At 74.0% G+C, this 56,557-nt stretch carries 57 protein-coding genes (1 of these 57 cut by a window edge); 38 read left to right on the forward strand and 19 right to left on the reverse strand.

From position 1 onward, the window contains the following. Window positions 1-44: 44 nt before the first annotated feature. The 7 genes from ACFWJ4_RS16305 to ACFWJ4_RS16335 all read right to left on the reverse strand — a co-directional run bounded on the left by ACFWJ4_RS16305 (window position 45) and on the right by ACFWJ4_RS16335 (window position 10,143). Window positions 45-5,915, reverse strand: coding sequence for a glycosyl hydrolase family 18 protein (locus ACFWJ4_RS16305; RefSeq protein ID WP_380544223.1), 5,871 nt, complete (start codon window positions 5,913-5,915; stop codon window positions 45-47). Window positions 5,916-6,346: 431 nt separating this feature from the next. Continuing rightward, on the reverse strand, window positions 6,347-7,189 hold the full coding sequence (locus ACFWJ4_RS16310) for a DUF4184 family protein (protein ID WP_380544225.1): 843 nt from the start codon (window positions 7,187-7,189) through the stop codon (window positions 6,347-6,349). A 153-nt stretch (window positions 7,190-7,342) separates the two neighbouring features. After that, the gene (locus ACFWJ4_RS16315) at window positions 7,343-8,266 is read right to left on the reverse strand and encodes a hypothetical protein (protein WP_380544228.1); all 924 of its coding nucleotides are present in this window, start codon (window positions 8,264-8,266) and stop codon (window positions 7,343-7,345) included. Next, window positions 8,263-8,604: a PadR family transcriptional regulator gene (locus ACFWJ4_RS16320; RefSeq protein WP_359909696.1), complete on the reverse strand. Its 342-nt coding sequence runs from the start codon at window positions 8,602-8,604 to the stop codon at window positions 8,263-8,265. Before ACFWJ4_RS16320 ends, ACFWJ4_RS16315 begins: the two co-directional genes overlap by 4 nt. Window positions 8,605-8,742: 138 nt before the next feature. Further along, window positions 8,743-9,012 (reverse strand): DUF2087 domain-containing protein, encoded by a 270-nt coding sequence (locus tag ACFWJ4_RS16325; protein WP_380544230.1) that lies wholly within the window; start codon window positions 9,010-9,012, stop codon window positions 8,743-8,745. 203 nt (window positions 9,013-9,215) lie between these two features. Continuing rightward, window positions 9,216-9,551, reverse strand: a complete 336-nt coding sequence (locus ACFWJ4_RS16330; protein WP_380544233.1) for a hypothetical protein — start codon at window positions 9,549-9,551, stop codon at window positions 9,216-9,218. Window positions 9,552-9,726: 175 nt separating this feature from the next. After that, window positions 9,727-10,143: a hypothetical protein gene (locus tag ACFWJ4_RS16335; protein ID WP_380544236.1), complete on the reverse strand. Its 417-nt coding sequence runs from the start codon at window positions 10,141-10,143 to the stop codon at window positions 9,727-9,729. Between the two features lie 307 nt (window positions 10,144-10,450). Between ACFWJ4_RS16335 and ACFWJ4_RS16340 the strand changes: the two genes are divergently transcribed. Beyond that, window positions 10,451-11,317: an SAM-dependent methyltransferase gene (locus ACFWJ4_RS16340; protein ID WP_380544239.1), complete on the forward strand. Its 867-nt coding sequence runs from the start codon at window positions 10,451-10,453 to the stop codon at window positions 11,315-11,317. Between the two features lie 114 nt (window positions 11,318-11,431). Here the strand turns inward: ACFWJ4_RS16340 and ACFWJ4_RS16345 are convergent, their stop codons facing one another. Beyond that, the gene (locus tag ACFWJ4_RS16345; RefSeq protein ID WP_380544242.1) at window positions 11,432-12,136 is read right to left on the reverse strand and encodes a hypothetical protein; all 705 of its coding nucleotides are present in this window, start codon (window positions 12,134-12,136) and stop codon (window positions 11,432-11,434) included. Between the two features lie 265 nt (window positions 12,137-12,401). Here ACFWJ4_RS16345 and ACFWJ4_RS16350 point away from each other — a divergent pair, with 265 nt between their 5' ends. The 4 genes from ACFWJ4_RS16350 (at window position 12,402) to ACFWJ4_RS16365 (ending at window position 16,140) form a co-directional block, all read left to right on the forward strand. After that, the gene (locus ACFWJ4_RS16350; RefSeq protein WP_380544245.1) at window positions 12,402-12,851 is read left to right on the forward strand and encodes a hypothetical protein; all 450 of its coding nucleotides are present in this window, start codon (window positions 12,402-12,404) and stop codon (window positions 12,849-12,851) included. A 164-nt stretch (window positions 12,852-13,015) separates the two neighbouring features. Beyond that, a complete protein-coding gene (locus tag ACFWJ4_RS16355; protein WP_380544248.1) occupies window positions 13,016-14,056 on the forward strand; it encodes a YncE family protein in 1,041 nt (346 codons plus the stop codon). 107 nt (window positions 14,057-14,163) lie between these two features. Next, window positions 14,164-14,781, forward strand: a complete 618-nt coding sequence (locus tag ACFWJ4_RS16360; protein ID WP_380544251.1) for a hypothetical protein — start codon at window positions 14,164-14,166, stop codon at window positions 14,779-14,781. A gap of 171 nt (window positions 14,782-14,952) precedes the next feature. After that, the gene (locus ACFWJ4_RS16365; protein WP_380544254.1) at window positions 14,953-16,140 is read left to right on the forward strand and encodes a CapA family protein; all 1,188 of its coding nucleotides are present in this window, start codon (window positions 14,953-14,955) and stop codon (window positions 16,138-16,140) included. A gap of 88 nt (window positions 16,141-16,228) precedes the next feature. On the opposite strand, the gene ACFWJ4_RS16370 is transcribed toward ACFWJ4_RS16365, so the two are convergent. Further along, window positions 16,229-18,994, reverse strand: a complete 2,766-nt coding sequence (locus ACFWJ4_RS16370) for a SpoIIE family protein phosphatase (RefSeq protein WP_380544257.1) — start codon at window positions 18,992-18,994, stop codon at window positions 16,229-16,231. Window positions 18,995-19,442: 448 nt separating this feature from the next. Between ACFWJ4_RS16370 and ACFWJ4_RS16375 the strand changes: the two genes are divergently transcribed. Beyond that, window positions 19,443-20,603 (forward strand): hypothetical protein, encoded by a 1,161-nt coding sequence (locus ACFWJ4_RS16375; protein WP_380544260.1) that lies wholly within the window; start codon window positions 19,443-19,445, stop codon window positions 20,601-20,603. A 173-nt stretch (window positions 20,604-20,776) separates the two neighbouring features. Here the strand turns inward: ACFWJ4_RS16375 and ACFWJ4_RS16380 are convergent, their stop codons facing one another. Next, window positions 20,777-22,048 carry an alpha/beta hydrolase gene (locus tag ACFWJ4_RS16380; RefSeq protein ID WP_380544263.1) on the reverse strand — a complete coding sequence of 424 codons (1,272 nt, stop codon included), beginning with the start codon at window positions 22,046-22,048 and terminating at the stop codon, window positions 20,777-20,779. A gap of 111 nt (window positions 22,049-22,159) precedes the next feature. Between ACFWJ4_RS16380 and ACFWJ4_RS16385 the strand changes: the two genes are divergently transcribed. Next, window positions 22,160-22,618 (forward strand): MarR family winged helix-turn-helix transcriptional regulator, encoded by a 459-nt coding sequence (locus ACFWJ4_RS16385; RefSeq protein WP_380544266.1) that lies wholly within the window; start codon window positions 22,160-22,162, stop codon window positions 22,616-22,618. A 427-nt stretch (window positions 22,619-23,045) separates the two neighbouring features. On the opposite strand, the gene ACFWJ4_RS16390 is transcribed toward ACFWJ4_RS16385, so the two are convergent. After that, window positions 23,046-23,249: a cold-shock protein gene (locus tag ACFWJ4_RS16390; protein ID WP_359909730.1), complete on the reverse strand. Its 204-nt coding sequence runs from the start codon at window positions 23,247-23,249 to the stop codon at window positions 23,046-23,048. 342 nt (window positions 23,250-23,591) lie between these two features. Between ACFWJ4_RS16390 and ACFWJ4_RS16395 the strand changes: the two genes are divergently transcribed. Further along, window positions 23,592-24,002, forward strand: a complete 411-nt coding sequence (locus ACFWJ4_RS16395) for a hypothetical protein (RefSeq protein ID WP_380544268.1) — start codon at window positions 23,592-23,594, stop codon at window positions 24,000-24,002. A 316-nt stretch (window positions 24,003-24,318) separates the two neighbouring features. On the opposite strand, the gene ACFWJ4_RS16400 is transcribed toward ACFWJ4_RS16395, so the two are convergent. The 4 genes from ACFWJ4_RS16400 to ACFWJ4_RS16415 all read right to left on the reverse strand — a co-directional run bounded on the left by ACFWJ4_RS16400 (window position 24,319) and on the right by ACFWJ4_RS16415 (window position 28,969). Next, window positions 24,319-25,149 carry a GntR family transcriptional regulator gene (locus ACFWJ4_RS16400; RefSeq protein WP_380544271.1) on the reverse strand — a complete coding sequence of 277 codons (831 nt, stop codon included), beginning with the start codon at window positions 25,147-25,149 and terminating at the stop codon, window positions 24,319-24,321. 149 nt (window positions 25,150-25,298) lie between these two features. Beyond that, window positions 25,299-26,114, reverse strand: coding sequence for a sulfite exporter TauE/SafE family protein (locus ACFWJ4_RS16405; RefSeq protein WP_380544274.1), 816 nt, complete (start codon window positions 26,112-26,114; stop codon window positions 25,299-25,301). Then, window positions 26,111-27,559, reverse strand: coding sequence for a rhodanese-like domain-containing protein (locus ACFWJ4_RS16410; RefSeq protein WP_380544277.1), 1,449 nt, complete (start codon window positions 27,557-27,559; stop codon window positions 26,111-26,113). The genes ACFWJ4_RS16405 and ACFWJ4_RS16410 overlap by 4 nt, the downstream gene beginning before the upstream one ends. A 210-nt stretch (window positions 27,560-27,769) precedes the next feature. Further along, window positions 27,770-28,969: an FAD-dependent oxidoreductase gene (locus ACFWJ4_RS16415; protein ID WP_380544280.1), complete on the reverse strand. Its 1,200-nt coding sequence runs from the start codon at window positions 28,967-28,969 to the stop codon at window positions 27,770-27,772. A 265-nt stretch (window positions 28,970-29,234) separates the two neighbouring features. Here ACFWJ4_RS16415 and ACFWJ4_RS16420 point away from each other — a divergent pair, with 265 nt between their 5' ends. Together ACFWJ4_RS16420 and ACFWJ4_RS16425 are read left to right on the forward strand one after the other, a co-directional pair. Continuing rightward, on the forward strand, window positions 29,235-30,149 hold the full coding sequence (locus tag ACFWJ4_RS16420) for a hypothetical protein (RefSeq protein WP_380544283.1): 915 nt from the start codon (window positions 29,235-29,237) through the stop codon (window positions 30,147-30,149). 168 nt (window positions 30,150-30,317) lie between these two features. Further along, on the forward strand, window positions 30,318-33,605 hold the full coding sequence (locus ACFWJ4_RS16425) for a BTAD domain-containing putative transcriptional regulator (protein ID WP_380544286.1): 3,288 nt from the start codon (window positions 30,318-30,320) through the stop codon (window positions 33,603-33,605). Between the two features lie 80 nt (window positions 33,606-33,685). Here ACFWJ4_RS16425 and ACFWJ4_RS16430 read toward each other — a convergent pair whose 3' ends face one another. From ACFWJ4_RS16430 to ACFWJ4_RS16445, 4 genes are all read right to left on the reverse strand, one after another. Continuing rightward, entirely contained in the window at window positions 33,686-34,954 is a 1,269-nt protein-coding gene (locus ACFWJ4_RS16430; RefSeq protein WP_380544289.1) for an alpha/beta hydrolase, read from the reverse strand. 258 nt (window positions 34,955-35,212) lie between these two features. Continuing rightward, entirely contained in the window at window positions 35,213-35,983 is a 771-nt protein-coding gene (locus ACFWJ4_RS16435) for a GntR family transcriptional regulator (protein WP_380544292.1), read from the reverse strand. Between the two features lie 114 nt (window positions 35,984-36,097). Continuing rightward, on the reverse strand, window positions 36,098-36,646 hold the full coding sequence (locus ACFWJ4_RS16440) for a GNAT family N-acetyltransferase (RefSeq protein WP_380544295.1): 549 nt from the start codon (window positions 36,644-36,646) through the stop codon (window positions 36,098-36,100). Beyond that, a complete protein-coding gene (locus tag ACFWJ4_RS16445; protein WP_380544298.1) occupies window positions 36,643-37,413 on the reverse strand; it encodes a GntR family transcriptional regulator in 771 nt (256 codons plus the stop codon). The genes ACFWJ4_RS16440 and ACFWJ4_RS16445 overlap by 4 nt, the downstream gene beginning before the upstream one ends. Window positions 37,414-37,814: 401 nt before the next feature. On the opposite strand from ACFWJ4_RS16445, the gene ACFWJ4_RS16450 reads away from it, so the two are divergent. The 28 genes from ACFWJ4_RS16450 to ACFWJ4_RS16585 all read left to right on the forward strand — a co-directional run. Beyond that, window positions 37,815-38,534 (forward strand): hypothetical protein, encoded by a 720-nt coding sequence (locus tag ACFWJ4_RS16450; protein ID WP_380544300.1) that lies wholly within the window; start codon window positions 37,815-37,817, stop codon window positions 38,532-38,534. A 160-nt stretch (window positions 38,535-38,694) separates the two neighbouring features. Further along, entirely contained in the window at window positions 38,695-39,120 is a 426-nt protein-coding gene (locus ACFWJ4_RS16455; RefSeq protein ID WP_380544303.1) for a hypothetical protein, read from the forward strand. 233 nt (window positions 39,121-39,353) lie between these two features. Beyond that, a complete protein-coding gene (locus ACFWJ4_RS16460) occupies window positions 39,354-39,518 on the forward strand; it encodes a hypothetical protein (protein WP_380544306.1) in 165 nt (54 codons plus the stop codon). 129 nt (window positions 39,519-39,647) lie between these two features. Beyond that, window positions 39,648-39,893: a hypothetical protein gene (locus tag ACFWJ4_RS16465; RefSeq protein ID WP_380544307.1), complete on the forward strand. Its 246-nt coding sequence runs from the start codon at window positions 39,648-39,650 to the stop codon at window positions 39,891-39,893. Between the two features lie 48 nt (window positions 39,894-39,941). Continuing rightward, the gene (locus tag ACFWJ4_RS16470) at window positions 39,942-42,023 is read left to right on the forward strand and encodes a hypothetical protein (protein WP_380544310.1); all 2,082 of its coding nucleotides are present in this window, start codon (window positions 39,942-39,944) and stop codon (window positions 42,021-42,023) included. A 233-nt stretch (window positions 42,024-42,256) separates the two neighbouring features. Continuing rightward, window positions 42,257-42,793 carry a hypothetical protein gene (locus tag ACFWJ4_RS16475; RefSeq protein ID WP_380544313.1) on the forward strand — a complete coding sequence of 179 codons (537 nt, stop codon included), beginning with the start codon at window positions 42,257-42,259 and terminating at the stop codon, window positions 42,791-42,793. Next, entirely contained in the window at window positions 42,790-43,026 is a 237-nt protein-coding gene (locus ACFWJ4_RS16480) for a hypothetical protein (RefSeq protein ID WP_380544316.1), read from the forward strand. The genes ACFWJ4_RS16475 and ACFWJ4_RS16480 overlap by 4 nt, the downstream gene beginning before the upstream one ends. A gap of 134 nt (window positions 43,027-43,160) precedes the next feature. Then, window positions 43,161-45,383 carry a hypothetical protein gene (locus ACFWJ4_RS16485; RefSeq protein ID WP_380544319.1) on the forward strand — a complete coding sequence of 741 codons (2,223 nt, stop codon included), beginning with the start codon at window positions 43,161-43,163 and terminating at the stop codon, window positions 45,381-45,383. A gap of 5 nt (window positions 45,384-45,388) precedes the next feature. Then, window positions 45,389-45,817: a hypothetical protein gene (locus ACFWJ4_RS16490; RefSeq protein ID WP_380544322.1), complete on the forward strand. Its 429-nt coding sequence runs from the start codon at window positions 45,389-45,391 to the stop codon at window positions 45,815-45,817. An 86-nt stretch (window positions 45,818-45,903) separates the two neighbouring features. After that, complete coding sequence (locus ACFWJ4_RS16495) at window positions 45,904-46,056, forward strand: hypothetical protein (RefSeq protein ID WP_380544325.1); 153 nt, start codon at window positions 45,904-45,906, stop codon at window positions 46,054-46,056. A 19-nt stretch (window positions 46,057-46,075) separates the two neighbouring features. Further along, window positions 46,076-46,897: a hypothetical protein gene (locus tag ACFWJ4_RS16500; protein ID WP_380544327.1), complete on the forward strand. Its 822-nt coding sequence runs from the start codon at window positions 46,076-46,078 to the stop codon at window positions 46,895-46,897. Next, window positions 46,894-48,369: a transfer protein gene (locus ACFWJ4_RS16505; protein WP_380544330.1), complete on the forward strand. Its 1,476-nt coding sequence runs from the start codon at window positions 46,894-46,896 to the stop codon at window positions 48,367-48,369. The genes ACFWJ4_RS16500 and ACFWJ4_RS16505 overlap by 4 nt, the downstream gene beginning before the upstream one ends. A 69-nt stretch (window positions 48,370-48,438) precedes the next feature. Next, a complete protein-coding gene (locus tag ACFWJ4_RS16510; protein ID WP_380544332.1) occupies window positions 48,439-48,633 on the forward strand; it encodes a hypothetical protein in 195 nt (64 codons plus the stop codon). A gap of 40 nt (window positions 48,634-48,673) precedes the next feature. Next, the gene (locus tag ACFWJ4_RS16515) at window positions 48,674-49,030 is read left to right on the forward strand and encodes a hypothetical protein (RefSeq protein WP_380544335.1); all 357 of its coding nucleotides are present in this window, start codon (window positions 48,674-48,676) and stop codon (window positions 49,028-49,030) included. Between the two features lie 80 nt (window positions 49,031-49,110). Further along, window positions 49,111-49,842: a hypothetical protein gene (locus tag ACFWJ4_RS16520; protein WP_380544337.1), complete on the forward strand. Its 732-nt coding sequence runs from the start codon at window positions 49,111-49,113 to the stop codon at window positions 49,840-49,842. A 128-nt stretch (window positions 49,843-49,970) separates the two neighbouring features. Further along, window positions 49,971-50,612 carry a hypothetical protein gene (locus ACFWJ4_RS16525; RefSeq protein ID WP_380544340.1) on the forward strand — a complete coding sequence of 214 codons (642 nt, stop codon included), beginning with the start codon at window positions 49,971-49,973 and terminating at the stop codon, window positions 50,610-50,612. Window positions 50,613-50,739: 127 nt separating this feature from the next. Continuing rightward, window positions 50,740-51,123, forward strand: a complete 384-nt coding sequence (locus ACFWJ4_RS16530; protein ID WP_380544343.1) for a hypothetical protein — start codon at window positions 50,740-50,742, stop codon at window positions 51,121-51,123. 123 nt (window positions 51,124-51,246) lie between these two features. Further along, on the forward strand, window positions 51,247-51,642 hold the full coding sequence (locus tag ACFWJ4_RS16535) for an RRQRL motif-containing zinc-binding protein (RefSeq protein ID WP_380544346.1): 396 nt from the start codon (window positions 51,247-51,249) through the stop codon (window positions 51,640-51,642). Window positions 51,643-51,669: 27 nt separating this feature from the next. Then, a complete protein-coding gene (locus ACFWJ4_RS16540; protein WP_380544349.1) occupies window positions 51,670-52,092 on the forward strand; it encodes a hypothetical protein in 423 nt (140 codons plus the stop codon). Between the two features lie 109 nt (window positions 52,093-52,201). Then, window positions 52,202-52,447, forward strand: a complete 246-nt coding sequence (locus ACFWJ4_RS16545; RefSeq protein WP_380544352.1) for a hypothetical protein — start codon at window positions 52,202-52,204, stop codon at window positions 52,445-52,447. A gap of 57 nt (window positions 52,448-52,504) precedes the next feature. Next, a complete protein-coding gene (locus ACFWJ4_RS16550) occupies window positions 52,505-52,927 on the forward strand; it encodes a hypothetical protein (protein ID WP_380544355.1) in 423 nt (140 codons plus the stop codon). 128 nt (window positions 52,928-53,055) lie between these two features. Beyond that, on the forward strand, window positions 53,056-53,490 hold the full coding sequence (locus ACFWJ4_RS16555) for a hypothetical protein (RefSeq protein WP_380544358.1): 435 nt from the start codon (window positions 53,056-53,058) through the stop codon (window positions 53,488-53,490). Next, window positions 53,487-53,912, forward strand: coding sequence for an HIT family protein (locus ACFWJ4_RS16560; protein WP_380544361.1), 426 nt, complete (start codon window positions 53,487-53,489; stop codon window positions 53,910-53,912). The genes ACFWJ4_RS16555 and ACFWJ4_RS16560 overlap by 4 nt, the downstream gene beginning before the upstream one ends. 122 nt (window positions 53,913-54,034) lie before the next feature. Then, on the forward strand, window positions 54,035-54,538 hold the full coding sequence (locus tag ACFWJ4_RS16565; RefSeq protein ID WP_380544364.1) for a hypothetical protein: 504 nt from the start codon (window positions 54,035-54,037) through the stop codon (window positions 54,536-54,538). 34 nt (window positions 54,539-54,572) lie between these two features. Then, window positions 54,573-54,935 carry a hypothetical protein gene (locus ACFWJ4_RS16570; RefSeq protein ID WP_380544367.1) on the forward strand — a complete coding sequence of 121 codons (363 nt, stop codon included), beginning with the start codon at window positions 54,573-54,575 and terminating at the stop codon, window positions 54,933-54,935. A gap of 110 nt (window positions 54,936-55,045) precedes the next feature. After that, window positions 55,046-55,501, forward strand: coding sequence for a Pycsar system effector family protein (locus tag ACFWJ4_RS16575; RefSeq protein ID WP_380544370.1), 456 nt, complete (start codon window positions 55,046-55,048; stop codon window positions 55,499-55,501). Window positions 55,502-55,533: 32 nt separating this feature from the next. Further along, on the forward strand, window positions 55,534-56,043 hold the full coding sequence (locus tag ACFWJ4_RS16580) for an AAA family ATPase (protein ID WP_380544373.1): 510 nt from the start codon (window positions 55,534-55,536) through the stop codon (window positions 56,041-56,043). 120 nt (window positions 56,044-56,163) lie between these two features. Then, window positions 56,164-56,557, forward strand: partial view of a hypothetical protein gene (locus ACFWJ4_RS16585; protein WP_380544375.1) — the 5' portion only. 362 nt of this gene lie beyond the right edge of the window; only the first 394 of its 756 coding nucleotides appear in the window; its start codon is at window positions 56,164-56,166; its stop codon lies off the right edge, out of view.

The following is a 56,557-nucleotide window of genomic DNA, read 5'->3' on the forward strand; positions in this document are numbered from 1 at the left end:
GGAACGCGGTGCCCGGCCGGCTCGGGGCCGGTGGTCTCCCGGGGCTACGGCGCCGGGCTGAGCTTCTTCCACGGCCGGCCGCCGTTCGCCTCCGCCGTGCCGGGGGCGACCGTGGTGTACCACTGGGCGTACCAGTAGGAGCCCTGGTACTTCACGAACGCGGCCGTCGAGGCGGCCGGGTCGCCGGTGAGCAGGTGGGTCTCCCTGGCGGTGGCGCCGCCGGCGAGCTCGATGTCGTTGCCCGCGGCCGAGCGGAGCTTGAACAGGCCGTTGTGCTTCGGCCCGCCGGGTGCTCCCTCACTGCCGTTGTCGGCGATCGGGACGAGCCGCCACTTCTGTTCGGCCCGCCCGTCGCACCCCACGGAGGCGAGGTCCTGCCGGGAGGCGGTGGCGGTCAGGCACCGGCCGCCGCCGGCGATCGTGTAGAGGCCGCCGCCCGCCGGCTGGATCCGCCAGTACTGGTTGGCGTTCTGTTCCATCAGTTCCACGAGGTGGGCGCGGGACTGGTCGGGGTTGTTGTCGATCATCATGGGCTTGCCGGCGGGGCTGTCGCCGTACTCGAACATCCAGCCCTTGTCCCCCTTGTCGTACATCCGCCACAGCCGTCCGCCGTCGGGCCGGTAGACCTGGCCCTGCTTCCAGTCCGGTGCCTGGCAGGAGCTGCCCGCGGCGGGGGCGGGCGGTGCGACGGTCCGGACGTCGCGGCGCTGGTCGCCGATCGATCCGTACTCCCGGCCGCCGATCCTGAACGTCACGTTGGACGGCCCGGTGATCGGCAGGTAGTACTTCAGGTCGATGTCCCGGGACTTGCCCGGCGCCAGGTCCTCGCAGTAGCCGAGGGTGAGGGTGAGCCGGTGGAAGTCCCCCTTGAGTCCGCCCGTGTTGGGGCCGGTGTGGCCGGGGACGAGCCCCTTCATCTCCTTGTAGTCGTTGTCCTTGACGACCGGCGGCATCGAGGTGGGCAGGTCGAGGGCGATCTCGGTGCCCTGGGCGAGCGTGACGCCGGAGTTGTTGGTGATCCGCAGCTTCGGCTGGACGGGGTAGAAGTCCTTCTCCCCGGTGGGGAAGTCCACCAGTTCGGCCTTGACGTCGATCACCTCGGCCGGCTGCGGCCGCCCGCCGGCCTTGCTGTTGCCGGTGGCTCCGGCGCCCTTGAAGGCGTTGTCCAGGCGGGTGGTCAGGTCGTAGCCCATGCCCCACTCCCCGCCCGGGCGTTGGGCGTAGTCGCCGGCGAGTTCCCAGATCATCGCGCCGCCGATGCCCTTGTCGACGATGTAGCGGGCCTTGGCGTCGAGCGACTTCTCGTTCTCGGTGGAGAGGAACACCTTCTTGGCGTCGTTCCACAGCCAGGGCGACTGGAGGGCGTCCGAGTACTTCTCCGCGTACGTGCCGGTCAGCTGTCCGCTCGGCAGGTTGGTGTCGACGCCGTAGGACCGCAGGTAGCCGGGGGTCCGGCCGTCCTGGAGGTTCTTGGTGTGCCACAGCGGGTTCGACCCCGCGCCGACCTCCCGCTCGTTCTCCACGTCGTGCCAGACGTTGTCGATCCCGACCGCGCCCGTCCCGCAGGACTGCGCGTTGGCCGGGCCGCGCCCGCCGGTGCCCAGCGGGCACTGGGCCTGGTCCGGCATCGCGGCCGTTCCCCACAGCCCGTCCGTGCCGCCCTGGACGTCGCGCCAGCCGCGGGAGTAGTACGGGATGCCGAGGTTGATCCGGCCGGCCGGCAGCGCGCCGCGGTAGTAGTGGTAGGCCCAGTCGACGTTGAAGTAGCCCTCCTTCCGGAAGTCCTTGGTGTCGGGCGCCTGGTCGTTGTAGATGCCGGCGTCCGCCAGCTCGTTGTCGCGTCCGTCGTCGTACAGCGGGGCCTGCGGGCCGACGAACCTGTTCCAGGAGCCGTGCAGGTCGTAGGTCATGACGTCGACGTAGTCCTGGTACTGCAGTGCCTGTCCGGCGTCCAGCCCGCGCACCAGGTAGCCGGAGGAGGAGCCCGCGGACGTCAGCAGGTAGTAGCGGCCCTTGTCCGTGCCGGCCCGGTCAAGCCGTTCCCGCAGCGACTTCATCAGGGCGTTGTAGCCCTCCTGGAGCCCCTTGCGGCGGGGGTTGGAGACGTCCCAGTCCAGCGGGTTGCCGGTGTTGGGCAGCGCGGTCGGGTACTCGTAGTCGATGTCGACGCCGTTGAACCCGTACCGGTCCAGGAAGTCGGTGACGGAGTCCGCGAACGCGTCGATGCCGGCCTGGTTCACCGATCCGTCGGCGTTGGTGGTCATCGCGTAGAAGTTCCGGGTGCCCGCCCAGCCGCCGACCGAGATCAGGGTCTTCACCGCCGGGTGCTTCTTCTTGTACGTGTTCAGCAGGTTGAAGTGCCCCTTGTAGGGCAGCGAGGCGTCCATGGCGTTCTTCTCGCCCGGCCAGGTCATGCCGGTCGCCGGGTTGGCGGGGTCGTTCGGGTCGCCGATGCTGATCCGGTTGTCCCGCACCTCGGCGAACGCGTAGTTGACGTGCGTGACCTTCGACCAGGGGATGTTCGACGCCAGGTACTTCGGGTCGCCGTTCGCGCCCGCGCGCCAGCCGGTGAAGTAGCCCACCACGCGCCGGGTGCGGTTGTTGCCGACCCACTCGCGGCCCGCGCCGTCGTACACGTCGCAGTACCGGGCGGCCACGCCCGGGGTGACGGCCATGCCCTCGGGACGGCAGTCCCCCGAGGCGGCCGGCTTGGTGCCGCGGTCGTCCGGGGCGGCGTCGAACGGGTCGCCCGCGTCACCGCCGTCCGGCTGGCCCACCGGGCGGGCGGACAGCTGCCACCTCTGGGAGTCGCGGCGGTTGCAGTCGTAGATCTGCAACGGCCGGGAGGTGTCCGAGTCGGGGACGTCCAGGCACTTGCCCGAGTTCGGGTTCCGCAGTTCCTGCCGCGCGGTGTAGATCCACTTCTGGGCGAGGGACCCGTTGCACTCGTACAGCTGGACGGCCGTCCCGTTGTCGGCGCGCCCGCCGTCCACGTCCAGGCACTTGGCCAGCGACTGCAGCGAGCCGTCGTCCGACACCGTCCAGGCCTGGGCGTCGGAGCCCGCGCAGTCCGCGAGCGCGACCGGGGTCCGGTCGTCCCGGCTTCCGCCGCGCGGCTCGACGCACTTGCCCTCCAGCCCGCGGATCGTGCCCACCTGCGTGCCCGTCCCGGTCTCCCGGAACTTCCACCGCTGGGCCTGGTTGTTCGCGTCACAGGCCGTCACCGCGAGCGCCTCGCCCGCGCCGCCGGCCGTCAGGCAGCCGCCGTCGGCACTGCTGACCAGGGTGTACCAGCCGCCGCCGGCGCCCTTCGGCTGCCAGACCTGGTTGGCGTTGCCCTCCTCCGCCCGCACGAGATGGGTGGTGTGCGGCCCGGGATTGTGGTCCACGACCATGTCCGGCTTCGCCGAGGCCGCGATCCGCCAGTTGCCGCCACCGAGCGAGCGCATCACCCAGCGCTGGGCTGCCGTGCCGTCGGGTTCCGCGGCCTGGACGCTCGTCCCGGCCTCGGTGCTGCCGCCGCTCAGGTGGACGGACATGCCGGTGGCCGAGCGCAGCTCCACCTGCTGGCCCTCGCGCGGATCCGTGCCGGTGTCGGGTTGGCGGGGGGTGATGACCACGTCGTCGGGGTACTCGATGTACCAGTACTGCTCCTTCTTGACGCCTTGGCCGCAGGAGTCGATGCCGACCCAGTTCGTGTCCTCGGACCGCCTCGCCGGGTCCTGGGTGAGGCAGCCGGAGGTCATGTCGACATTGTCCAGGGACAGCGCGACCCTCCCGTCCTCCCTCGCCGAGTGGAACCAGCCGGTCTCCTTGTCGCCCAGGGCGGCCCAGTTCCGGCCGCTGAGGAGGTGGTGCCACAGGTTCAGGTAGCGTCCGTTGTGCTGCGCCTGCAGCGTCACCTTCTCGCCCACGTTGTGCAGCAGCCACCGCTGGCTGGCCTGCTCCTTGTCGGGACGGGTGACGAGATAGTCGTCCGTACCGTTCCCCTGGGCGTCCAGCACCTCGCCCGTCTCGGCGTTGCGCAGCCGGACGATTCCCTCTCGCACCGCGGAGCCGTCCGGCGTGACCTTCATACCGTCGCCCGAACCCGTGCAGGTGAAGATGTACCGGTCGGAGGTCCGCGCCTCCTTCCCGAACCCGGTCAGGCACTGCGACAGGGCCTGCTGCCCGAAGGCGTTCGGGTGGATGGCCTCCTGGACGTCACCCTGCGCGTTGGGCGTCAGCCACCCGAGATTCGGGATGTACGGGACCCAGCGAACCCACTCGGCCTTCGACGCGGGCAACGGACTCGCGTTGCTGTTCGCCTCCGTCGCCTGCTCGGCTCCCTTCGCGCACAACTCGTGCCCCGCGAAGGCGTCCTGGACGTCCAGGAACTTCGCGCCGGCGGTCCCGGCGGCCCGGCGCAGCATGTCGCTGATCTTCGGGACCAGCGTGCTGTGGGCCCAGTCGGCGTCGGGGTCGGTGAACGGGCAGCCGCCCTGGCGGAAGCGCGGGTCCGAGGTACCGTCGAACGGGTAGCGGAAGTTGTCCGCGGCGGGAATCGGGTTCGGATAGGACTGGAGCACCAACTGGTAGCCCGACTGGCCGGCCGCGGTCATGGTGCTCCGGATCGCGGCGAGCGTCTTGACGATGTCCGCCTGCACGGCGTCGACCGAGCGGGCGACCCTCGCCGCCTTGTTGGGTGCGGAGCAGATCTCCACCCAGCGGTAGTAGGCCTTCGCACAGTCCGAGACGATCCCGCTGAAGTCGAGGTCGTTGCCGCCGATGGACACGACGACCATCCGGATGTCGTACGTGCGGGCGAGGTCGGCCAGCTGCTGGATCTGGGGCTTCTCGTTGTTGCGCGACTCCGTGAGGATGTCCTTCGTCGTCGCGCCCGAACAGGCGATGTTGAACCGCCGCTCGACGGGAATGTCCTCGAACTCCGCCCCCTTGATCGGGGCGACGTCGGAGCGGTCGCACCGGTTGCCCTTGTTGTCGTAGGACGTCGCGCCGTACACGCAGTCCTGCGAGCCGTCCGCGCACCTGGAGCGTCGGTCCGTCCCCCAGACGTCCCCCTCCTGTTTGGTGAGCGCGTTGCCCGCCCAACGGCCGCCCTCACCGGAGATGTAGCTGTCGCCCATCGAGACGATGGCCTTCTGCGGCGCCTGACCACAGCCGGACGACGCCGCCGCCTCAACCGCGGCGAGGGCCAGGGACTGCCCCGGCATCACCAGGCAGTCGAGATCCTCGCCGCCGGGCCCTCCGCTGCGGAAGACGACGGGGTAGTGGTCCGAAGCCGGGTCCCTCGACCCGTCCGCCTTGAGGGTGTCGACGACGTTCGTCTGGCGGTAGGCACTGTAGGGGGCCGGTCCGCCTCCTCCCGCCGGGACGCCGCGGACCATGTAGTCGTAGAGCTTGGTCTGGAACCTGTCCGAGTTCGTGTCCTTGGACGAGTACGTCTTGAGCTGACCCGCCGTGACCATTTGCCACTGCGCCTGGGGCAGCTGCAGCTCGGCAAGGTCCGCGGCCAGTCCGTCCGGCTCCCGGTTGAAGTCGCCGACAACCGCCCAGTTCCCGTCCGGGTGCCTCTGGGAGATCGCCCTGACGAGCGGGCCGGTGTCGTTCTGTTTGCCACTGTTCGCAGTGCTGTGGACGTCGTAGATCCAGGTGTCGTTGCCCTCGAGCTTGACGCCCAGCGCCGGCCGCTTCGACTTCGCCTTGCGCCAGTTCGCCTCACTCTGCCGAGGGGTGGTTCCGAACCCCTGGTCGGGCTTGGCAGCCGGCACCACTTCCATGTCGGCGGGGCTGTCCGTGATGATGACCCGGGCCCGGTTGTTGTTGGATGCTCTGAGGGCGTAGACGTAGTACATGCTCCGCGGAAGACCCGGCCAGTGCCACACGTACCCCTGCGCCGTAACGATCCCTCCCATCCCATCCGGGTATCTGTCTTCGCCCAGTCTGCTGAACCCGTGGCCGCCCTCATTCATGAAGTCGAAATTGTCATTGTGCTCCTGAAGGGCCAGGACGTTGAGGTCCCGGGAGTTCAGGAGCTTCGGTATCCAGGTGAGCCACAGGTCGAGCGCCCCCATGTTCATGTTCCACGTCCCGACCTTGAGGTCCTTGACGGTGGCGGCACGAGCGGGCGGAGCCGGTAACAGAACGGCCTGGACGAGGCCCGCGATCAGAGTGAGCGTGAGCAGCGCGGCGACTCTGCGCCAGGCGGCCGGTCGATGACGGGCAATCCCACGCGGGGGATGTCCCGATCGCAGTGACGTGTCTTGCATTTCTTCTCTCTGCTTCTTTCCTGCCGTTGACGACACACAGGGCGACGGGACTCTACGAAACGGCGGTAGACGTGTGATCAACGCACGGAGCCGACGCCGCCCAGCCGGGACCGGGCTTCCGTGGCCGCGTGGCGGATCCACCACGCGAGGACGTAGAGGGCCAGGGCGGCGATCAGGCCGGCGACCGCACCTTTCGCCGCGTCGGACAGCACGCCTTCGAGCAGGCCGGCCGCCGACAGCCCGGCCGTCTCCGCCTCCGGGCCGGCGCGCCACCGCCAGGCGTGAACAACAGCCCCGGCGGCCGTGAACAGGGCCATCGCGAGCAGGACTTGGCGGCGCGGACCGCCGGCCGGCCAGGGGCGGCCGGAGCCGGGGAGGAGGTGCTCCCGCCGGCGCCACGCGAACAGCGCGATCGCGGCCAGGCCGCCGATCGTGCTCGCGTGCTGCAGGGCCCGCGCCCAGGTGAGGCTGCCCACCGGCGTGGATGCCAGCCAGGGCGTGCGGGTGACCACGAAGCCGTCCACGTGGGTGAAGGCGTCCCAGACCAGGTGACTGGCGATACCCACCAGTGCGGACAGGACGATCCACCCGGCCCGTCGGACCGGCGAACAGGCAACCCCCGGCGGCGGCCACGGCGCGGACGAGGGCAGCAGGGACAGCAGCGGGCGCCGGGCGGCCCGGAGCAGCGCCCACAGCAGGAGCGCGTACGGCAGGGTGACGCCGACGACGCCCGAAACGCCGTGCGTGGTGGTGGCGTTGGCGAAGGGCTCGTACCAGGACTGCGCGCTGACGGGCAGGCCGGTGGTGACCAGGAAGTAGGGCAGGTCCGGTGCGACGGCTCCGGCGACCAGCGCCGTCCGGCCGAAGGGCCGCCGCATCAGGGGCAGTACCGCCGCGGGGTGGGACAGGGTGAACGGCATGGGCATCCTCTCGCACGGACCCAATAGTCCGTCGAACGGAATGCTACGTCAAACGGACTATCAGGGGCGCAGCCGACCCATCCGATTCCGGCTTCGATGTTCGACAGCGGCAGGCCGCCGGGACCGACGGGCACTCAGGCCGACAGGCACAGCTCAGGCCGAGGAACGCACCCGGTTCCGCCGCAGGCGACCGACGAGCAGCATGGCCACCACGGCCGCCGACACCACGGCCACCAGGCACGCGACGGCCGTTGCGTCACCCCGCGCGGTGACGCAGGCGTGCGCCAGCAGCGGCGGGGACGCCAGGGCGATGGCCGCCGACTCGCGCCCGCCCCTCGACCCGCCACGCCAGGTCAGCACGACCCCGGCCGCGGCGAGGACGAGCAACGGCCAGCACCCGTAGTCGGTGCTGACCCACGGCACCGCATGGGAATCGACGAGCGCCCGCGGCACGACCACGAGCGCGACCACGGCACCGGCCATGCCCGCCGGTGCCGCGCGATCAGCGCGCCCCGCGCGCCCGCGTTCCACCCGCCGGTCCGGCGGGCAGGCGAGCACCACGGCCGCCGCCAGGACCGCCGCGGCCGGGGCGGCCACCGGGTCGCCGAAGGCCGGCCCGCTGACCACCGCGGCCACCGCGAAGGACAGCAGCCCGGCCACCGTGCACGGCACCCCCGCCCGCCACCGTCCGGCCAAGGCCGACGCCGCCCCCACGAACACGAACAGGGACGACACGAGCAGCACACCCCACGCCCCCGACAGGTCCACTCCGAGCCGCAGCCCCCACGGGGCCGGGGAGGCGACGAGGCTCGCGTACCAGCGCAGCAGATGCAGACCGCACCCGGCCGCGGCGGCGGCCAGGGCGAAGGGGTAGGCCAGGCCCAGGACCCGCGCGGCCCGGGCCGCCGGGCCCGCTCCCAGCCGCATCCGCAGCGCGTGCGCCGCCAGACCCGCGCCGTCGCGCAGCCGCGAGCCCAGCGGCTCCCCCGCCGTCATCTCCCGGAAGGTCGCGGCGATCTCCTCGCCGTGGGCCTGCCGGTAGGCGGCGGGATACAGCCGCACCACATGGTCGATCACGTGGCGGACGGCGACGGCCGCGCGGCGGACAGCCGGCGATTGGCCTCCCTCGCCGTCTCGGCCAGCCGCTCGGCCTCCGCCGCCAGCCGCTCCCGTCCCGCCGGGGACAGGGTGAAGATCCGCCGGGCCCGGCCGTCGACGATCTCCTCGCGTTCGACCTCGATCATGCCGTCGGCCAGCAGACGGTCCAGGGCCCCGTACAGGGCGCCCGTACGCAGCGCGACACGGCCGCCGGTCATCGCCTTGACCTCCTGCGCGATGGCGTACCCGTGCCGCGGTGCGTCCGCGAGGGCTGTCATCACCATCACGGTCGGCTCTTGCATCACGCGCTCACTCACCCGACGAAGATAGTCACTCCGCCGGAGCATCACAACGCGGCGGGCCCCGTCGCGGCCGCCGGGCGGCCCGGCACCGCCCGGTTCGGCCCTCAGCGGCTCGCCCGGGCCGACGTCACCCCTGCCCCGCCACTGCTCCGCTCACACGCCGCCGGTCGCGCGCCGGTAGCTGCGACCGTCGCGGGTGCGGGTGAGTCGACCGCTCTCCACCAGGTAGCGACGCAGCGCCGAGCAGTCGTCGTGCACGGTGCGCAGGGCCTCGTTGACCTCCGGCTCGCCGTACTCCCGCGCCGGCTCGAAGAGGGTGGCGAGGTGGTCGAGCAGCGCGGTACGGGGGCCCGCCTTGCGCGGGATCGCCGTCAGCCGGCCGTCCCGGAACAGGGCGGCCAGGTGCGCGGGCGGCTCGGACATCGGTGACTCCTGTGCAGGTCGGCGGTCCTTCGGGTGCTTCGTCCGCCGAGGCTGCCAGAGCACGACGCCGCGAGTCATCCGGTTTTCCGCCGACCGGGGGTTCCGGCCGCTCCCCCGCACATCACCGACATCACACCCGGTCAGCCCTCCACCGGAAGCGAGTCGGAACCGAGTTCTGTGGAGCCGTCACAAGGCGTGCTGGTTCACGGCGGCGGAATCGGGCCCGGGAACGGCCCGCGGACCCCGCTGGGAGGCCAGAGCCCGGAGGGGAGGTCCTGGTGAGCCCCGAGGAAGTAGTCCACCCCCTCCTCGAACAGAGCCGTCTCGACGACTGCCCGCAGCGGACCCTGAGCCTCGATGGGAACCGGGTACACGCCGGCCATCATCCACTCGTCATCGCCGAGCTCGAACAGGCCCCTCACCTGCAGGAACTGCTCTCGCGTCACCGTGACGGACGAGCAGAGCCACTCATCGGGGCCGAATCCCTCCAGCACCCACCTGAGGTTGCGGCCGCCCTCGAACGGATAGTCCTCATTCATCGGCCGATCCTACGGCGCGCACGCTGTCGGCCGCTCGCCCCATCGAACTCGTGCGGCCCGGCGCATGCCTCGCTGCCGGGCCACACGAGAATCCGCTACCGGCTCGTGCGCCGCACCGTACCCGGCGTCAGGGCCGGGTACGGTGCGGCATGCCGAGTGGGCCGTGCGCCGTGGGTCAGCGCACGGTGACGGTGAACACGGGCGAGGCGGTGCTTCCGCTGATGATGCGCAGCTCGTTCAGGCCCTTGATGCCGAGCTTCACGCCGAGGGAGTAGGAGCCGGTGCTGGTCGTGGTGACGGAGGCGGGCAGGGTGACCCACGCGCCGTGCTGCTTCTGCTGCAGGGTCACCGTGCTTCCCGCCTTGAGGCCGGTGGTCGTGCCGGTGACGCGGAACAGCTGCCACGCCTGGACGGTGGAGACCGACGGCTTGGCGGTGATGCCGGCCTGCGCGGTGGCGGCCGCGGGCTGGGTCGCGGGCACGGGCTGGGAGACGGGGGCGGCCGCCATGGCGGTGCCCGCCACGGCGAGGGAGACCGCGGCCAGGGTGGTCACGGCGGCCAGGCGCAGGGAGTTCCGCTTGGAGACGATCACGGTGGGTCCTTTCCAAGGTGGATCCGGCCCGAAGGCACGATCGGTGCGACTCGGGCCCTGTCATCTGTGGAGACGCCCCGCACCGCACTCGGGTTGTGGACGAAACGTCACCACCTTGTAACAGTAAGCGATTTCGCGGGGAGACGGGCGGTCCGGCGGCTCGACCGTGCCGGTTCCGCCCGCAACTCCGGCGGCGGGTCGTCGTCGCAGTCCTGCGGCCGGGGGATGCGGCGGACTTCCCGCGCACCGCAGGCGAGTTGGCTAGACTGCGGCGGGCCTGGCATGATCACCAATGAAGGGGCAGGGAATGAGCACCGACGAGACCGCGGCGACGGCCGCCGAGTTCGGATCCGATGAATCGGCCGCCCTGCACATACGCCAGGACGTTCCGCACAGCGCCCGGATGTACGACTACTTCCTCGGCGGCAAGGACAACTTCGCGGTCGACCGCGAGGCGGCCGAACGCGTCCTGACCGTCTTCCCCACCATGCGCACCGCGGTCCACGCCAACCGCGCCTTCATGCACCGCGCCACCCGGGCGCTGGCCCGGCGCGGTCTGCGCCAGTGGCTGGACATCGGCACCGGCATCCCCACCTCGCCGAACCTCCACGAGGTCGCCCAGGCCGTGGAACCGGCGGCCCGCGTGGTCTACGCCGACAACGACCCCGTCGTGCTGGCCCACTCCCGCGCCCTGATGACCAGTACCCCCCAGGGCCGCACCGCCTACGTCCACGGCGACGTCCACGACCCGGCCGCCATCCTGGCCACTCCGCAGGTCGCGGCGACCCTCGATCTCACCCGGCCCGTGGTCCTGTCGATGGTGGCCCTGCTCCACTTCGTCCCGGACCTCGGCGACGCCCACGCCATCGTCAAGCACCTCCTGGACCCTCTGCCGTCCGGCTCCGCGCTCGTCCTCTCCCACGCCACGGCCGAACTCGACCCGTCCGGCGCCTCCAAGGTGCAGGAGATCTACAACCAGGCCGGCACCTCCCTGCGGCTGCGCCACAAGGACGAGTTCGCCACTTTCTTCTCCGGCCTGGACCTCCTCGACCCGGGCATCGTCCCCGCCCACCGCTGGCACGGCGACGACACCGACGTGTCCACGGACGCTCTGTCCGCGACCGTCACCGACGCCCAGGTCTCCTTCTACGCGGCCGTCGCCATCAAGCCCTGATGCTCGCAGGGTCGGGGGCATGACGACCCGTGGCGTGAGCACCGACAGGTGGTCACGCCACGGCCCCGGCCACGAGAACCGGGCGCGCCGGGCGCTCAGGGCCGGGCGACTCGGTCAGGCCGAGTCGGGCGGCCGTCCGAGCCGGCGGGCCGGGCGGCAGGAGCCGGTGCCGGCCGGGCCGGTGCCCGACGGGCACACCTGCGCCCGGGCGGAGGGAGTCGATTTCTCGGACTCCGGGCCCTCGGGGAGGTAGGCGTATTCGACGATCGTGAGTTCCCGGCCGCCGCCGAAGTCCACGAACCGCTGGTGCAGCGGCCCGAAGACGTGGTCGTCGTCGCCCTTGATCACGACCTTCCTCGCATCGCCGGGGAAGACGGTGAAGATCGCCCAGCCGCCGAGCCAGATCGGGACCGGCTGGTCCGCCAGGGAGTCGAGCGAGGTGCCGACGACGACCTTGGTGACGCCGTCTCCGTTCCTGATCGTGGCGAGACACTCCACCTCGCCGCCCCCGAGCCACACCGCGGCCGCGTGGCTGCGTCCGATTCCGTTGTCCAGGACCACCATGTCCGTCAGGGCGGGCACCGGACAGGCCTCCGGACTCGCACCCGGCAGGGCCAGACTGTCGACGATCCACTGCGCCGACGCCGGGGCGGCCGGCGACAGCACCACCCCGCGCCCGGTCGGCGCCGGCCGCACGACGACGGTCGGCGAGGGCAGCCCGCCGTCGCCCCAGTCGCCGCCGCCCTGGCCCGTACAGGCCGCGGCCCCCAGCGCCAGCACCGCCGCCGCCCGCCCCGTCGCCCACGCCGTCCGTCCCACTGCGCCTCCCCCGCGCCGTACTCTCCTCCCAGTCTTCCCGCCGCGGCGGCCCGGAAGCGTCCGTGAACAGCAACAACCGGGTATCGAAGGCCAGTTGAATGGACGCGAACGCCGCAGAGCGGGACCGGATCACCTGACGTCCCGCTCGGGGAGAGCTCCGGCACCGGGGAACCGATCACCGAGTGCGCGCCGGGACGCGGCCCACCCCTGGGGGTGTCAGCGGCTGCGCCTATCCTCCCCGCTCGGCACGGCCCCGCAGCCATCGGTGATCGGCAACGAGGAGTACCTCCCGGCAGCGTGCGTCCTGCACCCCGAAACGGCCACCGAGTACCCGGCCCCGCACGAACTGCCGGAGGAACTGAGGGAACGGATCCACGCGTGGGGGGACCGGCACGACCTCGTCTACCAGTACGACCTCGCCGTCGCCCCGGGCTGCAAGGCGGGCGGCCACGCCCCGTGGAGCTTCTCCGACCCGGGCCACCCGATGGCCTGTGCCGAGTGCGGATCGGGCCTGCGCCCGCTGCTGACCCTCAACGGCAACGAGTGGGACGGCGGCAGCGGAAGCTGGCGACCGGAGGAGGAGTCCGGCTACACCGGCCCGCACTCCCTCGGTCCGGCAACTGCCACCCAGCTCGGCATCGGCCGCAGCGGAAGCCTTCAGGTGTACGTGTGCACGACCTCCTCCGAGCACCCGCACCTGCAGAACAACCAGTGACCCGGTGCGACGCGGGAGTCGGGGCAACAACCGGCGCCCGCGAATTTTGGACTAGACCAATGCCGATCCGGTCAACTCCTTCACGCCTTCTCCATCCGCCCCGCCCCTCCTCGTAGCGTGTCCACGCCTCGCACAACGCGCGGCCACCGTCCGGGGAGAGATCTGTGAACTCGCTTACGGTCAAGGCTCGTTGGACCATCGCCCTCGCGGCGTCCACCGCACTCCTGTGCGCTGTGCCGGCCGGCGCCGCCGCCGGCGGCACAGCCGACACCGCCGTCGGGTGGCGGGCGTTCGGCATCGCCGTCAGTGCCGACGGCAACCGCGCCTACGTCGCCGCCGAGGACCACGTCGGCGCCGACCACCCCGGCTTCCTGCGCACCGTCGACACCCGCACCGGCACGGTCCTGGCCCAGACATCGCTCGGCCAGGACGGCCCCGTGGGCCGGCCCGCCCTCAGCCCCGACGGCAACCGGATCTACGTCCTCGCCGCCGACCACCTGCTGACCGTCGACCTCGCCACCAACACCGTGCTCTCCCGCACGCCCGTCGACGGCCCGCGCGCGATCGCCGTCAGCGCCGACGGGTCCCGGGTGTTCGTCACCCAGCAGGGTTCCTCCGGCCCCGGCCGGGTGCTGGTCTTCGACATCGTCACCCACTCCTTCACCGGCGCCGTCACGCTCGGCGACCCGGACGTCGACGGGATCGCCCTCCACAACGGCGGCGCCGCCGCCTACGTCGCCACCGGCGCGGGCGTCGTCCACCTCGACCTGACCACTCCCGTCCCGACCGTCATCGGCACCGTCCAGCCGCTCGCCTCCGCGACCGAGGTCACCGCCTCCCGCGAGGGCACCCGCCTCTACGCCCTCGGCAGCCGCTCCGCCCAGGGCTCCGGCTACGAGCTCAACCCCTTCACCGACACCTCCCGCACCGCCTTCACCCTCGGCGGTCCGGCCACCTCCGCCGACACCCACCTGGTGTCGGTCTCCCCGGACGGCAGCCGCCTGTTCGTCCTCAAGGACGGCTGGAAGCCCTCCGCCACCGTCCTGGTCTACGACACCGCCACCAACACCGCCCTCCCCGACGCCGACCTCACCGGCTTCGGCCTCGACGGCGTGGGCGCCACCGCGCTCGGCCCCGACGGGCACACCCTCTACCTGGCCGGCTCGCGCGGCGAGACCAGCTACCTGCAGGCCGTCGTCCTCTGACCGTCCGACGGGCGGGTGTGCGGGCCCTGCGCCGCCCGCACACCGGCCCGTCGACTCCCGCCCGTTCACGCCCGCCGATGTCGGTGCCCCCCGCTACGGTCCTCCCCATGAACACCGAATCCGCCGCCCGCTACGAGCCGTTGCCCGGACGGGTCGGCCACGTCGCCGCCGTCGAGTCGCTCACCCTCGACGGGCGCCGCCACTTCTTCGGCTTCGACCACCGCAGCGACCTGGTCGTCTCGCCCCTCATCGAGAACCCGGACGCCATGGCCGCGTTCGCCGCCGCCCACCTGCGCCAGACCGACGGCCCGCACGATCCGGCGTACTGGGCCGTGCTGGTCGCCGACGCCGTCGACGGCTCCGACCTGGTCGGCGACAACGCCGACCGGACGTTCACCACCGACGGCCTGCGCACCGAGCTCCCGGAGCCGGGCGGCCATCTGCTCTACCTCCTCGACGCCGCCACCGACCTCGACGTGGAGACCGGCCTGCCCGCCGACGTCGACCGGGCCTGCGGGCGCCTGGGCCACGCCGGACCGCGGGACGACGACTTCGCCGACACCGTCGACCACTGCCTGGAGACCGTCATCGCCCACGGCCCGCTCCACCGTCCCGACGAGTGGACGGTCGTCCGCGGTCATCTCACCGCCGCGATCGCCGCCCTCCCCGGCAACTGGGGCCTGCTGTTCGGCCCCCTCGCCGAGGGCCTGGCCCGCACCGACTGAGCCACCGCCCCGGGTGGCCGCCCGCGCACCGCTCCGCCGCGGGAGCCGGTCCTCCGGGGTGCCGCCGTGTTGAGTCCCGTCGGGTGATCTCAGGGCGCGGGTTCCGTATCGGCCGGTCGGTTGCTCGCATAGTCGGACCGTCATACCCGCCGATGACCGGATGGTCCGACGATGCGATTTCCGCGCCGAGAAGTTCTCACCGCCACCGCCCTGCTGCTCGCCCTCACGGGGTGCGGGGCACCGCAGGCCCGGCAGACCGCGCCGTCGCCGCTGCGCGATCCAGGCGCCACGGCCATGCCGACCCCGTCGGGGCCACGGGCGTTCACCCTGGTCGCGACGGGGGACGTCCTGCCGCACACCGAGATCATCCGGCAGGCCGCGGAGGACGCCGGGGGCAACGGCTACGACTTCACCCCGATGCTCGCCGGCGTCAAGCCGGTCATCAGTGCCGCCGATCTGGCCATCTGCCACATGGAGACGGTGTACGGCGCCGACGGTGGGCCCTTCACCGGCTACCCGTCGTTCAAGTCGCCCCCGCAGATCGCCCGGGCGCTCAAGGACGCCGGATACAGCTCCTGCGACACCGCCTCCAACCACACGCTCGACGACGGACCCGCCGGCATCCGGCGCACGCTCGACGCCATGGACGCCGTCGGCCTCAAGCACACGGGCTCCGCCCGCGGCGCCGACGAGGCGGGCAGCCCCGCGCTGCTCACGGCAGGCGGCGCCACGGTGGCCCAGCTCGCCTACACCTACGGCACCAACGGCATCCCGCTGCCGCAGGGGCAGCCCTGGGCGGTCAACCTCATCGACCGGGAGCGGATCCTCACCGACGCCAGGACCGTCCGGGAGCAGGGGGCGGACGTCGTGGTGGTCAGCCTCCACTGGGGCACCGAGTGGCAGGACGCCCCGAACGACCAGCAGCTCGCACTCGCCCGCGACCTGGCCGCCGAGCAGAGCCCCGGCCGACCCGACATCGATCTGATCCTCGGCACCCACGCCCACATCCCGCAGGCGTACGAGAAGATCGGCGACACCTGGACGGTCTACGGCCTGGGCGACCAGCTCGCCGGACACATGTTCAACTACACCGGCGCGGAGGACCCGCGCGGGAACTGGAGCTCGATCGCCCGGTTCACCTTCTCGCCGCCGACCCGGCCCGGGCAGCGATGGGCCGTCACCAAGGCCGAGTTCGTCCCGCAGCTGACGGACCTCGGTCCGCCCTACCGGGTCCTCGACCTGACCGAGGCCGTCCACCACGCCCCAGGCCGCGGCGACTACGCCCGGGCCCTGGAGCACATCCGGACGGTCGTGCTGAGCCGCGGCGGCGCCTCGGCAGGACTGACCGCGGCCCCCTGAGCGGCCCGGCACCCTGAACGGACGGCACCGGAGCCGTCCTGCGTGCTCGGACGGCACCGCAGCCGTCCGACGCGCACCCCTCCCGGTGTCACGCCAACAGCGCCTCGAACCGGTACTCGGGCGCGGTCAGGGGCTGCTCGGACCAGATGACCTTGCCCCGGGCCGTGTACCTGGTGCCCCACCGCTCGGCCAGCTGCGCCACCAGGAACAGGCCCCGGCCGCCCTCGTCCGTGGTGGCGGCGTAGCGCAGGTGGGGGGCGGTGCTGCTGCCGTCGGAGACCTCGCAGACCAGGCTGCTGTCCTTCAGCAGCCGCACCCGGATCGGCTCGGCGCCGTAGCGGATGGCATTGGTGATCAGCTCGCTGAGGATCAGCTCGGCCGTGAAGGTCAGCTCCTCCAGTCCCCAGGCCGTCAGCCGCTCGACGCACTCGTTGCGGACGCGGGACACGGCGGCGAAGTCGAACGGCACGTCCCAGACGGCCACGCGGTCGGGATCGAGCAGCCGGGTGCGCGCGACGAGGAGGGCGATGTCGTCGCTGCGCCGCGGTGGGACCAGCGCGTCGAACACGGCCCGGCAGGTGTCCTCCGGGGACCGGTGGTCCTGGGCGCCGGTCAGCGACCGGCGCAGCTCGTCGAGCCCGGTGCCGAGGTCGCGGTCGCGGTTCTCGACCAGCCCGTCGGTGTAGAGGACGAGCGCGGTTCCGGGTTCCAGCCGCAGCTCGGTGGTCTCGAAGGGCAGTCCGCCCACGCCGAGCGGCGGGCCGGCCGGCAGGTCGGCGAACTCCACACCGCCGTCGGGGTGGACCAGCGCGGGCGGGGGGTGCCCCGCCCGCGCCATGCTGCACTGGCCGGAGACCGGATCGTAGATCGCGTACAGGCAGGTCGCCCCGGTGACGGGCGCGTTCTTGCCCTCCTCCGCCGTCCCGGCCTCCTCGTCCTGGTCGAGTCGGGTGACCAGCTCGTCGAGGCGGGCGATCAGTTCGTCCGGGGGCAGGTCGAGGGCGGAGAAGTTGAGTACGGCGGTGCGCAGCCGGCCCATGGTGGCGGCGGCGTGCAGGCCGTGGCCGACGACGTCGCCGACGACCAGGGCCACCCGGAAGCCGGGCAGCGGGATGACGTCGAACCAGTCCCCGCCGACCCCGCGCAGCGCGGGCAGGTAGCGGTAGGCCACCTCCATGGCGCTCTGCTCGGGCAGCCCCCGGGGCAGCAGGCTGCGCTGCAGCGTCTCGGCCATCCTGTGCTCACGGGTGTAGCGGCGGGCGTTGTCGACGCAGATCGCCGTGCGGGCCACCAGTTCCTCGACGACGGAGAGGTCCTCGTCGTCGAACGGCGCGGATTCACCCGCCCGCCAGAAGTTGACCGTGCCCAGGGTCAGGCCGCGCGCCCGCAGCGGCGAGGTGATCAGCGAGTGCATCCCGTACCGGAGCACCTGGTCGGCGGCCTCCGGGGCGGCCGTCCGCCGGTCCTGCTCATGGCGCAGGTCGTCGGCCAGCGCGGCGGGCCCGGTCTTCAGGACGGTCTCGTGCGGGGCACCGGGGAGCGGGCTGAGCTCCGTGCCCACGGGCATGAACGGCCAGTCCTCGCCGCGGCCGCCGGTGGCCGCGCGGTGGAGTCGCGGGCCGTGCTCGATGCCGAGGTCCGGGTACAGCTCCTCGCCGCGCAGCACGGGCTCGGCGAGGTCGACCGTCGTGAAGTCCGCGAACCGCGGAACCACCACGTCGGCCAGCTCCTGCGCGGTCCGTGTCACGTCCAGGGTGGTGCCGACGCGCAGCCCCGCGTCGTAGAGCAGCTGCAGCCGGGCCCGGGCCGCCTCGGCCTGCCCGGCCAGTGCCCGCAGGTCGGTGGTGTCCCGGACGGTCGCGACGCTGCCGGACCCGCCGCCGAACGGTGCGGTGGGGCGGTTGTTGACGGCGAGCAGCCGGTCCCCGGCCCGGTGCACCTCGTCGGTCGCGGTGCGCCCGGCGGCCAGCAGCCCGGCCAGTCCTGGGTCGAGCCCGAGTTCGTCGACCGGCCGCCCTTCCACCCGGGGCGGCAGCTCCAGCAGTCGCCGGGCCTCGTCGTTCGCCAGCAGGACCCGTCCGTCCCCGCCGACGATCAGCACGCCCTCGCGGACCGCGTGCAGCACCGCGTCGTGGTGCTCGTACATCCGCGTCATCTCGGCCGGGCCCAGGCCGTGCGTCTGGCGCCGCAGCCGCCGCCGCACCAGCAGCGCCCCGCCCATGCCGACGGCGAGCGCGACCGCCGCGCCGCCGAACAGCAACGGCAGCTGGCGGCTCACCGCCGTGCCCACGTGGGCGACGGTGATTCCGACGCCGACCGCTCCGGCGACCGAGCCGTCCGGTCGGGTGACCGGCGCCCCGGACTCCACGACCCGCCCGACGGGCGTCTGGAAGCTGTCGGTGGTCGGCCCCATGAGGGAGCGCGCGAACGGGCCGATCACATGCTTCCCGATCAGGTCGGGGGTCTGGGCCGTGTAGCGGATCCCCTCCGGGTTGGCGAACACGACGTAGTCGAAGCCGCCCTGCATCACGATCTTGTCGGCCAGCGGCTGCAGCACCGCGGTCGGATCGGGTCCGTCCATCGCGCTCACCACACCGGGAGCCTGCGCCAGGGCGACGGCCGCGGCACGGGTACGGCCCGCGGCCACGCCGGTGGCGTAGGTCCGGGCCTGCAGGACGAGCGTCGTCAGCGCGGCCCCGACCAGCAGCGCCACCACGACCAGCAGACACACGAACACCTGGCCGGCGACGCTGCGCACCCGCAGCCGCGAGCGCAGGCCGCGCCCGGGCGGCCGCTCCTGCCCGGGTCCGCCCGGGTCCGTACCCGCGGCGTCATGGCCGTCCGCTGCGCGCATCGGCCCGGATCAGCTTTCGGCGCGGTCGTTCATACGGGTCTCCCGTCGTCCGACGGCTGAGAGGAGTTCCGAGGCAGTGGCACCATCCTCGGCCGGACGCCGCCTCGGCCTTCAGCCTAGTACCGGGCCCTCGGCCGTGCCTCCACAGCCGCCGGGACCCAGGGCCGCACGGGCGGCGCGGGGCCCGGCTGCCACCTGCGGTCGTCCGGATCGCCGGGGAGCGGGCAGGCGCCTCACAGGTCCGCCGGGACGGGCCGTCCTGCTCCCCGTGCCCCGACCGGGCAGGGCGGGTGCCGCCCCGGGCGGATGCCTGTCGGACGACCGCCGGGCCGGGCCGGTGCCGGATCGACGGCGGGAGGCTGCCACCTCACCTCTCCCGCCCCCTGGAAGCATGGCCGACGCCCTGTCAAACTGCGGGCCTCACAGCCTACTTGGAGAGGAACGAGCCATGACGAACGGCGAAGCGCACAGACCGCCGGCGCACCGGCTACGGGCGCTGCTCAGCCTGCTGGTCCTGGCCGCGGCCGCGCTGCTGGCCGGCCCGGTGCCGTCCGCCGCGGCGGCGGGCGGCGAGGCGGAGGCGTACTACATCGGGGACGACGGGGGCCTGTGGAGCTACCAGTACTCGGACACCGCCGGCAGCTGGAGCACGGCCGCTCGGCGCGGGCCGGCCGCGCTCGCCCCGCCGGGCGCGCGGGTGGCGGCGGTGCGGACCCCCGGCCACCGGCCCGCGGTCTACTTCACCGCGACGGACGGCTCGCTGTACGAGTACTGCGCGGACAACCCGGGCTCGGCGCCGTTCTCGATCAGCGGCCCGGCCACGGCCGAGCCCGGCGGGCGGATCACCGCCGCGTGGGCGGGCACCCGGCTGACCCTGGTCACCGGCACCTGGACGGGCGCCACAGCGGCGGCGGCACCGGCGGTCCCGCAGTTCAACGACGCGTGCCTCCCGATGACCGTGGACTGGCGCCGGCTCCCCGCCCCCGCCCTTCCGTCCTCGGAGGCGGCCTCCTTCGCCGTCACCGGCCGCGCCGGGATCTTCACGGTCGGCGACAGCGGCGGGGTGACCGTCGGCTGGACGTCGCAGGCCACCGGCGGGCTGACCAGCTACACCATCGCCCCGGCGGGCAGCGCCCGACCGGGCGGCGGCATCGCGGTGGCCCCCGGCACCACCTCCGGCACCGTGTCGGTGTTCTTCGCCGGCCGTGACGGACGGCTCAACCTGGCGACGGTCGGCGCGGGGGCCGGGCGCATCGGCTCCCTCCAGGCGAACACCACCGCCCCGACGGGCAGCGTCCCGGACGGCGCCGTCGTCTCGGCGGCCAGGAACGCGGCCGGCACCGCCGTCGGCTACGTCGCCGCCGACGGCTCCATCACCCTCGCCCACCTGTCCTCCGCGGGCCTGTGGCAGAGCACCGAGGCGATCAGCGCCACCGGCTTCTCCAACCCCGGCAGCTCGGTGGCCATCTCGGACGTCGACGGCTATCCGGCCTGCGGCACCAACGGCCCCCGGGTCGTCCACTTCGGCCCCGTCCGCGGCCCGTCCCCCGATCCGTGGGTCGCGGCCGGTCTGAACGCGACCGTCGGCGCCGCCATGACCTTCGTGTAGGCGCGACACGACAGAGCCGACGAGTCGGGCCGGTTCGGCGCGAGGGGCCCGGCTGTGCGGGGATGTGTGCTGCGGTGTGCGGACGTTCTCGGGCGCACCGCGGGGCGCCCGGGGGTGCCGGCGGCTGAGCGTCGGCACCCCCGGGCGGCGCCCCGTGGCGGCGTCCGCGGGGCTCAGCCCCGGCTCGCCCTGGCGTGCCGGATGTCGGTGAGCACGGTCGGGGCGCCGCCGAGCCACCAGGTGGGGTCGGCGCTGCCGTCGCTGGTGCGGCCGTCGCGGTGGACGTAGTGGCGCACGTCCCGTCCGGGGTCGGCGAACTCGCGGGCGAGGGCCCGCTGCAGCCACTCGGCCCCGAACCGGAAGACCTCGGCCGCCACTCCCCCGAGCGGGTGGAACTCGTCCTCGTAGACCCGCAGTTCCTTCGGCGCCCGGACCCGCTCGAAGCTCTCCAGCGCCTGGCCGAGGTCGGTGAGCTCGTCGAACTCGCCGATCCCGTACAGCACCGGGCAGGTGATGCCGGCCACCAGGTCGCCCAGCGGCATCCGCCCGGCCAGGTCGCGGTCGAAGGCCTCCTCGTCGGTGTACCCGGCCATGAACATGTAGTTGTTCTTGAAGGTCGGCTGGGCACGCTCGAAGATCGTCGCGAAGTCCCCGGTGACGGCCTCGAAGGCGGCGAGCGCGGCCAACCGACGGTCGGTGGCGGCGGCCCGGGATCCCCAGTAGCCGCTCATCGAGATGCCGAACATGCCGATCCGCTCGGCGTCGACCTCCGGGAGCGCGGCCAGGTGGTCGAGGTAACGGCCGATCGCCCGCTCGTAGTTGCCGAGGTCGACGGTCAGCCCGCCGGCGCGGCTCTCGCCCTGGCCCGGCCCCTCGATGGACAGCGCGACCATGCCGCGCGAGGTGTAGTAGCGCTCGGCCGCCCAGATGTAGTCCTCCTTGATCATGTCCATCCCGGGGCCGAGGATGACGGCCGGCGCGTTCTCGACGGGTCCGGCCGGCAGGTGCAGCAGGGCGAAGATCCGCGAGCCCTCGAAGTCCAGTTCCACCCGCCGCACCCGGCCGTCGCGCAGCGCGCCCAGGCGCTCCACGCAGTGATCGGCGCGCCGGCGCATGGCCGTCTTGCGCGGGTCGGCCGCGTCGAAGATCGAGTACTGCGCCCGGCCCCACATCACCGCCGCCCGCAGGTAGAGGTCGGCGGCGGTCTGCGCGAACCCGCCGCGCTCGTGGTGGGCGGCGCGCTCCTCGGCCTGGCCGGCCACCGTCGCCCACGCCTTGGGCAGCATCGCGCCGCTCCTGACCAGCGCGAAGACCTTGGCGAAGTCGGTGTGGTCGTGGCCCAGCTGCTCCATGGTCCCGACGGCCTCGGGGTGCAGCGCGTCGAAGCCGCCCTGGGCGAGGGCGGTGTCCAGGGCCCAGGTCTGGCCGGTGGAACGGATGGTCATGGGTGTCCTCCTGGGGATCTGCCCAGCATTTGGCTAAGCACTTAATGAGTAAGTACTTAGCTATTAAGTACTGAGGCTAGGCTGCTGTCAACCCGCCGAGGAGGACCGACCATGACCGAGACGCCACCCACCGACGACCGCGCCCGGGCACTCGACCGCCTGGCCCGCGCCGCCTACCGCCTCAGCGCCGCCGACGCCCGGCTGCGCGGACGCGCCACCCGCACCCCGGGCGCACTCTCCCTCACCCACGCCCGGGCCCTGCGCACCCTGGCCGAACAGGGGCCCCTCACCATCAGCGGGCTCGCCGCCGCCACCGAGACCACCGGCGCCGCCACCACCCAGCTGGTCAACGGCCTGGTCACGGCCGGCTACGTCACCCGCACCCGCCAGCCCGAGGACAAGCGCTCCGTCCTGGTCGCCCTCACCGACACCGGCCGGGCCCGGCACGACCAGCGCCAGAACGCGCTGGCCGAGGCCCTGCACACCGACCTGGACGACTACGACGACGACGCCCTCGACCGGGCCGCCGAGGTGCTGCAGCGGCTGTCCGCCGTCTACGACCGGCTGTGAGGCCGCCGGCCGGTCCGAAAACCGCACCCGGGACGTCCGGCTCCCCTTGCCGTCACCGACTTTGACGATTCATCGGAAATCCGCACGGATACCGTTGGGATCTCAGTGCCGAACCGACGACCCTGGCCGCCGCCGGCGCCGCCCGGCTGGTGGAGGCGATCATGGCCGACGCCTTGGGCGCCGGGTCCTGCTGACGCCCACCGCCGACCCGGCCACTGTGTTCGACGCCGTACGCGGCACGGGCCCGGTCCTCGTCGTGGACCAGTTCGAGGAGGTCGTCACCCTCGGCGCCGACGAGGCCGAACGGGTGGCCCCGTCTGCCGTCATCGACGGTGACGCGCCGGGAAGGGTGCGGGTTCGCTGTCGGCGGAGACGGGGACGCCCCGCACACGGATTCCGTGCGGGGCGCCCGCTCGTGTGCAAGGGGTCAGGCGAGGCGGATGCGCTCCGCCTGCGGGCCCTTCGGGCCCTGCACGACGTCGAAGGTCACCTTCTGACCCTCCTGGAGTTCACGGAAGCCCTGAGCGTCGATGTTCGAGTAGTGGGCGAACACGTCGGGGCCGCCGCCGTCCTGCTCGATGAAGCCGAAGCCCTTCTCGGCGTTGAACCACTTCACGGTGCCGGTGGCCATGCTCTTCTCCTTCGTGGGGACTGATCGGGTCCCACGGGTGCGGGCCCGGAGATGATCGCCTTGGTCCGGAGAGGCATTGAGCAATGAGAACGCCCACGGCGGGTAACCGCGGGCGAGAACTTCGGAACCACGACTGCTTGATCAAAACGTTACACCGCAGAACATCCCGCGGCCAGGAAGTCCAACCGCGGGCGAAGCGGCGTGGTTGTCGCGCCCGCAGGCGATGAGGTCGGCGTCGACCCGCCGGACGCCACCCACCGGGGCGGGGCTCCCTCCCCGAAGAGATGCGGGAGGCCCGGAACTGGCAGACCCTTGGAGGAGATCCGACCTCCGAGGAGAGCGATGACCGGTGCCAGTGCCTCACGGGAACCGAGCGTCATGGTGCACATGTCGATCTCCGGTGCGCCACCGGTGGCGAACGTCGTCGCCGACACGGTGGGGCAGTCGTTCAGGCTTATCGCCGTCCCTGGTCCTGGCTCCGCGAGGGACTATGTCTCCCTCGCCGATCAGGTGGTCCACACCCGCTGGCAGGTGGACACGTCGGCGCCGATCGCGGAGCCCCCCGCCCGACCGGTTGCCCGCGCAGATGCCGGTTCCGGCCCGGTGAAGGTGGAGCTCGGTGGCAGAGCCGACGCCGTGGCCAAGGTCGCGGCGCTGATCCGCGCCCGTTTCCGCACCGGACCCCCGGCGGGATTCTCCCAGGCGTTCGAAGTGTGGCCGGGGAGTCCGCCGGACGCCACAGACCGGCCATGACCGAAGCGGCATGCGTGGCCGTACTCAGGTCACGGCCGACGGACACCGTCCTCGCACGCCGGGTCGGCGGGGGGACGGACGGACACGGCCGCGCACTCCTCGGATCTGTCGGCCCACCGACCGCCGGTGGTCGGCCGACCTCGTCGTCACCCCTCGGCCGGAGCCTGCTCAGGGCCCAACAGGCCGCATTCCACTGTCGGTCAGGCAGAGGTTGCCGAACAACATCCACCAGCTCCCGGGCCGGACCGGCCGTCGGCCTGCCGCGGGCCGTCCACCGACCCGCCACGGCCGCCCGGCCGCGCGGCGTACGGCCCCGTCAGGGCGTCTGGACCGAGGCGCCCAGCCGGTAGTCGTGCGCGGTGAACGCGGCGGCGACGGCGAAGCGGTCCGCCCGGACGAGCGTCTGCCGCCACTCGATCGGACGCCCGTCGGTGTCGCGGCCGAGCCGGTCGATCGCCAGCAGCGCGGTGGTCGCGGGGCAGTCGAGCAGGATGCGCTCCCCCCGGCCGGGGACCACCGCGCGGATGCGTTCCCAGCCGCCGCGGATGCTGCGGCCGCAGTGGCGTTCGAGCTCGTCGTAGAGCGAGGTGTGGGTGAAGTCGACGTCCAGCAGCGGGTGGGCCACGTCCGCGGGGAGCCAGATCCGGTCGACGGCCAGCGGTTCCTCGTCCGCCAGGCGGACACGTTCGAGGTAGACCAGCGGCGTGGACTCCTCCAGTCCCAGGCGGGCGGCGATGACGCCGTCGGCGCGCCGGTCGAGCGCGCGCACGACGCTGCGCTGGACGGCACCGACCTCCTCGACGGAGCGGAACAGGCTGTACGCCTCACCGATGTCCTGCTCCAGGGGGCGGCTCGCGGTGAACCGCGAGGCCTTGCCGCGCTGAGCGGTGACGAGGCCCTCCTCGCGGAGCTTGCGCAGGGCCTCGCGGACCGTGTGCCGGCTGACCCGGTACTCGGCGACGAGGTCGTGCTCGCCGGGGAAGACGTCGTGGAACTCGCCCTCGTCGAGCCGGCGCAGCAGGTCGGCGCGCAGCTGCGCCCAGAGCGGACTGCCCGCGGCCCGGGTGAGGGGCCGGGGGCCGGGACCGGGCGCGGAGGTCACGGCGCCCTCCTGGGAGTCAGGGGTCGGGTGGGTGGTGCGGGACACGAGGTGAATGTACGTACCTTCGGGGGGACAGCACAAAATCGGTGCCTGCCGGGCACCGACGGGCATCGCCGGGTGGCGACCGGCGGAAGGCGACCGCCGTCCGGACCCGAGGTGTCCGGGCAGCGGTCGCCGCGCTCACGCGGAGGCCGTCAGGCGAAGGAGCCGATCAGCATGAACGCCGCCACCGCGAGCAGGACGACGGCGAAGGCCCGCTGCAGTGCCGCGCCGGAGAGCTTGGCCGCCAGTCGCTTGCCGTCCCAGGCGCCGAGGACGGCGGCGCCCACGAACGGTCCGAAGACCGCCGGGTCGACGGAGATGTCCGTGACCGTCAGGCGGGTGCCGAGGGAGACCACCGAGTTGACGACGATGACCACCAGGCTGGTACCGACGGCCTTGCGCATCGGCAGCCGGAGCACCGACACCAGCGCGGGCACCGCGAGGAAGCCGCCGCCGACTCCCAGCAGGCCGGTCACCGCCCCGAGGCCCGCGCCGGCCGCGACCGTGCCCAGGTGCCCGTCCCGGCCGGCCGGTTTCGCGGACGGAGCGGCGCCGCCGCCGTCCCCGGCCGCCCCGGCCGGCACGCGCCGCGCGCTTCGGGCGCCGCTTCGGGCGCCGCGCAGCATCACCGCGGCGGCCAGCGCGGCCAGGACGGCGAACGCGGAGGTCAGCGCCGGCTGCGGGATGCGGTGGGCGAGCACGGACGCCCCGATGGCGGGGAGCACGCCGGCCGCGGCGAACAGTGCGCCGGTGCGCCACTGGACGGTGCCGCTGCCCGCGTGGCGGGTCAGCGCGGTGACGGAGGTGGCGGTGACGATGACCAGGCTGGTGGTCCCGGCGTCGGAGGGCGACAGGCCCAGCAGGTACACCAGGGCCGGGACCGCGAGCACTCCCCCGCCGCCGCCCAGCGCGCCGAGGGCCACGCCGACCACGGCTCCACAGAGCAGAGCGGTGATCAGGACGCTCACGCCGTGACGCCGTCCGCGGCCTGGCCGGCGGGACGCACGACCTCGCCGTTCCAGGCGGCGAAGCCGCCGCGCAGGTCGACGGCCTCGAAGCCGCGGGCGCGCAGCACGGACGCGGCCACCGAGGAGCGGTTGCCGCCCGCGCAGATGACGGTCAGCGGCTGATCGGTCGGCAGGTCGCCCAGGCGGGCGAGCAGTTCGGGCAGCGGGAGGAGCCGGGCGCCGGGGAGGGTGCCGTTGTCCTGTGTCTCGCCCGGGCCGCGTACGTCCAGCAGCATGAAGTCGGCTTCGCCCTCGACGAGTTGACCGTCGGTGGAGCGGGCGAGGGAGCGGGCGAGGTCGTCGGCGTCCACGCGCACGACCGAGGTCAGGTGCGCGGCGTCGATCGCCTCGACGGCGGTGCCCAGGGCGCCCAGGACGCGGTCGAAGCCGATCCGGGCGAGGCGGGTCCGGGCCTCGGTCGCCGTGTCCGGGTCGCCGCACAGGACGACGGGGTCCTGGGCGTCGAGCACCTGGCCGGCGAGTTCGGCGAACCGGCCGCCGAGGGGGATGTTGACCGCGCCGTGCAGGTGGGCGGCGGCGAACGCCTCCGGATCCCTGGTGTCCAGCACGGTGGCGCCGCCTGCCCGGGCCTGGAGGAACGCCTCCGGGGTGAGCGGCGGGACGGGGGTGTCCTCGTCCAGGACCGGACGGGCCTGGCGGTTGCGCACCGAGGTGAACGCGAAGTAGGCGGGCGCGGCGGGCTGGCCGGCGGTCACCACGGCGACGAACTCGTCCTCGGTCATGTCGGCCAGGGCGTAGTTGCCACGGCGCTGGTTGCCGATCGTGCAGCTCAGCTCGGTGGAGAGGTTCTTGCCGCAGGCCGAGCCGGCGCCGTGCGCCGGGTAGACGCGCGTGTCGTCGGGGAGGGTCAGCAGGGCCCGGGTGGAGCGGTACAGCAGGCGGGCCATCTCCTCGGCGGACCGGCCGCGCGAGCTGAGCAGGTCGGGGCGGCCGACGTCGCCGATGAACAGCGTGTCGCCGGTGAGCACACCGAACGGGACGGCGTCACCGGCGTGTTCGCGCACGACGACGCAGATCGACTCCGGGGTGTGGCCCGGGGTGTGCAGGATCTCCAGGTCGACCTCGCCGAGGCCGATCCGCTCGCCGTCGCCCAGGGGGTCGGTGTCGAAGTCCAACGCGGCGGCGGAGCCGTAGGAGATGCGCGCGCCGGTGCGCTCGGCGAGTTCCAGGTGACCGGAGAGGAAGTCCGCGTGGATGTGGGTCTCGATGACCCGCTCGATGGTCAGTCCGTGCTGTTCGGCGGTGGTGAGGTACTCGCGGACGTCGCGCTGGGGGTCGACCACGACGGCCCGGCCGGTGGTGCGGTCACCGACGAGGTACGAGGCGTGGGAGAGGCAGTCGAGGTAGAACTGCACGAAGACCAGTGGTCCGGCGGGCGTCGTCATCCGGGGCTCCTGAGGGTGGAGGGTGGTTGCGCCCCGCGGCCTTGAGGGCGGGGCGTGGGTACGGGCGGGTGTGAGCGGGTGCGGGTGCGGGATGTCGCCCGGCAGCACGCCGTGGGGCGCGCGAAGGGCCGCGCCGGCGGGAGGCCCGAGTGGTGGGCCGTACGGGAGATCCGGGGCGCGCGGGCGCCCGGGGGTGCGTGACCGCGAGGGTCAGGCAAGCCCGCGGAGCATGAGGTTCCAGTAGAGGAACGGCAGCCCGCGCCGCTTGAGGTACCACATGTCGGTGCGCTCGCGGACGGTGTTGATCACCGGGATCGACGGGGCGGGCCGCCCGCTGTAGTCGAACTCGGCGAGCAGCATCTTGTTGCGGGCGGTGGTCAGCGGGCAGGAGGCGTAGCCGTCGTACGCGGCCTCGGGCTCGCGGCCGTCGAGGGTGGCGAGGAGGTTCTCGACGAGCACCGGGGCCTGCTTGCGCACCGCTGCGCCGGTCTTGGAGTTCGGGGAGGATCCGGCGTCACCGAGCGCCCACACGTTGGGGTAACGGACGTGCCGCATGGTGTACTTGTCGATCTCGACGTAGCCGGCCGGGTCGTCCGCGCCGGCGAGCGGGCCGTGCTTGATCCAGTCCGGGGCGCTCTGCGGCGGCACCAGGTGGGCGACGTCGTACGGCAGGGTCGTCCTGCCCCCGGTCCCCAGATCGGTGACGACCACCTCGCGGGCCTCCGGGCGCACCTCGGTGACCTCGCTCCCGTAGTGGACCTTGATGCCGTACCGGCGGACCACGCCTTCGAGGACGCGGGCGAACTCCGGGACGCCGAAGATGGCGGCGCCGGGGATCACCAGGTGGACGTCGATCCTGCCGAGCACGCCCTCCCTGCGCCAGTGGTCGGCGGCCAGGTAGGCGATCTTCTGCGGGGCGCCGCCGCACTTGATGGCTCCCGCGGGCATGCTGAACACCGCGCTGCCGGAGCGGGTCCCGCGGATGAAGCGCCAGGTCGCGGGGGCGTGCTGCGGCAGGTAGTTGCTGGACAGTCCGTCCTGGCCGAGCCCGGCTTCCAGACCCGGTATCCGGTCCCAGTCCAGCTGGATGCCGGGGCAGACCACGAGGTGGTCGTAGGAGACCGTGCCGCCGTCGTCCAGCGCCACCTCCCGGGCCTCGGGGTCGACGGCGACCGCGGCGCGGCGTATCCACTGCACGCCCTTCGGCATGACGGACGCCTGGGGCCGGATGCTCTCCGCCAGCGGCGCCCGGCCTCCGCCGACCAGCGTCCACAGCGGCTGGTAGTAGTGATGACCGCTCGGATCGAGCACCGCGACGTCCCGCTGGCCGGCGCGGCGCAGCCGGGCCGCGACCGAGATTCCCGCGGTCCCGCCGCCGATGATCACGATCCGGTGATGCCTGGTTATCAAGTGGACCCTCCCTGGCGAAATGTACGGACATTAAGCTAGGTCGGACCCGCCACGGATCGCAAGCCATTGTCCGTACATTTGCCTCCGGGGCACGGCGCCGCCCTGATCGACCGCCACGGGCGGCGTCCGGCCGACGTGCCGAACGGGACTTGCGCGGATTCCCCGACACCCGGCAGGGCGTGATGACACGATGAACGGGCCATGGTCAGGCCCGACTTGGAGGTCGTCGTTGCCGGGTGACAAGCGGAGCGTCCAGGAGAGAGTCGTGCCCACCGCACGGATCACCCCCGGCGACTTCCCCACCAGCCCGCTCGCCCTGCGCTTCGCCGACCCCGCCGGACAGACCACGGCCCGCGCCTTCGCCACCGGGCAGGCGGCCGCCGCCACCGAAGCGGCCGGCCTGCTGGCCCGGATGTGGGAGACCGCCGCGGACCGGCCCGCCCGGGTCGCCGCGCTGGCCACCGTCCACGCGCGGCTGGTCGACTGGCGCTACCGCCTCGCCGTCACGATGGGCCCGCCTCCCGGCATCGCCGGCACCGCCTTCAACCCGGAGCGCTTCCGCACCCCGATCCGGGAGGGCGACACCAACTACGACCGCCTCGGCGAGGTCGGCCGTCTGCGCGAGGGTGCTCGATGGGACCGGACCACCCGCACCTACACCGGCGGCCGCGCGACCCCGGCCTGGGAGGCCATGCTCCGCTACGGCCGTCTCGCCGAGCGGCGCTTCGCCGCCGAGGGCGTCACGGGCGACATCCTCCAGAACCGGGTGCTCCTGCCGGACGGACGGCGGATCGCCGGCAACCGCCTCCTGCGGGGCGACGCCGCCCGCCGCACCGACGCCGAACTCGTCGCCCGGTACGCGGCCCGCGGCCTGGACACCTCCTGGATCGAGAGCGGCGGCACGCCGATCTACACCGCCACCCCCGCGCCCCGGGACGGCGCCGTCCTGCACGCCGCCGCCCTGGACCTCCTGGCCCACCCCCGCCTCACCACCGAGGACTACCTGCTGGCCCGCTACCTGCTCTTCCAGGCCCCGCGGACCAAGAAGGGGAGCGACGCCGTGACCAGGACGTTCATCGTCGCGGTCGGCGCCGTCGCCCTCCCCGGCACCGCGCCCGCCCTGCCCGAGGACATCGACCTGCGCAGCTACGTCCTCGGCCAGCCCGGCTTCCGCCCGTAGCCGGGCAGCGCCCGCACGGCTCACCCGACGGTCCCCGGTCGGCCCCCGCCCGAACCCGCCCCCGGCCCGAGCTGCCCCCGGGCCCGACCTGCCCCAGGACCCGAGCTGCCCCCGGACCCCAGGATAATGATCTTGTTTGTCGGGCGGGGCCGAGCGAGGACGGGCGGCATGCGGATCAAGGTTCTGGGGCCTCTCCAGGTCGTACGGGGAGAGGACGGGCGCACCGTCGAGGTCGGCGGGGCGCGGCTGCGGCTGCTGCTGGTCCGGCTGGCCCTCGACCCCGGGCGGGTGGTCACCCGCGAGCGGCTGGTCGACGACCTCTGGGGGGACACGCCACCGGACGAGCCCGCCGGCGCCGTGCAGTCCCTGGTCTCCCGGCTCCGCCGGGCGCTGGGGACGGACCGGACGGTGATCGGCTCGCATCCCGCCGGGTACCTGCTCGACCTGCCCCGGGCGAGCGTGGACGCCTGGGACTTCGAGCAGCGCGTGACGGCCGGGCGGGCGGCGCTGGCGGCGGGCGGGTTCGCCGAGGCGGCCACCGTGCTGGGCGAGGCGGTGAAGCTGTGGCGCGGGGCGCCGTTCACGGACGCCGAGGGCGCCGGATTCGCCGCCGCACCGGCGGCCCGGCTGGCCGAACTGCGGCTGTCGGCGGCCGAGGACCACGCGGACGCGGTCCTCGCGCTCGGCGCGGCCGACCGGGTACCAGGACTGGTCGCGGAGCTCACCGAACTCTGCGCGGCCCACCCGCTGCGCGAGCGGGCCGCCGCCCGTCTGATGCGCGCGCTGGAGACGAACGGGCAGCAGGCCGCGGCGCTGGAGGTGTTCGAACGCACCCGGCGGGCGCTGGCCGGGGAACTGGGCGCCGACCCGTCCGCCGAACTGCGGGACGTCCACCTGCGGGTGCTGTCCGGCGCCGAGCCGCCGAGGTCGGGACCTGCCCCGGCGCCCGTGGGCAGCCCGGCCGGACGCGCCGCGCTGCCCACCTGGCTGACCGGCCTGGTCGGCCGCGACGACGCGGTGACGGCGATCCGGGAGCGGCTCGGCCGGTCGCGCCTGGTGACGCTCACCGGGCCGGGCGGCGTCGGCAAGACCCGGCTGGCGGTCGCGGCCGCGGCCGCCGCACCCGTCGGAATCGACGTACGGCTGGCGGAACTGGCCGAGGTCAGCGCCCCCGAGGTCAGCACCCCCGGCGTCAGCGCCCCCGACGCGGTGGCCCGGGCCGTCCTGACGGCGGTCCGTCCGCCGCAGGACTCCGGAGTACCGACGGACGGACTGCCCGTCGGCACCCCTGCCGGCGATCCGGTCGACCACATCGTCCGCGCGTTGGAGGGCCGCGAGACCCTGCTCGTCCTGGACAACTGCGAACACGTGGTCGAGGCCGCGGCCCGGCTGGCCCACCGACTGCTGACCGCCGTGCCGGGCCTCACCGTGCTGGCCACCAGCCGGGAACCGCTCGGGCTGACCGGCGAGACCCTCTGGCCGGTACCCCCGCTCGCCGTACCCCCGCCGGCCACCACCGCGGAGGAGGCGCTCGCCCATCCCGCCGTCGCCCTGTTCGCCGAACGGGCCGCCGCGGCGGCCCCGGACTTCACCCTCGACCGGAACACCGTCGAACCCGTCGTCCGGATCTGCCGGGAACTGGACGGCCTCCCGCTCGCCCTGGAGCTGGCGGCGGCACGACTGCGTTCCCTCGGCCCCGGGCACCTCGCGGCGCGGCTGCACGACCGGCTCCGGCTGCTGGACCGGGGCCCCCGCACCGCCCCCGGCCGGCATCGCACGCTGCGCGCCGTCATCGGCTGGAGCTGGGACCTGCTCGACGAGGACGAACGCGTCCTGCTGCGGCGGCTGTCGGTGTTCGCCGGCGGGGCGCTCCTGTCCGACGCCCACCGGGTCTGCTCCGGCCGTTGGCCGGGCGGTCCGGCACCGGACGTGGTGGCCGTGGAGGACCTGCTGGCCTCCCTGGTCGAGAAATCCCTGGTGGTGACCACAGGCCGGGGCGGCGGTCCGCTGCGGTTCCGGCTGCTGGAGACCGTTCGCGAGTACGCCGCCGAACAGCTCGTCGCGGCCGGGGAGGCGGACCGGACCGGCGCCGAGCACCTGGGCCGCTACCTCGCCCTCGCCGAGACCGCCGAACCCCGGTTGCGCACGGACGACCAGCTGAACCGGCTGGCCCGGCTGGACGCCGAGCACCTCAACCTGGACGCGGCGCTGCGCCGGGCGGTCGCCGTCGGCCCGCCGGAGCACGCGCTGCGGTTGGCGGCCGCCCGGGTCTGGCCGTGGCTGATGCGCGGTCAGGGACACGAGGCCGGTGAGTGGACGACGGCCGTCCTCGCGGCTCACGGCCACACCCCGCCGCCCGGCCTGGAGCAGGCGCACGCGCTGTGCGTGATCCTCTCCGGGCTCACCGCGCCACTGCGGGATCCGGACGGGACTGCGGCCCCGGCCGAGGCGATGGGACAGGCGTTGGTCACGGCGCTGGAGGCCGACCACCCGGTCGCGCTCGGGGCGGCGCTCCTGCTGGCCCTGGGCGGGCCGCCCGGGGCCACGAGCGCGGCGGCGGAGCGGTTCCTCGGGCATCCCGACGCCTGGGTCCGGGCCGGCGCCCATCTGGCGCTCGGCCGCATCGAGCTGGGCGCCGGCCGGATCGCGGAGGCCGAACACGGTCTGCGGGCCGCGGTGGACGGCTTCCGGGCGCTCGGTGACCGCTGGGGCCTGGCGATGGCCCTGGTCACGCTGGCCGCGCTGCTGTCCGTCACCGGCGCGGCCGACGAGGCGCTGACCGCGCTCCTCCAGGCCCGCGACTGCGACGCCCGGATGGGCGGCGCCGGCGATGCCCCGCTGCCGCTGCTGCTGTCCGGCCGGCTGCGGACCCGGAACGGCGAGCCGGACGCGGCCCGGGCGGACCTGGAACGCGCGCTGGCCGCCGCCGTACGGGCGCGGGACCCGCACCTCCAGGCCGCGTCCCGCTACGCGCTCGGTGAACTCGCCAGAAGGACCGGCGACTTGACGGCGGCGCTGCGCGACCAGCAGGAGACGGTACGGAGGCTGGAGCGCCTCTCCCCGGCCGACGCCGCGGCTCCCACCCGGCGGCACCTGCTCGCCCTGCTGCACACCAGCCTGGGCCGCATCCGGCTTCGCCTCCGCATGCCCGAGCAGGCCGCCCTGCTGCACCGCCGGGCGCTGGAGCTGGCCGCGGACAGTGGTGACCGGCCGGTCCGGGCCGACGTGCTGGAGGGCTTCGCCGAGTACTGCCTGGCCCAGGGCGAGCCGACCCGGGGCGCGGCCGCACTGGGCGCGGCGTACGCGCTGCGCGGAGCCCATGACGCGGGCGACCCGGAGCTGCGCGCCGTCCTGGACGGCTGCGCCGAGGCGCTCGGTGAGGACGGCTTCCGCAGCGCCTGGGAGCGCGGCCGGGCACTGTCGCGACCGGAGTCGCTGGCCCGGGAGGCAGGCTGACGGTTCCGCCGAGCCGGTCGACAAGGGGCGGCGGACAGGTCCGCACGGCCCCGCTGCCGGGGCTGGGCGGACCGGTCGGCTCAGCCCGCGAAGGGCTGCCGGTCGGGTGCGCAGACCGTCCCGCGCGCCGGGAGCACGCCGTCGATCAGGTAGCGCGTCTCGTACCGGGCCGCGCAGCCGCTGGGGTTGGCCAGGACCGTGTGGCCGTAACCGTCGACGGTCAGCAGTTCGGCGCGGGCCAGCGACCGGGCCATGGCGCGGGACCCCTCGTACGGCATTCCCGGGTCCCCGGTGGCGGCGACGACCAGGATCGGCCGGGCGGTCCGGTGGTTCCACGGGCCGTCGTAGCGGTCGCGGTCCCGGACGGGCCAGTCGGCGCAGCGCTCCGCGGCCCACGCGAAGTACGGGCCGACCTCGCCGGAACGGGAGCGGGCGAGTGCCGCCTGGGCCGGGTAGTCGGCACCGGCCGGCGGGTTGGCGCTGTCCGAGCACATCACCGCGAGCGCCTGGTCGGGGGACGCGTGGGAGACGGGCGGCAGCGGCGCGGCGGGTGCCTCGGTGGCGGTCCACAGGGCCTGGAGCGTGCCGCCGAGCCGGGACCAGCCCGTGCCGGGCAGGCCGGGGACGGGGTTCGCCGCGTAGAGCGAGAGGACCGTCGTCTCCAGGGCCGAACCGGCGGTGAAGGTCGTGCCGGAGACGGCGACCGGCCGGGTCCGCAGCCGCTGGAGCAGCTCGGCGAACCGGGCACGCGTGGCGGTGGCCGTCCCGGTGGAGAAGGCGCACGCCTTCGGGCCGACCCGACCGCACCGGTCGAGGAAGGCGTCGAGGATCCGGCCGGCTGCCAGGTCGTTGCCGTTGCGCAGGAGGGTGCCTTCGGCCGCGGCCTGCCCGTTCCGGCCGGTGGACCAGGCCACCGGGTCCATGGCGCTGTCCAGGACCATGGCGCGGACCCGGCCGGGGAACAGGTTGGCGTAGGTGGCACCCAGGTAGCTGCCGTACGAGGTGCCCAGGTAGCTGAGCTGCCGGTCGCCGACCGCGCGGCGCAGCAGGTCCATGTCCCGGGCGACGTTCGCGGTGGAGACGTGGGACAGCAGGGCGGCGCCGCGGGCCCCGCACTGCCGCCCGAGGCTCCGGTAGGCATCGGTCCACGCCCGCTGCTGGACGGCGTCCTCGGGGTAGCCGGCCGCGGTGCCGGCCAGCAGGGCCTGCTCGTCCGCCGGGTTCTCGAAGCACTGGACGCCGGAACTGCCGCCGGTGCCCCGCGGGTCGAAGCTGACGATGTCGAAGCGCGCGCGGACCTCCTCGGGGAAGAGGTCGAGCATCGCGGGCAGGGCCGCGGTGCCGGGCACGGCCGGGCCGCCGGGGTTGTAGAACAGCGAGCCGATCCGGTGGGCCCGGTCGCTCGCCGGGTGACGAATGACGGAGAGGTCCAGGCCCGCCCCGTGCGGGTCGTGGTGGTCGAGCGGGACGCGGGCGCTCGCGCACTCGAAGCCGTCCCCGCAGCTCGCCCAGTCGAGGCCCGGCCCCCGGGCGGGGTGCGCCGCCGGGGGAGGGGGGGGGGGGGGCGGCGCGGGCCGCGCGGCCCCCCCCCCACCACACGGTGCGCGTCAGCTGGCGTCGACAGCCCAGGTGTAGCTGAGCTTCCAGAGGGTGGTCGGAGCGACGTGCCGAACCACCTCGACGGCCCGGCCCTCGGCGGTGCGGGCGATGTGCGTGATCTCGAAGACCGTCCGGTCCGACGGAATGTCGAGCGCCTCGGCCTCCTCGTCGGTGGGCTGGCGGACTTCGACGTCCTCGGTGATCTCGACCTGGGCGTGGCCCTGTTCGGCGAGCCGCGAGATCGACCCGCCGGTGCCGGTGTCCTCCTGTTCCAGGACGGTGCCGAAGGCGATGTCGCCCGGGAAGTAGGAGGTCGCCAGCTGCACCACGGTGTCGTCGGCGTACATCACGCGCGCCCGGATGAGGACGGCCTCGGTGGCCGCGACGCCCAGAATCTCCGCAACGTCGGCCGGGGCCGGCCCGCGGGAGATGGTCGGGACGCTGCGGGGGGTCATGCCGAGGCGCTGGATCTCGGCGCCGAAGGCACCGCGGGCGCCGTTCTCCTCGCGGGAGGACTTGCGATACCGGCTGGTGGAGTCCCGGTAGATCTTGTCGAGGATGCTGCTCACGAAAGTGCCCTTGCCCTTCTTCGCCACGACGAGGCCCTCGGATTCGAGAGCGCGGACGGCAGACCTGACGGTCTCGTAGTGCCAGCCGGTTTCCTCGGCCAGCTCACGGATCTGCGGGAGAGCGGACCCCTTGGCGAACTCGCCGGACTTGATCTTGGCGCGCAAGTCGTCGGCGAGCTGCCGCCACTTGGGTGTCTTCCGCTCGGGCATTTCCAGCCGTCCTTGTCTCGCTCGTACTGAGTGTGGAGCCCACTATAGTCAGACCTAGGTCTGATGCGCTCGTCGGGGTCATGTATCCCGTGCCGTGCGGTTTGAAACCGCGGCTCAAGTCCGGGAACGCTCGGTCCGGTCGTCGAATCCGTGGTCAGTCGGCAGGGCTCGGCGCTGGGCCAGCCAGCCCGAGACGCCCTGTCCGCCAACGCCGCCGCCCGCCACTGTCCGCACGTGCTCGTACCCCTGCGAGAGCCAGAACGCCTGCAAACCCTCGTTAGTGGTCCAGACGTTCACCCGAACCCACAGGCCGCCGACACGTGCAGTCCGGTCCCCCGCCCAGTTGAGCAGTCGGCCCCCGAGACCCTGGCCCGCGTAGTCGCGGGCAACGGTCAACTTGTGCAGGTGCTTGCACGGCTCGGAGAGCTCCTCCGGGCTCCAGAGGTCCGGCTCCGGGTTGTCATCCAGGGTGACCGTCGCGGCCGGGACTCCGTTGTCGCGCACGATGAAGACCGTGCCAGCCTCCGCGCTGGCGCGCAGCAGCTCGGTGGGGAACGGGTTGCTCCACTGGTCGATGCCTCGGCTGCGGAGCCAGCGTGCCGTCTGGTGACGGAACTCCAGGAGCAGCGGCACGTCGTCCGCAGTGGCGGTTTCGATGATCACTGGGCGCCCTTGGGTGGTGTGTGGCGGGTGTCGATGTCGTAGCTGACGACGTTGAGGTCGGCCCGGAAGGTCGTCACTGTGCTGCGCACCGGCCGGTCGTCGGCGGTGTAGCCGGTGCGGGTCCAGATCATCACCGGCACGCCGGGCCCGATCTGCAACTCGCGCGCCTCGGTCGGCGTCGGCATCCGCGCCGCGTGGGTGTCGTGGAAGCGCACCTGTTCCAGGCCGAGCCCGTTCAGGTAGCGCGTCGTGCCCTCGGCGATGTCCCGCGGCTCCGCGATCCGAGGGGCCGTGCTCACCACCCAGGCCGGGTAGTGCGTGGCCTGGGTGCTCCAGGGCACGTCATCGACGAACCGCAGCTGATGGCGCAGGACCGTCGACGACTCGGGCTCGACGGCCAGGCGGCCGGCGATCTCGGGCGACGCGGGCTGCATTTCGAGGCGGAACTCCTGGTGAGGCCGGCGCCCGTTGCGCCTGACCTCGTCGGAGTAGGCGTCGCCGTCTTGCTCCTCGTCGAGGGTGAGGTTCTCGAACCGGCTGGCGTCCAGGACGAAGACGTCGTGCCGGCGGACCTCGTAGCCACGTCCCTGGCTGGGGGCGATCAGACCCTCAGTCACGAGGACGTTCAGTCCTGCGCGCACGGTGTTCCGCGCGGCGCCGAAGCGCTCGCACAGATCGCGCTCCGAGGGCAGCTTCCCGTCGGCGAACCCGCCGCCGTCGATCTCGGCGCGCAGGCTGTCCGCGACCTGCTTGTAGAGAGCTTTCATACGCCCATCATGACCTACTCGCGCAACTGGTTCATACATGTGGTTCCACCTCCTTGACTCGTGACGTTCTGCTGGGGCACGATCACTCTACAACTGGTTCATACAAGTTGCGCAAGATGCACGACCCGAACCAATGCAATCAGATCTAGGTCTGTTGACAATCGGCTCCAAGCCTGCTGTCATCGGTAACGCAAGGCGGTCAGACCTAGGTCTGACTGTTGAAGTGCAAAACATCCTCATAGCTCGACTGCGCCGGCTGATGGTGAAGACCAGACCCGGGGGCTTGCGCAGGTACCTCCCCTAAGCAGCTGTGCTGCCCAGGCCTCGCGGACGACGTGTCGCTCGTGAGGTGTGGAGAACACAGCCGCAGTCCAGCCCCTCCGACTCCTCGGGAGACCGTGATGCGCAGCAACTCTCGGCCGGCCCTTCGGCTCAGCGACTTCCGCCCCCACCAGATCGAGATGAACCCCGGCATCCCCTTCTCCTTGATCTGCCCCGACTGCAAGGTCTGGCGCCGCATCAACCGCAGCAAGATTCAGCCCCACTTCCTCGACGACGAGACGACGTACTGCCCGGCCAGCGCCCAGCGCGTCGAACAGGACGTCACCCCCGAGCAGTGGGCGGCGCAGATCGCGGAGGGCGTCGCGGAGATCGCCTCCCGCCGACCGACCAAGGTGCTCCGCAAGGTGCCGACCCCCAAGCCCCCGGCGATCACCCAGCTCAACCCGGCCCCGGCCACCGCGGACACCGCCCGCCAGACGTACGAGGCGCACCGCAACGGCTGCTCGACCTGCACCGGCCGCAAGCACTGCACCGACGGCGGGCGCCTGGCCGCCACCTACCTCCGGCTGCTGCGACAGGAGCCGCAGCGCCGCGCAGCCCAGGCCCGCACCGAGCAGGAGCAGCGCCGCACCGAGCGCCGTCAGGCTCAGCAGCAGCCGAAGCGCCGGGCGGCCGAGTGGCGCCGGGTTGACCGGTCCGTCGAAGACGCCAACACCCGGCGGTCCGAGCCGCTCAAGGGCGCGCGCAGCCCGATCTTCCCGCTGACCATGCCCGAGGGCACGCCCGTCGAGCCGCTCAAGGAGCGCCCGAAGCGCTCCCGGACCCGCGCTGCCGCTTGACTCTCCGCCAGCACGAACCACCAAGGCCGCCGCCGACCCGATCCGGGTGGGCGGCGGCCTTGGCTGCTCGTGCAGCCAGAACAGCAAAGGCCCCGGGGCGGTACCCCCGGGGCCGAGTCGGTCGCACCACCCACCAGCAGTAGACGAGAGGACAACGACCGTGGACACCATGATGGCACTCTCCGTCGACACCCCGGAGACCGTCGGCACCGCCGACTTCGACGAGCTGTACGGCCGGTACTCCACCGCGCTGCTCGTGGCCGCCGCCGAGCAGCTCGCCGAGATCAGCCCGGCCGCGACCGACCTCGACGAGGACCTGGCCGAGGCCGTCTGGGACGACGTCGCCGCCGGCCTCTACCCGAGCGGCGCCCGCGGCTTCGCCGGGCTGCTGCTCATGCTGCGCGACAAGGTCCGCCGGGTCCGCGCCCGCGCGGCCGCCGCCTCCCGCGCGATCCGCGAGGTCGTCATCGACCTGGACGACCTCGCCGACACCGCGCCGGCCACCGCGATCCCGACCGCCCGGGTGCTCCCGGCCACCGTCTCCGCCGCCGTCGCCGCCCTCCGCGCGCTCCCCATCGCCGGGTAGCGCCGTGGCTTCCGAAGCCCTGCTCAAGCTGCTCGCCGCGAAGGCCGCCGCTGCTGCCGCCAAGGCAGCCGCCCGCGCCGCCGCCGAAGCCCTCAAGGCCGTGACCCCCGGAGGAAGCCAGTGACGATCACCCACCTCGCCGTCTGCCGCGCGTACGCCAACGGCACCGGCACCACCCCCTCGGCCCCGCCCGCGCCGCCGGCCCCGCCCGCGCCCTCCGCCGGCGGTGGCCGGTGAGCAGCCAGCGAACCCCGAGCTCCACGTTCGACGCGGACCTGCTGCTGAGCATGGCGAAGCGGTCCACCGCCCGTACGCTCCACCGCCGCCCGGACGAGGCCGGCCCGGCCCGCCCGCCGAAGCAGCCGACACCCGAACCGGCCCCCACCACCACCACCTGACGTCGGTTGGTTGTCGTTCGCCGCCGCGCCCCGCCCCCAAGCAGCACAGGGAGCAGGGGCGCGGCGGTGTTCGACGGTGCCCGACGCACCGCCCGCCGGCTCCGGCGGGACCGGAGAGGAGAAGCCCTGATGCTCGAGCGCCTGCGCGACGCCGTCACCGAGTTCCTGGACCACCGGGAGTTCACCCGCGACATCAAGGCCCAGATCGAGGCGGGCGACCAGGAGGCCGCCGAGGCCTTCCGCACCGGCACCTTCGCCGCCGCCTTCACCTGGAGCGGCTGCTGCGCCCGCGGTGAGGAGGTCGCCCGCTACGTCCGGCTGGTCCTGGACGCGGACGGCACCGCCGACCGCGTCGCCTGGCTGCGCCGCCCCTGACCCAGCCGCGCCTTCCCCGCGCACCCCTATATAGAGGAGGAGCCCGCTGTGGCTGCCCGCACCCGTACTCCCGCCCGCCGCCCGGCGCCGACCAAGCCCGCCACGACGAAGACCACCACGGCCACGGCCGTGCCGACGCCCCGCGACGAGGCCGCCGACCAGGCCGGCGCCGACGCGCTGCTGGAGGCCGCCCGCACCGAGGCCGACCAGCTGCGCACCACCGCGCAGGCCGACGCCGACCAGCTGCTCGCCGAGGCCCGCCAGAAGCTGGCCGACGCCGAGCAGCACGCCCAGGAGGTGCGGGCCGAGGCCGGCACCGTCCTGGCGCAGGCCCAGGAGCAGGTGAAGGCGACGACCGCCGAGCTGGAGGAGCGGCTGGCCGTTGCCCGCGACGAGCTCGCCGACGCCCTCAAGCAGCGCACCGCCGCCGAGCAGCACGTCGCCCGCCTGGCGGCGCTGACCGAGCAGCAGATCGCGGCGGCCGAGGACACGGTGGCCCGGGCCCGGACGATCGCGGACGGCGACCTCGCCGCTGCCGAGCAGACCGTCGCCCGGCGCCGCCAGGCCGCCGAGAAGCTCCAGCGCGAGGCCGAGGCCGAGGGCGAGCGGATCGTCGGCGCGGCCCGGGAGCGGGCGCAGCAGATCCTGGCCGACGCCGAGCAGGCCAAGGAGCAGGCCCGCGCGGAGGCCGAGCAGGTCGCCGCGCACGCCGAGCACCTGGTCGCCGAGGCCAAGAGGCAGGCGGCGGACCTGGTCACCTTGGCCGAGCAGGACGCCGAGGCCCGCCGGGAGTCGGCGGCCCGGGCGCGCGAGGAGGCCGAGAAGGACGCGGAGCAGCTGCGCGGTCAGGCCCGGGCGGCGGTGGACGCCGCGGAGGAGGAGGCGGCGCAGATGCTGGACCAGGCGCGGGAGCAGGCGGGCGAGTTGCTCGCGGGCGCCGAGTCGACGGCGGAGCAGCGCGAGCGGGAGGCGGCCGAGGTGCTGGCCGCCGCGCAGGGCCAGGCCGAGGAGGCGGTGGCCGAGGTGAAGTCGAGGGCGGAGGCGACGGCGTCGGGACTCATCCGCACGGCGGAGGAGGAGGCCGCCGGGCACCTGTCCGACGCCGAGGACAAGGCCCGGCAGCTGGTCGGCGACGCCGAGGACCGGGTGCGCGAGGTGCTCGGCGCCGGCGCCCGCCAGCAGGCCGACGCGCAGGCCCGCCTCGCGGCGATCCGCGAGGAGGCCGAGGAGGCGGAGGCCCTGGTCGCCAAGACGAGGGTCCGCCAGGGGTTCGTCGACAAGTGGGGGCCGCGGGTCGCCCTCGCCGCGACGATCGTCCTCACCGCGTCCGGTGAGTTCGCGCTCGCCAAGATGTCGGGCTGGCCGCAGGAGGTCGCCTGGGCGCTGCCGCTGGCCATCGACGTGTACGTCGTCCAGTCGTTCCGCCGGCACAAGGACGTGCTCGGCGCGATCGTCCTGATGGTCGCGGCGAACGCGGTCTACCACCTCGCGGCGGCCGGCCTGGTCGGCGTGCACACCTCCGGCCCGGACAAGGGCAAGCCGCTGTGGTGGCTCATCGTGACGGTCGCGGCGATCGCGCCGTGGGTGATGTGGCGCCTGCACCACATCACCGCCGAGGACGAGAGCGCCCACGGCGATGGCGGGACCGGGCCCGGTGAGACCGAGACCGAGCCGGACGACGGTGAGACCGGCGACTCGGTCTACGACAGTCTCAGCGACGACCTCGCGGCCCTGGCGCCCGAGCCGGGCACCTTCCCGGACGGGGTGCGAGACCTGCGTGAGATCGAGCCCGGCCCGGTTGAGACCGGCGGTCGTGAGACCGGCCGCCCGATGCGACTGGTTGAGACCGGCGGCGGCGAGCGTGAGACCGGCAGGTCAGAGCGTGAGACCGACGGTGAGACCGGACCGGGTACGGCGCTCGCCAAGCGCGGCGGTGAGACCAAGAGGCGCCCTTCCGCTCAGGACGCCGAGATCGAGGGCGAGATCACCGCGCTGCTCAGTCTCATGCACCGCCGGGGCGGCGCCGACCAGGTCTCACTGGACGACGCCGAGGAGGTCACCGGCAAGAGCCGCGCGACGGCGGCCCGGCGCCTTGAGACCGCACGGGGCCGCTACCGCAAGACCGGCTGAGACCGGGCCACCCGCTGACGCTCCGACAGGAAGCCCGGCGGCGGCCCGGCCCCACCACGTAAGTCACAGAGAGCAACGGAAATCGTCGGTTCTCCGGTGGCCACCAGGGCGCAGACATCGCCCTGGTGACCGCCGAAGGTGCCGACGGCACCGAGCACCACCCTATGACCCGTGCATCCGGCCGGAGCCCGGGTCGACCAACCTTCCCCCCAGCGCGTGAAAGGACGGCCACCGTGGCCTACGACGACGACACCAACGACTTCGGATGGAAGTCCGACCAGCTGCTCGCCCCCGGCGGCATGGCCATGTACACCGACCAGATCCGGGCCATCTTCCGCGACCACCGCGACGACTTCCGCGCCCTGGCCAACGACCTCCAGGGCGACCTCAAGCACAACCCGCCCGCCGGCGACAACGGCCTCCAGGCCAGCTACCACGCCTGGAAGACCGCCCGGCTGCTCCACCAGATGGAGGGCCACGCGCAGGCCATCATCACCCTGGCCGCCAAGCTGCGCGCCACCCACCAGGACATCTACGTCGAGCTGCCCAAGCGCCGCGAGGCGAAGGCCGAGGCCAAGGCGCTGGAGAAGTCCGGCCAGGGCGCGCAGGTGGCCCGCACCGCGGGCAACGTCAACGACTTGGTCCGCCAGATGGCGGCCCACGCCACCGGGCAGGCCGGCGACCAGGCCGGGCAGCCGGCGGCGGGCGTGCCCGCGCAGCCCGCCTACCCGCCGGTCTTCGACATGTTCAAGACGGGCACCGGCCAGTGAGCGGCACGGCGCTCGACAAGGCGGCGCGCCAGGCGGTGGAGCGCCGCCTGGCGAACCTGCACCGGTTCTACAAGGACCGCCAGGACGCCGCGGCGACCGACCAGGAGCTCGCCGCGGTGGTGCTCGACCGGGCCCGCGCGATCGCGAAATTCGCGGAGAAGAACGGCGATCCGACCAAGTGGTACGCGCTCGCCCAGTACCTCGACGCCTGGTGCAACCAGCACGGAGGGTGACCGGGCCAAGGGCCCGAAATCATCATCATCACCGGCTCCGCGAGCTCATCACCGAGCCCCAAGGCGCGCGCGCGACGCGCGCGCGCGAGGCTCCCAGACCAGTGACGGACTGTCAACATCGAGAGGAGGGCGAGTTGAGCGACTCCGACGACGGAAACGTGGTCACCCTGCACCCCCGGATCGGTCTGCGCCCGCCCATCGGGCCGACCCCGAACACCCCCGCGCCGGCACTTCCCCCGGCGCTCGCGGCACCCGCCGCCCCGGCCGCGCCGCCCTCCTTCCCCCAGGTCCGCCACCGCCGTGCGGCGGCCCCGGCCGTCCTTCCGGCGACCCTGCCGGAGAGCACCGCCGGCGGCGGGGAGACGGCCGTCGCCACCCCCTCCGCCTCCCCCGCCCCGGGCGGGGGAGGCGGCCCGGCCCCGGTCCGCGACACGGTCGCACTGTCGATGGTCACCTTCGCCGCCATCGCCCTCGCGGCGGCCCGCGGCACGGCCGGCGTCGCGTCCTGGATCAAGGCCCGAGCCGGCCAGGTGAAGGAGGCGGTGGCGGAGAAGGCGAAGGACGCCAAGTCCTCCACCACGGCGGGCGGCGGCCGGGTCCAGTCCGGCCCGGAGTGGGGCCAGCAGGCCCGCCAGCGCCAAGGCGCCGCCGGAGGTCCCGGCGGTGGTGGCCGTTCCGGCGGCAGCGGCGGCCAGGCCGGCCGCGGCTCCTCCCAAGTACCCGCCACGTTCCGCTCCAGCCAGACCGGTTCCGGCAAGGGCGGCGACCGCCCCGGTACGCAGCAGCGCGGCCCGGGCGGCAAGACGGGAGGCGGCCCGGACCGGCCGAGGCCGGACGCCAGCCTGTCGACGCGGGCCGGCCGCTCGCCCGGCCGGGGCCGCGGCCTGGCGGACCGCCAGCGCGACGAGTCCGGCGCCACGCCGGACCGGTCGAAGCGCAAGAAGGACAAGGACGGCAAGAACACCGACGGCAAGTCCGGCGTCAACGGGAAGGACAGCACCGGCTCGGGCGGGTCGTCCAGCTCCAAGAAGGGCGCCGGCTCCGGCGGCTCGGCGGCGGGCGGCTCCACCGCCGGGTCGAAGAAGAGCTCCGGCGGCTCGTCCAGCACCGGGTCGGGCGGATCCGCCAGCACGAAGAAGGGCGGGAGCTCGGGCGGCTCGGCCGGTGGCGGGTCCACCAGCGGCAGCAAGAAGCGCGGCACCGGCAGCGGGTCGGGCTCGGAGCCGGGGCGGCGCACCACGCTGGGCGAAGCGATCAGCGAAGAGGCCGAGCGGCGCCTCGACAAGCGCCGCAAGAAACACACCCCGGTCTGGCGGGCGCCGAAGAAGCGCAAGCCCAAGAAGAAGGGGAAGAAGAAGCCCGCGGCGGCCACCGGCTCCGGCACGCCGAAGATGACGACGGCCAGCACCACCAAGGCCGGGGTGAAGCCGCCCACCAAGGGCAAGGCGTCCGGCACCTCGACGACCAAGGCCGCCACCGCGAAGGCGAAGAAGACCAAGGCCACCGGATCGGGCAAAGGCCCGGGGGTGTACGCGAAGCGGGCCGCGGCGAAGGCCAGGGCCGCCTGGGCCAAGCGGCCGAAGCGCGGGACCAAGGGCCCGGCCTCCGGTCCGACCACAGGCGGCCCGTCCTCGACGGGAACCGCGTCCGCGAAGGCCGGGACGCGGGCCCGCTGGGAGCGCACCAACGCCCGCACCTCCGCCACCGGCTCCACGACGGGCTCGACGTCGTCGGGCACACGGACCGGGACGGGGCCCTCGGCCCACCGGGGCCGGCCGACCCCGCCGCCCGGGATGGTCCACGAGACCACGATCACCCTGGAGCGCATCCCCAAGCAGCCCCCGCCGCCCGACCCGCCCGCCGCCCTCCCCGCCTCCACCGGGGCCGCCGCCACCAGGTCCGCACCGGTGACCGGCGGGGGCGGCACGACCACCTCCGTGAGGAACCACATGACCGCATCCGTCGAGGTGTACGCGCCGTCGGCCGACTCCGAACTGAACATCTACGACCTGGTGGAGGCCGACGAGGCCGCCGCCGAGGAAATCCTCGACCGCGTCGACGAGGCGAAGGAAGCCGCGTCGGCGTGCGAGGACCTGGAGCACCACCTGGAGAACCTCAAGGCCCAGGTGATGCAGTTGAAGATCCCCGGCCGCCTGCTCGGCTACTGCAACCGGCTGCTGGAGAAGGCCGGCCGGGTCAAGAGCGAGGCCGAGGCCCTGGCCGCCGCCCTTCCGGCCGCGTCCGAGGCCATCAAGGCCGCCGCGACCAACGCGGCCGCCAAGCACCAGCGGCCCGCCGACGTCACCCGCGACCACGGCTACGCCGCACCGGCCGAGACCCACTACCACAAGGAGTAGAGCGCGTGTCCGACCTGCTGCCCGCCACCCGCCAGGCCGTCGGCGCCGCCGTCGAGGTCATCGCCGACGGCGTCCGCTACGGCATCCTGATCGCCCGCCTCGCCAAGGCGGGCCTGGCCCTGCGCCACATGGCCGCCCTGGCCAAGTCCACATTCGAGTACGTCGGCGATTGTGCGGCGAGCGTCGACCAGCTCGCCGAGATGGCCGCCGGCATGAACGTCGACGCCGACACCGTCGCCGAGCACCACGAGGCCGCGAACATCATGCGCGGCGCGCTCGCCAACGCCACCACCATGGCGAACGAGTGCGAGGAGATGTCGAGCCTGTTCGACGAGGCCTCCGAGGCGCACCAGGCCGACTACGGCGCCGTCACCGAGGCGTTCCAGAACATGCCCGTCGAACCGGCCAACCGCGAGTTCTACGCCAACCGCTGACCCACCCTCACCACCCGGCCGCTGCCCGGCACCGCGCACCTGCGGTGCCGGGCAGCGCCGCACCCGCACCTGGAAGGACCGCCCCCATGTCCGACAACGACAGCGACAGCTACCTGCGCTTCCTGACCACCCGCCAGGAGGACCCGGCCGACGAGGGCCGGCGCCTGTTCGGCCTGCTCCCCTTCGCCGTCCTGGCCCTCCTGCTGATCGCCGCCATCGTCCACCTGCTCGCCTCCTGACCCGAGAGGAGAACCCGCCGTGCCGAAGTTCGACCGGGCCCGCCACCTCGCGGGCCGCGCCGCCACCGCGGCCGGGGCCGCCGCCCTGACCGCCAGCATCTTCACCCCGCACGTGCTGCCCGCCGCGACCCCGGTCGTCCTCGGCACCACCGCCTTGTCCGCCGCCGTCTCCATCCAGCCCTGGCGGCGCAGCACCCCCGGCGTCCTCAGCGCCCTGTACGCGACGCCGTCGGTCATCCTGCTCGGCGAGATGGTCGCCTTCCGGATCATCCCGGGCGTGCACTGGGGCGAGGGCCTGGCCGTCGCCGTCTGGACGGGCGTCACCTGGTGGCAGCGCCCCAGCCACCTGGCCCGCGAACTGGTCCACCCCAGCGCCCAGGTGCCCGCCGTGCCGGACTACCGGCCGCAAACCCTGGTGCCCACCACGCCGGCGGAGCACCTGGTGTGCTCCTGGGCGCAGTGGGCGCAGATGGAGCGGTCCCCGGCAGCCGGCACCTTCCTCGAGCACGCCACGGTCGAGGGCCGCACCGAGTGGCGGGCGCAGATCGTCGCCGAGGGCGGCCGCCCGGTGCCGGACATCCCGATCGCCGCGATCTCGGCGATCACCAACATCCCCGAGGAGTTCATCACCATCACGGCGGTCAAGGGCCACGGCGCCGGCCGCCGCCAGCTGGTCGTCACCGAGCGCACCGGCGCCGACGTCGCCCAGCAGGAGATGGACCCGTTCACCCGCTGGGAGAAGGAGATCGCCCCCGGCGCCATGCCCCACTCCCAGCTGATCGCCATCCGGCGAGGCAACACCAAGACCGGCGACATGGAAGAGGTGCTGCGCCCCGAATGACCATCGCCACGGCCCCGGCGCCGCTCGGCCTGGACGTCGACGTCATGGAGCTGGAGGTCCAGGTCCCTCCCGGAAAGCTCCTCACCTACGACCTGCGGGCCCTGGCCTCCTCCCTGGAGATCCTCGACACCTCCTGCATGGCGGTCGAGACCGACGGCCTCACCCGCGCCCTGGTCACCATCTACCGCGACCCGCCGCTGGAGAAGCTGGAGCCCATCCGCGGCGAAGACCTGGTGATCGACGCGCAGGGCTGGCTGACCGTGGGCCGCTACCACGACGGCCAGCCCGCCCAGATCCGCCTCTACGTCCCCGGCTCCGGGGCGCAGCGCGGCGCCCTGTTCGGCACCACCGGCGCCGGCAAGTCGAGGGCGCTGCAGCTGATCCTGGCCGCCGAGAAGCGCTCCGGGATCGTGTCCTGGCTCGCCGACCTCAAGGGCGGGCAGTCGGTGCCGGAGGCCGCCGGTCAGGTCGACTGGCGGGTCACCACCCAGGAGGGCCTGCTCGCGATGCTCCAGGCGGCGGTGCGCGTCGCCGAGGAGCGGATGCGCCGCTACGCCGCGATGGGCCGCAGCTCGTTCATCATCAACCGGCCGGACCCGCTCCTGAGCGTTCGGATCGACGAGGCGAACCGGGCGCTGGAGAAGGGCGCGCCGTACCGGGACAAGGTCGCCGCTCTGATCAAGGAGCTCGGCCGCACCGGCCGCTCGGTCGGCGTCGGCATCTCCATCGCGGCGCAGGCCTCGCACGTGGACGAGCTCGGCGGCTCCGACACCCTGCGCGGCATGCTCAAGGAAGGCGAGACCATCCTGCTGCGCTGGTCCAGCTCGATGATGCAGTCGCTGGTCTCCGACGGCCTGCTCCCCCCGGGCACGCACATCGTTCCCATCCCCAAGCGCAGCGGCCCGCCGCTGCTGCGCAGCCGGTTCGCCTCCGCCCGCGGCATGGTCAAGCCCAAGCCCGGCGGCAACACCGGCGGCATGGCCTACCTCCTCGGCTCCGACCGGCCGACCGCGATGATGCGGTTCTTCCCGGTCGGCTCCATGCACGAGGTCGAGGGCCTGGACCCGCTCATCCTCGACCTGTACGGGCCGGGCGAGCCCGCCCACCTGGAGGCCACCTCGCACGAGGCCGCCGGCGCCGCGTACCTGACCCGCGACGGTGACGGCCCGGCCCACCTGGTCGAGGCCGCGAAGGAGGAGACCAAGCGCCTGGCCGAGCAGGCCGCCGCCGAGCAGAAGACCGCCGGCACCGGCAAGGCCACCGTCGCCGCCCGCATCGTCCGCGCCCTGGAGGACGCCGACGAGGACGAGGACGGCCAGCAGGCGCTCGACTTCGCCGCGCTGTTCGCCGCCGTCAACGACGACGGCGGCAAGCTCGTCGGCGCCCCGGTCCTGCGCAACGCCCTCAACGCCCTCGGCAAGGCCGACCGGATCGTCGCCCTCGGCGGCGGCCGCTACACCCTGCCCAGCTGACACCCCGCCACCCCGGCACGGGGCAGCCCGACGCGGCTGCCCCGGCCCCGTCCTGCCCTGGAGCCCACCGTGGTCGTCTCCGCGTCCCTCGCCTTCGTCTTCGGCATCGCCGTCGTCTTCCTCTACCGCAGCGGAGCCGTCCGCATCCTGTCCGGCCTGACCCTCATCCTCTTCGGCTTCACCCTCGCCAGCACCGGCCTGGGCCCGACCATCAACCAGTTCCTCACCGGCCTGGTCCACCTCGTCGGCAGCATCCGCGTCTGACCGCCCGCCCGCCCGCTCCACCGACCGGAAGGACCCGCCCGTGAACACCCACCCCGCCCACTCCCCGCTCATCACCGGCCAGGTCAGCTCCGTCGACCTGTTCCTCGCCGAGGCCTCCCTCGACCCGCGCGTGCGGCTGCGCCCGACCGGCGAGAGCACCGTCGAGGAGGCGCTCACCGCCCTGCGGGCGGCGATGGAGCTGCGCCGCCGCAGGGCGCTGCCCGCCGCCCCCCTGCGCCCCGAGCTGCCGCCCGGGCCGCCGCGCCAGGTCGTCTTCGTCCTCGACGAGGCCGCGTACCTGGCCGGGCAGTCGCGCACCGGCAAGCAGTCCCCCGAGACGGCCCGCCTGCTCCGCGAGATCCTCGCGCTCGGCCGCACCAGCCGCATCAACGACTGACCACCCTCGCCACCCCGACCGTGCCCGCCGCCCCATCCCGGAGCGGCGGGCACGACCGCATCCCGAAGGGACACCACGCCATGACCTCCGCCCACGCCGCCGAGCGCTACGCCGAACTGACCCGCCAGCACGAGGAGACCGCCCAGCTCGCCGACCCGGCGCCCCGCCCGCCGGCCGACCAGCTCATCGACGCCGCCACCGGCACCGTCGCCATCGGCCGCTACGCCGACGGCACCGTGGCCCGGGTGCCGCTGTGGAACAGCAACGGCGCCGTGCACCTGCACATCAGCGCCGGCGCCGGTGCCGGGGCCAGCACGTTGGTCGACCACCTGGTCGCCGCCGAACACGCCTGCCCGCTCACCGAGCCGTGGGTCGCCGACCCCTACGGCGCCCGCCCGGGCCTGGCCGCCCGTACCGCGACCACCAAGGTCGACACCGTCACCCTGCTGCGCGAAGCGGTCGGCCTGCTGCGCGGTCGCCTGGGCGAGACCGGCGACAACACGGCCTACTGCCCCAGCCCCGAGCACCCGCTGATCACCATCACCCTCGGGGACTGGCCCCACCTGTCCACCTGCGAGGAGACGGTGCGCCTGGTCGAGGAGATCGCGCTCACCGGCCGCCCGGTCGGCATCGGCCTGCGGATCGAGACCTGGGGCGTGGTGTTCCAGCCGCCGCTCCCGTTGACCACCACCGCCCTGCGGGACGCCCACCAGGTCACCATGACCGCCCGCCTCACCCCGGGCCTGGGTACCCACGCCAACCACCCGGCTGCCCCCGCCCGCTTGTTCCGCACCTGGACCCCCGAGCAGTAACCCGCTCCCGGCCTCTCCGAGGGCCGCCGGACCCCGCCGCCACCCGGCGGCAGGGGCCCGGCGGCCCCAGAAGGCGCCCGGCGCCCCCAGACCCGCACGCCCCAGCCCGTCACCCCTTGGAGCACACCGTGGACAGCATCTACACCGGCCCCTCCGCCACCGCCGCCGACCTGGCGGTCGACCTCAACGCCTACCTCCTCCAGGAGGGCTTCGTGGTGGCCTCCCTCGACGGCCAGGTCGTAGCCGTCCCGCTCCAGCCCTCCCCCGCCACCCCGGCCCTGATCCCCGCCCTGGTCGACGGCAAGGTCATCGCCGTGCCCGTGCACAACCCGCTCGCCGCCGCCGCGGCCGCCTCGCAGCAGCAGCAGCCCGCCCCGGCCCCGGCCGCCCAGGCGCAGCCGGCTGTCGAGCAGGGCCTGCCGCTGGCACTGCGTCAGGGCGTGCTCTGCAGCTGCGCCGGAGCTCTCGCCCTCGGCGGCCTGACCTGGATGGTCGGCGCCGGGGTCGGCGAGGTCGCGCCGTACGCGGACCAGATCGGCAAGGTGCTGATGTGGGCGGCCGCCACGGTGGCCGCCGTGGTGATCGGCGTCGCCGCGCTGCTCGGCAAGCTCCGCTCCGTCGCCTCCAGCGCCGGCACCGGGGCGAGCGCCAGCGGCGACGGCTCCACCGCGTCCGGCCCCGTCCTCGCGATGTTCCACCGGCACACCGAGGTCACCATCGGCAAGCAGTCCGCCGGGTGGAAGGGCACGGTCAACAACAACGTCCGCTGACCGCCCGCCCGGTCTCGCCCCCGGCCTGCCTCCGCCCGCCCCGCCGACCCCGGCCGGGCGGGCGGGCCGCCTTCCGGGGACGGGGCCGGCCGACCGGCCGACACCGCGCGACGAGAGGGACCGCACCATGCAGCAGCCCGCCGCTCACTCCGCCACCACCCCGGCCCTCGTCAAGCCGGCCCCCGGCACCTACGTCCTGTTCCGTGACGCCGACCGCTACCTGACCGGCCACCCCGACCACACCCAGATCTGCAAGGTCCTGGCCGACAGCCACTACCTCGAGGACAAGGCCGACGTGCTCGTGCTGGTCACCCGGGAAGTCATTCGCTTCGCCCCGGTCGTCTTCATGCGGCCGCTCGACCCGGCCGAGCTGATGCACGACATCGACACCGCGCCCCTGGACTCCCTCGGCGACGGCCGGCTGATGACCGCCGCCGGGGCCTGGCTCGCCGCCCAGGCCCGCCAGGCCAAGACCAACTCCCCCGCCGCCCTGCCCGCCGTCCACGACTGACGCCGACCCAACCGCGCCGCCGCCCGCCCCGCCGAACCCCCGGCCGAGGCGGGCGGCGGCGCACCGCCCCTCCGCTCCGCCGCCGGCACCGCCGCCCACCCAGCAGAGAAGGAGACCCTGGCCGTGCGCGCATCCGACCTCGACCCCTCCGGTGAGCACCACGGCGGCCTGCCGACCTGGCCCTGGCGCTACGCCGACCCCGGCCTGCACACCCGCCGCCAGCTGCGCGCCATGGGCCTGCGCCCCGGCGGCCAGGAGCCCGCCGCACAGGTGGTTTGCCGCCGCGGGAAGCGGATCGCGTACCTGTACCGGATCGACCAGGCCCTGCCCGTACGGCCGATGACGCCGCGCCAGGCCGAAGCCCTCGACCGGGCGATGGCCGCCCGCCAGACCTGCCCGCTGTGCCTCACCCGCTACGACGCCTGCCTCCCGCTCAAGACCCTCGGCTCCTGCGTGCCGTGCAGCGAGCTCTCCGACGACGAGCGCGACCAGCTCGCCGCCCTCACCAACGCCGCCTGACCCACGCCACCGTCCTGGAGGACACCCGTGAAGCTCCGCGTCTTCGCCAACGTGCTCGCCGAGGCCGTCGCCTTCGCCGCCCGCGCCCTGCCCACCCGCGCCCCCGTCCCGGTCCTGGCCGGCATCCTGCTGCGCACCGACGAGCGCGGCCTGCACCTGGCGGCGTTCGACTACGAGACCGCGGCGACCACCCGCGTGGACGCGGAGATCGCCGACGACGGCACCGCGCTGGTCTCCGGCCGCCTCCTCAACGAGATCTGCAAGGCCCTGCCGAAGGCGGCGGAGGTCGACATCGAGCTGTCCGGCTCCCGGCTGCTCGTCACCTCCCGGACGGCGAAGTTCACCCTGCCGACCCTGCCGGTCGAGCATCTCGCCCAAGGCCGTCCTCGTCGGGCTCGCCGTGATCCTGCTGCTCATCTGGAGCGCCGTCCACTGACGCCCGGGCACTGACGCTGCCCACCACCGCGCCCGCCGCTCCCGAGCCATCCAGGCCGGGACGGCGGGCGCCGTGGTGCGCGGCGCGGCCGCCCGGCCGGCACCGACCAGATCGGAGAACCCGTTGAGCCCGCACGACAGCACCCCGGCCATCCCGCAGCACCGGGCCGACCTGCGCGACCTCGAACCCCTCGCCGCCAGGGTCGCCGCCGCCCGAGACGGCCGTCCCGCTCCCGCCCTCGACCCCGCCGCCCGCCAGGCCCTCATCCGCCTCCTCACCGAGGCCGCCGCCCGGGGCGCCGCCATCAACCCCCAAGCCGCCCTGGCCGCCCAGACCCGCGCCGACGAGCTGCGCGCCGGGCTGGACTGACCCGCCCGCCCGGCCCCGGAACCGCCCACCCGACACCACCGGAGAGGACCCACCACCATGCCCCGCCGCAACCTGCTCCAGCTCCTGCCCGCCCGCCTGCTCCGCCGCTTCGGCTACCACCTCGCGCTCCACAACCCGGCCGCCCTGGCGGCCGTGCTGGAGAGCAACCTCGACGCCGCCCGGGCGGCCCGGCCCGCGGACCTGCGCAAGGCCCTGGCGAGGTCGACCTCGCCGATGGAGTTCCAGCCCGGCCTGGTCGGCCTGCACCGCGAGGCGGCCGGCATCGTCGTCTACCTCTGCAACGCCGCGGCCGCCTCCGAGACCAACCTCGACCTCCACGACCCCGACCAGCGCCAGCTCTACCGGGACCTGCTGGCCGCCGTCGGTGCCGCCGAGGAGCTCCGGCTCCGCGTGGCCACCGCCGCCGCCCACGCGCTGCCCGCCCCCGCCGAGAGCGCCTGCGAGCTCCAGCACAGCTGACCGCCCGTCCGGACAGCGACGCTGCCCACCACCGCGCCCGCCGCTCCCGAGCCATCCAGGCCGGGGCGGCGGGCGTCGCGGTGCGCGGCGCGGCCGCCCGGCCGACACCGACCAGATCGGAGAACCCGTTGAGCACGACGCCCGCAGCCGGCCACCCCGCCGTCGCGACCTTCGAGATCACCACCTACGGCACGCTCCACCAGGACCCGCCGCTCGGCGACGCCCTCACCGTCGACCTGACGACCGCGCTGAGGAATCCGCCGGAGGACCCCGCCGTGCGCGAGCAGATGATCAGCTCCACCGGCCTCGACCAGCACGTCCTCGACTACGTCCTCGCCACCCCCGGCGCCCGCGAGATCGCGGAACGCACCGTGCGCCGGGCACTGGCCCAGCACACCGCGCTGCCCGGAGAGACGGTCCGTATCCATGTCTATTGCCGCGGCGGCAGGCACCGCAGTGTCTCCGTGGGCCGCGAGGCCGGCCGACTGCTCCAGGAGCTCGGCGCGGCCGTGACCGTGACGCACCGCCACGTCCACCTGCCGGTCAAGGAGACCGCCCGGTGACCGCCACGGCCGCACACGGCAACGGGTCCGGCGGCGGGTGCGTGTTCTGCGCGATCGCCGCCGGCCTCGCGCCCGCCCAGACCGTGGCCCGCTGGCCCGACGCGCTGGCCATCGTCCCGCTGAGCCCGGTCACCGACGGGCACCTGCTGGTCCTGCCGACCAGCCACGTCCCCGACGCCGTCTTCGACCCGGACGTCACCGCCGCGACGATGCGCCGTGCCGCCGAGCTCGCCCAGGGCGCCGGCCCGGCGAACCTCATCACCAGCATCGGCCCCGCGGCGACCCAGTCCGTGGAGCACCTGCACATCCACCTGGTCCCCCGCCGGGCCCACGACGGCCTCCACCTTCCCTGGACCGTCCCCGCACCCGTCGTCGCCGAGGCGCAGACCACCAGCGACGACCCCACCGGGGCCTGGCTCTGACCCGTTCCGGGCACTGACGCTGCCCACCACCACGCCCGCCGCCCCCGAGCCATCCAGGCCGGGACGGCGGCGCGGTGGTGCGCGGCGCGGCCACCCGGCCGGCACCCCGACAGGAGGGCACCGTGACCACCACCGCCCCGCACACCAAGGCCGCCCCCGTGCACGAGCCGTTCGCCCGGCCCGAGCGCACCTTCCTCCAGGACAGCGCCCTGCCCGACGCCACCGACTGGGAGCTGGCCCGCATCGCGCTCGACCGGCGCAGCTTCGCCGCCTACGCCGCCGACCCTAGGGCGGACGAGGCCCGGCGGATCGGCGAGGAGTTCACCGCCGAGGAAGCCGAGAGGGTCGACGTCTTCCTCGCGGCGGGCGTCCAGGACGTCCACCGCCTGGACGCCATCACCGCCGCCCCGGACCTCACCGGCGAGGACCGCACCTGGCTGATCGACCAGCTCCGGCTCGCCTGGGACCGCCTGGACCGCCTCCACGACTGCCTCGACGACTCCGGCAGCCTCCTCACCAACACCTACGCCGCGAGCTCCGTCGACTACGTCCGTTGGTCCCGCAAGCCGCAGGCGCTCTCGCCCCTGAACAGCCCGCGGCGCGTCCGCCCGACCACCGCCGGCTGACCAGAGCCACCCCCACCGCGACGAAAGGAGAACGATGAACACCACCCTGACCGTCGAGGAGCAGCTGCGGCTGGCCGTCGAGTTCCGCGTGCCGATCCCCCAGGGCCCGGTCGGCGGGTACGGCGAGGTCGTCGTGCGCCGCGACCAGACCGGCGACGGCTGGGCGGTGACCGACGGCGCCCTGGTCGGCCTGGCGGCCTGGACCGAGAACGACGGTTGGCAACCCGTCAGGGACATCGGCCGCGCCGCCGCCTACCGCCACACCCGCGAGCAGGCGCTGGACCTCGCCCACCGGGTCGCCGAGATCGAGGCCGCCAACTACCAGGCGCTGCTCGCCGTGGTCGCCGACCCGCTCGGCCACGCCATCCGCACCCGCCAGCACGAGTCCGGGCGCTGACCCTGCCCACCACCGCGCCCCGCCTCCGGTGCCAACCAGGCCCGGCGGGCGGGGCGCCGTGGTGCGCGGGGCCGGCGCCCGGCCGGACACCGACAGGGAGGGCAACACCGATGGACACCACCACCGAGGCCGCGACCGACCAGGCCCTCGACCGCGAGCTCGCCGCGGTCGCCAACGAAATCTCGCGCACCGACTCGAAGGCCAGCCTGCTGCTCGCCCTGGACGGCGTGCTCGTCGCCGCCGTCGCCACGCTCGGCAAGGCCCCCGGCTACGCGCTCGCCCTGGCCGCCGTCGGCACGGTGGCCATGGTCGCCGCCTCCGTGCTCGCCGTCCTCGTCGTGAAGCCGCGCCTGGACCCGACCCGGTCCAACGGCTTCTCCCGCTGGGCGGTCTGCTCCGACCCGGACGAACTGCTCCAGACCCTCGCCCACGACGTCCGGCCCCGCCGGCTGTACGAGCTGTCGGTCCTGTGCGAGCGCAAGATGCGCCACCTGATCTGGGCCGCCCGCCTCAGCGTCGTCGCCGTCGTCACCGTCGCCGCTGCCGCCCTCGCATCCGCCATCTGACCACCCACCACACCACCCCGGAGGCCCCCGCGATGACGACCACCACCCTCGCCACCGCCCGCTCCCGCGCCCTCGACCCCGTCCAGCCCGGCGACCTGGTCGCCCTGATCGGATGCGCGGCCAGCGGCAAGTCCTCGGCCCTGCGCACCATCCCGCCGCACCAGATCGTCAGCCTCGACGCCCTGCGCGCGATCGTCTCCGAACCCGGCGACCAGGACGCCACCGCCGACGCCGCCCTGCTCCAGCACCACATCCTCCTGAACCGGGCACGCCGGGGCGCGACGACCTACGTGGACAACACCTCGGTCGAGGCGCAGCACCGGCTCCAGCTGGTGGAGCTGGCCCACCAGCACGGCCGCCGCGCCGTCGCGGTCCTGGTCGACGCCCCGCTGCCCGAATGCCTCGCCCGGAACGCGGCGCGCCCGGCGCAGCAGCGGGTGCCGGAGGACACGGTCCGCTGGCAGCACCGCATGGCCCGCTCCGCCCGCGAGCTCCTCCCCCGCGAAGGCTGGGACGAGATCCGCCACCTGCGCACCGCCTGACCGGACCACCACGCTGCCCACCACCACGCCCCGCCCACCCGGCCAGCCAGGCCCGGGGGCAGGGCGCCGTGGTGCGCGGCGCGGCCGCCCGGCCCAACCCCGCTCCCCTGGAGGCACCTGATGACCGAGCAGACGACCCGCGCCCGCCTGCTGAGCACCGCCCTCGACGCCGCCGACAACATCGCCATCGCCGCCGCGGCGGCCGCCGCCAGCCTCACCACCTACCGCACCCTCGCCACCCGCCCGGCCGAGACCCGCTTCACCCTCGCCGCAGCCGCCGCCGGCCTCGCCGCCTGCCTCGCCGACCAGGCCACCACCCAGCTCCGCCGACCGCTGCGCCACCGCCTCGGCGTCCCCGCCTACGGCTACACCCCCGCCGCCGCGCCCGCCCCGACGCCGTCGAGGGAGCAGCTCGCCGAGGAGGTCGCCGCCGACGCCGCACACCGCGCGGCCACCGGAGCCCACGGCCTCGACCGCAGCGGCGGCAGCCTGACCGAGGCCGCCAACTGGCTGG

This window comes from Kitasatospora sp. NPDC127067 (genome assembly GCF_042724755.1).
Classification (GTDB): domain Bacteria; phylum Actinomycetota; class Actinomycetes; order Streptomycetales; family Streptomycetaceae; genus Kitasatospora; species Kitasatospora lactacystinica.

Excerpts from the sequence above, each read along its gene's own strand:
- ACFWJ4_RS16305 (WP_380544223.1), bottom strand. The coding sequence starts at position 5,915 with ATGGGAGGGATCGTTACGGCGCAGGGGTACGTGTGGCACTGGCCGGGT.
- ACFWJ4_RS16310 (WP_380544225.1), bottom strand. The coding sequence starts at position 7,189 with ATGCCGTTCACCCTGTCCCACCCCGCGGCGGTACTGCCCCTGATGCGG.
- ACFWJ4_RS16325 (WP_380544230.1), bottom strand. The coding sequence starts at position 9,012 with ATGTCCGAGCCGCCCGCGCACCTGGCCGCCCTGTTCCGGGACGGCCGG.
- ACFWJ4_RS16330 (WP_380544233.1), bottom strand. The coding sequence starts at position 9,551 with ATGAATGAGGACTATCCGTTCGAGGGCGGCCGCAACCTCAGGTGGGTG.
- ACFWJ4_RS16340 (WP_380544239.1), top strand. The coding sequence starts at position 10,451 with ATGAGCACCGACGAGACCGCGGCGACGGCCGCCGAGTTCGGATCCGAT.
- ACFWJ4_RS16360 (WP_380544251.1), top strand. The coding sequence starts at position 14,164 with ATGAACACCGAATCCGCCGCCCGCTACGAGCCGTTGCCCGGACGGGTC.
- ACFWJ4_RS16365 (WP_380544254.1), top strand. The coding sequence starts at position 14,953 with ATGCGATTTCCGCGCCGAGAAGTTCTCACCGCCACCGCCCTGCTGCTC.
- ACFWJ4_RS16370 (WP_380544257.1), bottom strand. The coding sequence starts at position 18,994 with ATGCGCGCAGCGGACGGCCATGACGCCGCGGGTACGGACCCGGGCGGA.
- ACFWJ4_RS16375 (WP_380544260.1), top strand. The coding sequence starts at position 19,443 with ATGACGAACGGCGAAGCGCACAGACCGCCGGCGCACCGGCTACGGGCG.
- ACFWJ4_RS16380 (WP_380544263.1), bottom strand. The coding sequence starts at position 22,048 with ATGACCATCCGTTCCACCGGCCAGACCTGGGCCCTGGACACCGCCCTC.
- ACFWJ4_RS16385 (WP_380544266.1), top strand. The coding sequence starts at position 22,160 with ATGACCGAGACGCCACCCACCGACGACCGCGCCCGGGCACTCGACCGC.
- ACFWJ4_RS16390 (WP_359909730.1), bottom strand. The coding sequence starts at position 23,249 with ATGGCCACCGGCACCGTGAAGTGGTTCAACGCCGAGAAGGGCTTCGGC.
- ACFWJ4_RS16395 (WP_380544268.1), top strand. The coding sequence starts at position 23,592 with ATGACCGGTGCCAGTGCCTCACGGGAACCGAGCGTCATGGTGCACATG.
- ACFWJ4_RS16410 (WP_380544277.1), bottom strand. The coding sequence starts at position 27,559 with ATGACGACGCCCGCCGGACCACTGGTCTTCGTGCAGTTCTACCTCGAC.
- ACFWJ4_RS16425 (WP_380544286.1), top strand. The coding sequence starts at position 30,318 with ATGCGGATCAAGGTTCTGGGGCCTCTCCAGGTCGTACGGGGAGAGGAC.
- ACFWJ4_RS16435 (WP_380544292.1), bottom strand. The coding sequence starts at position 35,983 with ATGCCCGAGCGGAAGACACCCAAGTGGCGGCAGCTCGCCGACGACTTG.
- ACFWJ4_RS16445 (WP_380544298.1), bottom strand. The coding sequence starts at position 37,413 with ATGAAAGCTCTCTACAAGCAGGTCGCGGACAGCCTGCGCGCCGAGATC.
- ACFWJ4_RS16450 (WP_380544300.1), top strand. The coding sequence starts at position 37,815 with ATGCGCAGCAACTCTCGGCCGGCCCTTCGGCTCAGCGACTTCCGCCCC.
- ACFWJ4_RS16465 (WP_380544307.1), top strand. The coding sequence starts at position 39,648 with ATGCTCGAGCGCCTGCGCGACGCCGTCACCGAGTTCCTGGACCACCGG.
- ACFWJ4_RS16495 (WP_380544325.1), top strand. The coding sequence starts at position 45,904 with ATGTCCGACAACGACAGCGACAGCTACCTGCGCTTCCTGACCACCCGC.
- ACFWJ4_RS16505 (WP_380544330.1), top strand. The coding sequence starts at position 46,894 with ATGACCATCGCCACGGCCCCGGCGCCGCTCGGCCTGGACGTCGACGTC.
- ACFWJ4_RS16520 (WP_380544337.1), top strand. The coding sequence starts at position 49,111 with ATGACCTCCGCCCACGCCGCCGAGCGCTACGCCGAACTGACCCGCCAG.
- ACFWJ4_RS16530 (WP_380544343.1), top strand. The coding sequence starts at position 50,740 with ATGCAGCAGCCCGCCGCTCACTCCGCCACCACCCCGGCCCTCGTCAAG.
- ACFWJ4_RS16550 (WP_380544355.1), top strand. The coding sequence starts at position 52,505 with ATGCCCCGCCGCAACCTGCTCCAGCTCCTGCCCGCCCGCCTGCTCCGC.
- ACFWJ4_RS16570 (WP_380544367.1), top strand. The coding sequence starts at position 54,573 with ATGAACACCACCCTGACCGTCGAGGAGCAGCTGCGGCTGGCCGTCGAG.
- ACFWJ4_RS16575 (WP_380544370.1), top strand. The coding sequence starts at position 55,046 with ATGGACACCACCACCGAGGCCGCGACCGACCAGGCCCTCGACCGCGAG.
- ACFWJ4_RS16580 (WP_380544373.1), top strand. The coding sequence starts at position 55,534 with ATGACGACCACCACCCTCGCCACCGCCCGCTCCCGCGCCCTCGACCCC.